Below are 57,083 nucleotides of genomic sequence, written 5' to 3'. Positions count from 1 at the left end.
TGGAACCGCAGCGGGCACGCGCTCCTCGCCGAGCACATCGCCTTCGAGACACCGACCGATCCGGAACGTCGCCCTTCGATTCCTCGCATGTTCTTCCTCGACCCGGTCACGCGTGACCTGTACGGCAACTGGCACACGCTCGCCCGCGCTCACGTCGCGTACCTCCGGCTGACGGCCGGCCGCTATCCCACCGATGCGCGCCTGGCGGGGCTGATCGGCGAACTCACCATGCGCAGCGACGACTTCTCCGCCCTGTGGGCGAATCGGGATGTCGCGGACTGCACCACGGGAACCATGCACATACAGCACACGACCGTGGGCGCGCTGAGTGTCGACTACCAGGTCTGGTTGCAGCCGGACAGCCCGGACCACCGCCTTGAGATCTACACCCCGAATGACGCGGGCTCCGCCGATGCCTTGCAGGTCCTGACCCACCAGAGCCACCGCTGCGCCGACTCCCTGCGAGACGACTGACCGACACACTCACCCGCCGACGCGCGCGCCCGGGCCTGCTGCCGCGGGGCCCTGACGTGCCGTGCCCGGCGAACGCGCTGACGCCGTACGGGCCCGTCCCGTACGGCGTCGGCGCGTTCACGCCTGCCCGCGATCCCTCACCGGCAGGGCACCGGATCTGCCGAACAACGGCCTTCGTGCGATGGACATGACATAGATCGCCGTCGGCTTAGCCATGGGGTGCTCAACTCGGTAGCGTCATGTCGCGAGTCGGGGTGGCGCGCGGGGTTTTCACCCCTGTGGGCCAGCACATCGCGTCCGATGTCGATGCACCCCTTCCCGTAAAGCGGGACGGCGCCGCCGGAAGGCCACCGGCCACCCATCCCTCTGTCTGCCGGCCGAGATCAGGTCCGTACACGACGCGGAGACCAAAAATGCGACTTGCGCAAGTGATGGAAAACGTAATGGTGCGCTATGCCGATCGGCCAGCTATCGGTGAACGGGCCAAGGAGTTCGTGCGGGACCCCGCGACCGGCCGTGTTTCGTACCGTCTTCTCCCACGGTACGAAAAGACCAGTTTCGGCGAGCTGTGGGCGCGCGTACGCGCGGTGGCGAATGAATGGCACGGTGACGCGCGCCATCAGCTGAAGCCGGGCGACCGCGTCGCCATGCTCGGTTTCGCCAGCGGCGATTACACCATCCTCGATCTGGCCTGCACCTACCTCGGGTTCGTCAGCGTTCCGCTGCAGACCAGTTCGCCTGCGTCACAGCAGAGGACGATCATCGACGAGACGGAGTCCCGCCTTGTCGCCGCGAGTGTCGAACGCCTGGACAGGGCGGTCGAGCTCGCTCTCGAAAGCCCGTCGGTCGAGCGCATCCTGGTATTCGATTTCCATGAGGAAGTCAGTGACCACGTCGACGCGCTGGACGAAGCGCGCAGCCGCGTCAAGAGTGCCGGCCGTTTCGTGAGTGTCGATTCCCTTCCCGAGGTACTCCGCCGCGGTGCCGGCCTTCCCGAAGCGCCGTTGTTCGTCCCGGGCGACGACGACCCGCTGGCCATGCTCATCTACACCTCGGGGAGCACGGGAACGCCCAAGGGCGCCATGTACACCGACCGCCTCACCAGTGCGATGTGGGGCGGGGCGTGGTCGAAGCTCTTCTCCGAGGGCGAGACGGTCACCTTCAGCTACATGCCGATGAGCCATGTCGCCGGCCACTCCTCGCTGAAGAACACCCTGGCGCGGGGCGGCATCACGTACTTCACGGCCAAGAGCGATCTGTCGACCTTCTTCGAGGACATCGCGCTGGCGCGCCCGACGGAACTTTCACTGATACCGCGCATCTGCGAGTTGATCTTCCAGAAGTACCAGAGCGAACTCGACCGCCTGACCACGGCAGGCGCCGACCGTGCCGCCCTCGAGGACCAGGTCAAGGAAGACATGCGGGTGAGACTGCTCGGCGGCCAGGTCGCCTGGGCCGGCTGTGCGTCCGCTCCCCTGTCCGCCGAGCTGACGGCCTTCATGGAGTCTCTCCTCGGCCTCAAACTGCACAACATCTACGGCTCCACCGAGGCCGCGGCCGTATCGGTCGACGGAGAGGTGCTGAGCCCACCGGTCATCGACTACAAGCTCGTCGATGTTCCCGAACTCGGCTACTACCTCACCGATTCGCCGCATCCCCGCGGGGAACTGCTGCTCAAGACCGACGCCCTCATTCCCGGCTATTTCAAGCACCCGGAGCTGACGGCCGAACTCCTCGACGAGGACGGCTACTACAAGACAGGCGACATCGTCGCCGAGGTCGCGCCGGGACGGCACGCCATCATCGACCGGCGCATGAGTGTGCTGAAACTGTCTCAGGGTGAGTTCGTGGCGACCGCGCGCCTGGAGGCCATCTTCGCCTACAGCCCGCTGGTCCGTCAGGTATTCGTGTACGGGAACAGTGAACGGTCCTATCTGCTCGCTGTCGTCGTCCCTTCCGCGGATGCCCTCACCCGCTTCGAGGGCCGGACGGAAGAACTGCAGCAGCAGCTCAGCGAGTCCTTCGTCCAGGTCGCGAAGGAGGAAGGGCTGAACTCCTACGAGATCCCACGCGAGTTCCTGATCGAGACCGAGCCGTTCAGCCAGGACAACGGCCTGCTCTCGGATCACCGGAAGCTTCTGCGCCCCCGCCTGCTGGAGCGGTACCGGGAGCGTCTGGAAGCGCTGTACGTGGACATCGCCGCGCGCGAGAACGAGGAGCTGCTGGACGTTCGTCGCGGTGCCGCGGACCGCTCCGTGCTGGAGACGCTCCAGCGTGCGGCCCAGGCACTGCTTGCGGGCTCGGGGGTCGAGGTGAGCCCCACAGCGCACTTCAGGGATCTGGGTGGCGACTCGCTCACCGCGGTGGCGTTCTCCGACCTGCTCGATGACATCTTCGCGGTCCGAGTCCCGGTGGACGTGATCATCAGTGCGGCCACCGACCTCCAGCAGATGGCCGACCACATCGAGGCCAAGCGCGAGACCGGACTGAACCAGCCCAGCTTCGCGTCGGTGCACGGACAGGGAAGCGTCGAGGTCCAGGCCGCGGACCTCACGCTGGAGAAGTTCATCGATCCACAGACGCTCGCCGAGGCCAAGCGGCTGCCTCTTCCCGCCGCATCGCCCCGGACCGTCCTGTTGACCGGGGCGAGTGGGTATCTCGGGCGCTTCCTGTGCATGGAGTGGCTGGAACAGCTGGAGAAGACCGACGGCCGGCTGGTCTGCCTCGTGCGCGGGAAGGACGTGGCGACTGCCAGGAAGCGCCTCGAGGAGTCGTTCGCCGGCGGCGACGGGCAGCTGACGCATCGGTTCCAGACCTTGGCCGCCGACCATCTGGAGGTCGTGGCGGGGGACATGGCGGAACCGCAGCTGGGGTTGAGCGACCGCACCTGGGAGAGGCTGTCCGAGGAGGTGGACGTGATTGTCCACGCCGGTGCTCTCGTCAACCACGTGCTGCCGTACAACCATCTGTTCGAAGCCAACGTGGTGGGAACCGCCGAGCTGGTCCGCCTGGCGCTCACCGGGCGGATGAAGCCGTTCACCTACATATCCAGCGTGGCCGTCGCCACGTCCCGGAACCCCGCTCTGGGCGAAGACCCCGACGTGAGGCAGGCGCTCCCGGTTCAGCCGGTCGACGCGGGCTACGCCAGCGGCTATGCGACGAGCAAGTGGGCGGGAGAAGTCCTGCTGCGTGAGGCTCACGACCTGTGTGGTCTCCCGGTCACCGTGTTCCGGTCGAACATGATTCTCGCCCACAGCAGCTACGGCGGACAGCTCAATGTCCCCGACATGTTCTCCCGACTTCTCTTCAGCGTGCTCGCGACCGGCATCGCGCCCGCGTCCTTCTACCGCAACGACGGTGAGGGGAAGCGGCCAAGGGCTCACTACGACGGGCTTCCCGTGGACTTCACCGCCGCGGCTGTCGTGTCGCTGGGCGGACAGATCACCGGCGAATACCGGACGTTCAGTCTGGTGAACCCGCACGACGACGGGATCTCGCTCGACACCTTCATCGACTGGCTGAGTGACGCAGGTCATCGCATCGAGCGGATCGACGACTACGCGGACTGGCTCGATCGGTTCGAGACGGCCATGCGGGCACTTCCCGAAGAGCAGCGGCAGCACTCGTCGTTGCCACTGATGCATGGATTCAAGGACCCGGAAACCGCTGTGCGTGGATCCGACATACCCTCCGAGCGATTCCGTGCGGCCGTCCGGGCCGCGAAGATCGGAGCCGACGAGGACATCCCGCACATCTCCCCCTCGCTCATCGAGAAATACGCCAGGGACCTGACGTCGCTCATGTCTGCGTGAATCGACTGCGCACGGTTCGACAACAGGCACGCACGCCGCTTCGGCAGGAATGGCCACGTTCCTGCCGGGGTGGCGCGCTTTCTCTGCACAGGATTGATCGAGACCTTCCCGCCCGCCCCGATGGTTTCCGCAGAGCAATGCGGAGACATCTCGGGTGGCACCTTCTTTCCTTCCGCGCGTCAGGTGTTCGCCAAGGCGGGCATCGCGCGACGCCGAGCATCATCCGCCGCCTCGACAGCCGCCCCCAAGCACACTTGACGTATTCGTGGGGCGGTCGTTGCGCGTCACATTCCGTCGGCCGATAGTAAAGCCCGACGGGTCGGTGCAAGCGCTGCGACGAAGCACCGACGTGCTCGACCACCGAGAAAAGCACGTCGACGGCGCACGGCACTCCCCGGAATTGTTCATGGCCCGCTGGACCGTCCGTGAACCGCTGAATACCGCGTTGGCCAGACGGTCCGGCCGGCGCACACCTTTCCGTGCCCCACTGCGAATTGACCACGTCCGCACCTGCCCGGAATCGCTCCGGCATGCTCGCTGAGGGAATCGATGATCGACATTCAGTCCTACCTCCGGTCCATACCCGCGCTGCAGCAGCCCGACTGGGAAGGCCACACCTCCCTGGAGGAGGTCCGTACGAATCTCGGGCGGATGCCGGCTCTCGTGGACTCCGAAGCCGTGCGCCGTCTGCGAGCGCTGCTGATGGAAGCAGCCGCAGGGCATCTGCAAGTGATCCAGACCGGCGATTGCGCCGAGAACCCCGCCGAGGCCACACCCGAGGACGTCACGCGCAAGGCCGCGCTGCTCGACGTGCTGGCCGGAACGATGAAGCTCGCCTCGGGCAAACCCATCATCAGGGTGGGAAGGATCGCCGGGCAGTACGGCAAGCCCCGCTCCTCCCCGACCGAGACCGTCAACGGCACACAACTGCCCGTCTACCGCGGGCACATGGTCAACAGACCGGAGCCGGATGCGGTGCTGCGCCGGCCCGACCCCCGTCACCTGCTGAGCGGCTACCGGGCCGCGAGCGACACCATGCACTACCTCGGCTGGCGCGGCACCGCCGTCCGGTCCGAGCTCGAGGTGCCGGTGTGGACCAGCCACGAGGCGCTGCTGCTGGACTACGAGTTGCCGCTGCTGCGTCGTGAACCGGACGGCTCGCTGCTGCTGACGTCCACGCACTGGCCGTGGGTGGGTGAGCGGACTCGGCAGCTGGACGGCGCTCACATCGGGCTCCTGGCCGCGGTCTCCAATCCGGTCGCGGTCAAGGTGGGCCCGACCATGACACCCGATGAGCTGCTCGCCCTGTGCGAGCGCCTGGACGCCCAGCGGCGTCCCGGACGGCTGACGCTGATCGCGCGCATGGGTGCCGACAACGCCGGCGAGCGGCTGCCCGCACTGGTCGAGGCGGTCGCCCAGGCCGGCCACCCGGTGCTGTGGCTGTCGGACCCGATGCACGGGAACACGGTCTCCGGTCCCGACGGGCTCAAGACCCGCCTGGTGCGGACGGTCGTTCGCGAGGTCGAGAACTTCCAGACCGCGGTGAGCCAGAACGGCGGCGTCGCGGCGGGCCTGCACCTGGAGACGACCCCGGACACCGTCACCGAGTGCGTCATGGACGAGGCCGGCCTCGACCGCCTGGGCGACAAGTACCTCAGCTTCTGCGATCCCCGCCTCAATCCTCAGCAGGCCATCGAAGTCGTCTCGGCCTGGCGGGGATGAACCCGGCGCCGTACGACGGCGCGCACGCATCAGTACCCGTGGATGTCCTTCCGTCCGACCGGGCGAGCCACACCACCCCCGCACGAACCGACCGTGGACGGCCTTGCCACGTTCGGCGTCCAACGAAGAGAGGACCGACCGGCCCATGCCCGGTATTCCCCCGATCGAGCCCTATCCGATGCCCCAGGAGGGCGAGCTGCCGGAGAACACCGTCAGCTGGCCCGTGAACCCCCGGCGGGCCGTCCTGCTGCTGCACGACATGCAGGAGTACTTCCTCAAGCCGTTCCCGCGCTCGGAGGCGCCCGGCGACGCCCTGGTCGGCAACACCGCGCTGCTGCGCGAGCGGTGCGTCGAGCTCGGCATCCCCATCGCGTACACGGCACAGCCCGGCGGCATGACGCCCGAACAGCGCGGACTCCTGGCGGACTTCTGGGGACCGGGGATGAAGCCCACTCCCGAGCACCGCAAGGTGGTCGAGCCCCTCGAACCGGGCCCCGGCGACTGGACGTTCACGAAGTGGCGCTACAGCGCCTTCTTCAAGTCGGACCTGCTGGAGCGGATGCGGTCCGACCAGCGCGACCAGCTGATCATCTGCGGCGTGTACGCGCACGTGGGCGTCCTGATGACGGCGGTCGAGGCCTTCACCCACGACATCCAGCCCTTCCTGGTGGCCGACGCCGTGGCCGACTTCTCGGCCGAGTACCACCGGCTCGCCCTCGACTACGCGGCACAGCGCGCGGCCCGCGTCGTGTCCGCCAAGACCGTGCTGAGCGAACTCGACGCGGGCGGCACGGCGCTCTGATCGCGCCCCACCGCCGAAAGGAATCCCCATGGCAAGGCAGGACAGCGCGCACGACCTCCTGGCACGCATCCTCGACGGCTCGGCCGGCGCGTTCGCACTGATGCACCGCCCCGAGACCGTGGACCCGGACACCCTGGAACTGCTGGCCGGCGACGTGACGGAGATCGCGTCGCTCGCCGACCTCGACCTGCCCCCGCACAACGGCACAGGCGCCCGCACGGAACTGCTCACCCTCATCCCCTACCGCCAGCTCGCCGAGCGGGGCTTCGCCGCTCCCGACGACGGAGCGCCGCTGCTGGCGATGACGGTCCGCGAGCAGGCGGCGGTGCCGCTGCGCGCGACGTTACCGCTGCTGCCGGACGAGCCGGTGAAGGTGACCGACGGCCACTTCGACGTGGACGACGAGGCCTACGCGGAGATCGTGCGGCGGGTCGTCGCGGACGAGATCGGCACCGGTGAGGGCGCCAACTTCGTGATGCGGCGCTCGTTCACGGCCCGGCTGCCCGGGTTCGGTCTGCCCGCGGCGCTGTCGTTCTTCCGCCGCCTGGTGCAGCGGGAGGCGGGGGCGTACTGGACGTTCCTCGTGCACACCGGCGAGCGGACGTTCGTGGGCGCCACTCCGGAGCGGCACATCAGCGTCCACGACGGCACGGCCGTGATGAACCCGATCAGCGGCACCTACCGCTACCCGGCGGGCGGCCCGGACCTCGACGGTGTCATGGAATTCCTCGCCGACCCCAAGGAGGCCGACGAGCTGTACATGGTCGTCGACGAGGAACTCAAGATGATGGCCCGGATCTGCCCGGAGGGCGGCCGGGTGGTGGGTCCCTATCTCAAGGAGATGGCGCGGCTGGCGCACACCGAGTACTTCATCGAGGGCCGGACCGACCGCGATGTGCGGGACATCCTGCGCGAGACGCTGTTCGCACCGACCGTGACCGGTTCTCCGCTGGAGAGCGCCGCGCGGGTCATCAGCCGGTACGAGCCCCAGGGCCGCGGCTACTACAGCGGTGTGGCCGCCCTGATCGGCCGCGACGCCGCGGGCGGCCGCACCCTGGACTCGTCGATCCTGATCCGGACCGCCGACATCGACGACGAGGGCATGATGCGGATCGGGGTGGGCGCGACCCTGGTGCGCCACTCCGACCCGGAGTCCGAGGTGCACGAGACCCGGGCCAAGGCGGCCGGCCTGCTCGCCGCGCTCGGCGACGCCGAGCCCATCCGGTTCGGGGCGCACCCCGCGGTCCGCGAGGCCCTTGACGAACGCAACGAGCGCATCGCCGACTTCTGGCTGAAGGACCGGGGGACGCGTGACGGCACGGGCGGGCCGCTGTCCGGCCGCCGGGTGCTGGTGATCGACGCCGAGGACACGTTCACGGAGATGATCGCCCATCAGATCCGCTCGCTCGGCGGAGAGGTGAGCGTACGGCGTTTCGACGAGCGCTACTCCTTCGACGAGCACGACCTGGTCGTGATGGGGCCGGGCCCCGGCGACCCGCGCGAGACAAGCGACCGGAAGATCGCGCACCTGCGGTCGGCGGTGACCCAACTCCTGCAGGAGCGCCGGCCGTTCATGGCGGTCTGCCTGAGTCACCAGGTGCTCAGCACCCTGCTCGGACTCGACCTGGTGCGCCGGCCGACGCCCAACCAGGGCGCCCAGCACGAGATCGACCTCTTCGGCAGGCGGGAGCGGGTGGGCTTCTACAACACCTTCGCCGCGCACTCCGAGAGGGACTCCTTCGAGCACCCCGTGCACGGACGCGTTGAGGTCAGCCGCGACCCGCTGACGGGTGAGGTGCACGGCTTGCGGGCGGCCGGCTTCGTGTCCATGCAGTTCCACGCCGAGTCCGTACTGACCGTCGACGGGCCCCGGATCATCGGCACGCTCCTCGCGGAGGTGGCCGGCGGCTGACCGGGCGGCCTTTCGTTCCTCGGCCGCACAGGGCGAGACGGCCGTCAGGACGCTCGGGGTGTGCGGCGCTCTCTCCCGGACCGCCGCACGCGGCGGCCGTACTCGCAAAGGACAGCCATGACCATCGCCGTACCGGCGACCCCCGCCCTGCACGCCCGGATACCGGGGTCGAAGTCGCTCACCAACAGGGCGCTGCTGCTCGCGGCAGCCGCCGACTCGACGAGCGCCCTCGGCGCTCCGCTGGTGAGCGACGACACCACGGCCTTCCGTGAGGCCCTCAGCGGGCTCGGCGTCCGCATCGACCCCTCCGACGACGACAGCGTCTGGAACGTGACCGGCCTGGGCCGAGGCCCGGTCGGCACGGGGACCGCCTGGTGCGCCGACGCCGGCACGGCGGCCCGCTTCCTGCCGCCCTTCGCCGCCACGGGCCACGGCGACTTCGGCTTCGAGGGCTCCGACCAGCTCACCGCCCGCCCGGTGGCTCCCCTCGCCGACGCCCTGCGGCGGCTGGGGGCCGAGGTCACCACCGGACCCGGCGGGCGCCTGCCGCTGCGGGTGCGCTCGCGGGGGCTCGACGGCGGCGCGCTGACCGTGGACTCCACGCTCAGCAGCCAGTTCCTGACCGGGCTGCTGATGGCGGGCCCGCTGATGCGCCGGCCGCTGGCGCTGACCGTGCCGGAGCTCGTCAGCCGGCCCTACATCGACATGACGATCGCCCTGATGCGGCGCTTCGGCGCCGAGGTCGACGAGGCCACCCCCGGCGAGTTCACCGTCCGGCCGACGGGCTACCGGGGGGCCGATATGCCGATCGAACCCGACGCCTCCACGGCCTCGTACGTCTTCGCCGCCGCGGCGATCACCGGAACGAGCGTGCGCGTGCCCGGTCTCGGCCGCGGCAGCCTCCAGGGCGACCTGCGCTTCACCGAGGTCCTCGCCCGCACCGGCGCCCGGGTGGAGACCACCGACGAGGCGACCACCGTCACCGGCACCGGCGCGTTCCGGGGCGGGTTCACGGTCGACATGGGCGAGATCTCGGACACCTTCATGACGCTCGCCGCGATCGCGCCGCTGGCCGACGCCCCGATCACCGTCAACGGCATCGGGCACGCGCGCCTGAAGGAGTCGGACCGGATCGCCGCCGTCGAGGGCAACCTGCGCGCGCTGGGCATCCGGACCGAGACCGGCCGCGACTGGATCACGGTCCACCCCGGCACCCCCGCACCGGCGCGGGTCGCCTGCCACCGCGACCACCGCATCGCGATGGCGTTCTCCGTCCTCGGTCTGCGCGCCGAGGGGATCACGCTCGACGACCCCGGCTGCGTCGCCAAGACCTTCCCGGGCTTCCACGAGGAGCTGCACCGGCTCTTCCCCCGCCACTCCGTACCGACGGCCGGCTCATCCCGGCCGTAGAAGGGATCCGAGGAAAGACATGACTCACGTAAGGATCGCCGGTGACCGCAACGGGGGGCACGCCACCGCGCTGTCGCCCAACGGCACGGAAGGGGCACTCGGTTGAGCAGGTTGCGCTGGCTGACAGCCGGAGAGTCGCATGGACCCGCACTCGTCGCGACACTGGAGGGTCTTCCCGCCGGTGTCCCGGTCACCACGGAGCTGGTGGCGGACCACCTCGCGCGGCGGCGCCTCGGCCACGGGCGGGGCGCGCGGATGACGTTCGAGCAGGACGAGGTCACGTTCCTGGGTGGCGTCCGGCACGGTCTCTCGCTGGGTTCGCCGGTCGCGGTGATGGTGGGGAACACGGAGTGGCCGAAGTGGGAGAAGGTGATGTCGGCCGATCCGGTCGATCCATCGGAGCTGAAGGAGACGGGGCGTAACGCGCCGTTGACCCGGCCGCGTCCCGGTCATGCCGATCTGGCGGGTATGCAGAAGTACGGGTTCGACGAGGCCCGGCCGATCCTGGAGCGAGCTTCGGCGCGGGAGACGGCCGCGCGTGTCGCGCTCGGTGCGGTGGCCCGGTCGTTCCTGAAGGAGGCGACCGGGATCGAGATCGTGTCCCACGTGGTGGCGCTGGCGGCGGCGAAGGCTCCGTACGGTGTCTACCCTCAGCCGTCCGATGTGGGAAGGCTCGATGCCGATCCGGTGCGGTGCCTGGACGCGGATGCGTCGAAGGCGATGGTCGCGGAGATCGACCAGGCCCACAAGGACGGCGACACCCTGGGTGGTGTGGTCGAGGTGCTGGCCTATGGGGTGCCGGTCGGGCTGGGCTCGCATGTGCAGTGGGACCGGCGTCTGGACGCGCGGCTGGCTGCTGCGTTGATGGGGATCCAGGCGATCAAGGGTGTCGAGGTGGGTGACGGTTTCGAGCTGGCGCGGGTGCCGGGTTCGCGGGCGCACGACGAGATCGTGAAGACCGAGGACGGCATCAGGCGCACCTCGGGCCGCTCCGGTGGCACCGAGGGCGGCCTGACCACCGGTGAGCTGTTGCGTGTGCGGGCGGCGATGAAGCCGATCGCGACGGTTCCGCGTGCGCTGGCGACGGTGGACGTGGTGACGGGTGAGGCCACGCAGGCGCACCACCAGCGCTCCGACGTGTGTGCGGTGCCGGCTGCGGGGATCGTGGCCGAGGCGATGGTGGCGCTGGTTCTCGCGGACGCGGTGGTGGAGAAGTTCGGTGGCGACAGCGTGCCGGAGACGCGGCGCAACGTGCGGTCGTACCTCGACAACCTCCAGATCCGGTGACCGCACCCCTGATCGTCCTGGTCGGACCGATGGGGGTCGGCAAGTCGACCGTGGGCGCGCTCCTCGCGCAGCGGCTGCGCTGCGCGTTTTGGGACACGGACGACGTCATCGTCGCCGCCGAGGGGCGGTCTGTCGCGGACATCTTCACCGAGGAGGGTGAGGAGCGCTTCCGGGCGTTGGAGAAGGACGCTGTCGCCACCGCGCTCGCCGAGCACGACGGTGTGCTGGCCCTCGGCGGCGGCGCGGTCCTGGACGCCGGGACCCGGCGCCTGCTGGCCGCCCACCCAGCGGTGGTCCACCTGTCGATGGGCGTCGAGGAGGCGGTCGGCCGTGCGGGGTTGGCCACCGCGCGTCCGCTGCTCGCGGGCGATCCACGGGAGCGCTGGCAGGAGTTGGCGGAGGCCCGCACCCCTCTGTACGCCGAAGTCGCCCGGGTGGTCGTGGCCACCGACGGTCGCACACCCGAAGAGGTCGCGGACGCGGTCCTCGACGCTGCGGAGCTGAAGAAGGACGTATGACGGACCAGGAAGTGACCCGGATCCAGGTCGGCGGTTCGGCGGGTACGGATCCGTACGAGGTGCTGATCGGGCGGCAGCTGCTGGGCGAGCTGCCCACTCTGATCGGTCCCGAGGCCAGGCGTGTCGCGGTGATCCACCCCGAGGCGCTGGTCGGGGCGGGTGAGGCGCTGCGGGCTGACCTTGCCGGACACGGCTTCGAGGCGGTGGCCGTCCAGGTGCCGAACGCGGAGGAGGCCAAGACCGCCGAGGTCGCCGCGTACTGCTGGAAGGCGCTCGGTCGGACCGGGTTCACCCGCACCGACGTGATCGTGGGTGTGGGCGGCGGGGCGACGACCGATCTGGCCGGTTTCGTTGCCGCGACCTGGCTGCGCGGGGTCCGCTGGATCGCCGTGCCGACCACGCTGCTCGCGATGGTGGACGCGGCCGTCGGCGGCAAGACCGGCATCAACACCGCCGAGGGCAAGAACCTCGTCGGCGCCTTTCATCCGCCGGCGGGTGTGCTGTGTGATCCGGCGACGCTGGACTCGCTGCCGGTCCACGACTACGTCAGCGGCATGGCGGAGATCATCAAGGCCGGTTTCATCGCCGACCCGGTGATCCTCGACCTCGTCGAGGCCGACCCGCAGGGAGCCCGCACGCCGGGCGGGCCGCACACGACCGAGCTGATCGTCCGCTCGATCAGGGTCAAGGCCGAGGTGGTCTCCGGTGACCTGAAGGAGTCGGGCCGCCGGGAGATCCTCAACTACGGGCACACGCTGGCTCACGCCATCGAGAGGAACGAGCGCTACACGTGGCGTCACGGCGCGGCCGTGTCGGTCGGCATGGTGTTCGCCGCGGAGCTCGGCCGGCTGACCCGGCGCCTGGACGACGCCACCGCCGACCGGCATCGCACGGTCCTGGAGTCCGTCGGCCTGCCGCTGACCTACCGCGGTGACCAGTGGCCCGAGCTCCTGGAGGCGATGAAGGTCGACAAGAAGTCCCGGGGCGACCTGCTCCGGTTCATCGTCCTCGACGGCCTGGGCAAGCCCACCGTCCTCGAAGGCCCCGACCCCGCCGTCCTCGTCGCCGCCTACGGCGAGGTGTCCGCTTCGGACGAGACCGTTCGGGCGTCCACCGGTGTGTGACCGCGCACCCGTCGGGCCCGCGTGGTGTTCCGGCCACACCCCGCCGGAGCCCTGTCGGCCGTCGCGTCCCCGGGCTCACCGGACGGCCGATTCAGCAGTGGTCCGGCACGCATGAGCGACGGGAGGTGGGTGCCGTGGACACCTCGTCCGCGGCACCTTCGCGGAGCGATCGTGGGAGGGCAACAGAGCGGGCCCACCCCCCACGGTTGGAGTGTCGTGAACACAGCTGTCATCAGGCGAAGAGACTCGGTAAGACCGCTGACGGTGCCTCGCCGGAACCGGCGCCCCGCCGGCCCGGCCTTGTCCGACGACGCCGTCGGCGAACTCTGCGCCACGTTGTTCTCCTCCTTTCCCAGGAAGGACCAGCGGCAGCGCGGAGAGCAGTATCTGCGCGGGCTGCTCACCACCCAGGGACGCAAGACCGCGCGCAACATCGCGGCCCATCTGGGTCCGCCCGCCACGGAGCAGACGCTGCATCACTTCATCGCCGACTCCACCTGGAACTGGCGGCCGCTGCGCGCCGCGCTGGCCGCCCATCTGGAGCGGAAGACGGCCGTCCAGGCCTGGGTGGTGCGCCGGATGTCGATACCGAAGACCGGTGAGCACTCGGTCGGTGTCGACCGCGTGCTCGCCCCGCACCTGCGCCAGACGTTCCGCGGTCAGCAGGCCTTCGGCGTGTGGCTCGCCTCCCAGGAACTGAGCGCGCCCGTCGACTGGCGTCTGGTCCTGCCGGATCAGTGGGTCCACGACCACAGGCTGCGCGACCGGGCGGGCGTTCCGGAGGAGGCGGGGGCGGAGAGCCCGCAGGAGTGCGCCGTCGCGGTCGCCCTGGAGGCCGCGCGCCGCTGGGGGCCGCGCAGACCGGTTCTGATCGATCTGCGGGACGGCGACTTATCGGCGGCGGTGGCCCCGCTCTCTGAGGCGGGTGTCCCCTTCCTCCTCCGGATCAGCGGCACCCAGCGGCTGTCCGTCGCGGACCGCGCCATGCCCGGCTTCCGGGGCGGTCCGCTGCCGGCCCAGCGGATCCTCCAGCTCGTCAAGGGGGTCCGCCGGCCGGTGCCGTGGCAGGACACGGCCGCCGGACTCGCCCCGCGCACGTCGCTCGCCGCGACCATCCCGGTGACGCTGTCGGATCCTTCCGGTGCGACGCGCGGACTGTCCCTGCTCGGTGAGTGGACCGACCCGTCCCGTCCGCCGTCCGCGCTGTGGCTGACGGGCATGACGCAGCAGGGCCCCGGTCCCCTGTTGCGCCTCACCAAGCTCACCCGCCGCGTGGACGCGGACTTCGCGCGCGTCGGCGAGGAGACCGGGCTGCGGGACTACGTGGGCCGTTCCTTCCGCGGCTGGCACCGGCACATGACGCTCGCCTCCGCCGCCCACGCGGCCGTCGTGCTGTCCGGCGCCGACTACCACGGCGGCTCCGGGGACGGTTACGCCGGCGACTCAGGGGACGGTTACGCCCGCGGTTACGACGGCGACTCCGAGAGTGGCCGTACGGCCGAACTCGCCTCCGCCTAGGCGTCCGTGGCCGCCCGGCGCTGCCGGCGCAGAACCTCGCGGGAGCGGTGCAGCCGCAGCGCCAGCTGCACCTCCAGCGTCTTGCCCGGCTGTTGCCACGCGTCGCCGAGCAGGTCGGTGACCCGGTCGAGTCGTCGGGACACCGTGTTGGGGTGGACGTTCAGCAGGTCGGCCGCGCCGGCCTGGCTGCCGCCCGAGGCGAAGTACGACTCCAGGGTGCCGGTCAGGTCGGTGAGCCGGTCGCGGTCGTAGTCGAGAACCGGGCCGATCGCGCACTGGATGTAGCCGTCCACGTCGTGGTCGTCGGAGAGCAGCAGGCCGAGGAAGCCGAGGTCCTTCGCCGAGGCCGTGCTGCCCGCGCCGTCGAGCGCGGTCAGCGCGTCCAGGCAGCGCAGTGCCTCCTTGTGCATCCGGCCGATGTCGGCGGCGCACCGGCCCGGCCCCGCCGCGCCCACCGACACCGGGTGGCCGAGCAGCGGTGACAACTGGTCGGCCACGGCGCGGGCCGCGGCCGAGGCGTCCGTCCCCGGCAGGAGCAGCACGATGTTGCCGCTGTGGACCGTCTTGAGCCCGGTCATCCGGTGCGCGTAGGAGGAGGCCCACACCACGGCTCGTCCCTGCTCGCCGCCCTCGGGATGGGCGACGAGCAGGACGTGGGGCGCCTCCAGGTCGATCCCGAGGCGGCGCGCACGCTGCACGAGGTAGTGCGTCTGGTGCCCGCTGCGGGTGGCGGCCGCGAGGAGTTCGTCGAACAGGTCGTCTCGTACGGGCCCTTCGGCGACGGCGGTACTGCGCCGCAGGAGGAGCTGGATCGCGAAGGTCTGCGCGGTCAGTCGGAGCAGCCCCTCGTCCTCCCCCACCAGCGCCGTGGTCGGGCGCAGCACCAGCACGCCCAGGTCCTCCGCGCCCGCGGTCACCGGGGCGACCCAGGTGCCCTGGGCGGTGACGACGGGCCGCAGATGGGCGTGCGCGTCCAGGGCCGCCTCGGCCACGGCCGACTCGTCCAGATCGCCGAGGTCACCGCTGGTGGCGAGCGGCCGCCCGGCCGGGTCGCGCAGTTGCAGCGCCGAGTCCAGCGCGTCGCCGGCCGCCTTCGCCACGGTGGTGAGGTCGGCACCGGCAAGCAGCAGGCCGAGGGTGTGGCTGTGCGCCTCGTTGAGCTGTCGCAGCCTGACCAGGCTCGTACGGGTGCGGAAACCGTCCAGTTCCAGGCGGGCGAGCTCGCCCTGGGCCTGTTCGAAACTGCCGGCCCGCTCGATGGCGACGGCGGCGAGCGCCGCCAGCGAGCAGACCAGCACTATCTCGTCCGGGCTGAAGTGGCGCACGGAGCGGGCGGCGCCGTAGAGCACACCGGCGGTCCGCTCGCCGTTGCACATCGGCACGGCCATCATGGCGTGCAGACCCTCGGCCCGTACGACCTCGTCGGTGCGCTCGTCGTGCGTGAGCGTGTCGTCGTCGAGGTAGTCGGCCGTCCACAGCGGCGCTCTGGCCGCCAGGGTCGGGTGGCCCAGGCCGTAGGAGGCCGGGATCGTGTGGCCGGTGGTGAGCGCGGTGGTCGAGCCGTCGCAGACGTGCACCCGCAGGGCGCCGTCCGGCTCCAGGAGGGCGATCGACGTCATGTCGAAGTTGAGGAGCCGCTTGACCTTCCGGGTGACCACCTGGAGCAGGGACTCGACGTCATGGCGGGACGTCAGGTCCCGTGCCGTGTCGACCAGGTCGGCCAGGCCGTCCTCGCGCTGACGATGCTGTCCCTGCCAGGCCTGTACGCCACGGGCCAGGTGCACGGCACGCTCCAGACGGGCCAGTTCCTGTTCCGTGGTGCCGTCGCGCCGGGCTCGTTGCAACACCTCGTCGAACCGGCCTGACGGAGCCTGTTCGGCGAGGAGTTCGAGGACGGCCATCAGGCCGGTGTCATGGGTACGCGAAACCGTCATGATGTGGGAGCCCTCCCAGCCCGTCGTGCGCGTTTTCGCCCGTTATCGGCCCGAAATCAGTTCGCCGGTGATCCTCCGGTCAACTGGAGACGGGGAAGGGTGACGGACGGGAAGCACGCGGCGCGCCGCGTGCCGAACGGTCCCGACGCGGACCGCCGCGGGCCGCCTGCGGGTACGGCCGCACCACACGCCCGTGATCCGCGCCGCGTTCCGAGCTCCGTCACCATCACCTCGTACCGGGCCGGCGAGTTGCGGAATCGGGAGAGGAAGACGGACAGACCGGTGTAGAGGTCGTGCCGGCGGCCGAGCCTGCGCTGCGCCTCGACCCACTGGTCGAGGGCCCGCAGCCGCGCCTGTTCGAGGCGGGCGATGTGGGCCCGCAGATGGGGGCCGGTCACCACTCCGGTGTACGCGTCGGCCGTCCACAACGCCAGGGCCTCGCCCAGCCGTTCGGCCGCCGTCTCGTAGTCCTCCAGCTCCATGGCCCGGTAGCCCGCGCCGGCCGCGCGCTGGAACACGCGGAGGTCGGAGGTACCGCCTCCGGTGTCGAGCCGGTAGCCGCCGGACAGCGTGACGAGGACGTCGCACGCCGTCCGGCGTCCGGACGCGGTGGGTGCGCCCGCCGCCTCTTCGCGGCGGAGGCCCAGCGCGGCGTCGATCAGCTCGCGCAGCCGCCGGACGTGGCTCTCTATCATCTCCCCCGCATGATGCGGTGGGCCTTCCGGCCAGAGTTCCTGTGTCAGGACGGCCGTCGGCACGATGTGGTCGGCATGGGCCGCGAGCAGTGCGAGCAGCTGACGGGCCGATGCCTCGGTGGGAACGATGGGCGTCCCGCTCTCGTGGACGGTGAGCAAGCCCAGCACCTTCAGATCCATAGCGCCCCCTCTATGATTCGCGTCCTGCGACCGTAAGATAATAATGATCACTTCTTTTTTAGGGAAGATAAATATCGACGCCGAGGAGCACTCGGCGAACAGAAGTGGTACGAACGAGCGGTCTTCCCTCGCGGCTCCGACACGGCGGCTGTACGGGTTGATCTTCCGTGTCCGGTCAGCTGGTCGCTTCCGCCGTGACGTTGCTCCAGCGGCGGTGGCAGTCCGCGGCTTCGTACGGGTGGTGGCGGCGCCATGCGGACCGGAGCAGGACATGTTCCAGGTCGCGGCGGGGTGCGGGGATGGGGAGCAGCGTCGCCCGTCCCTCTGCTCCTGGGACTTTCAGGGACTTCCAGCGCCGTCCGAGGGACCTCCGAGGGATTTCCCGCCGCCTGACGCGGCAAGCCCTCGAAAGATCGGAAAGGGCCTGAGACGCAGGTCTGAGGCCCTTTCCGCAGCACAGCTGCAGGTAGCGGCAGACGAGTCGGGCTGTACGCCGGGGATCGTCTCCCGGTAAGTCTTTGCAGCCGCTGGCCTGGGAAGCAGCGCCGCGCCACCCTGCCCGGTGCACAACGGGTGCACAGCGGCCGGAGCCGTGTGTACCCGCGCGCCGAGGCGGGCGGGGCGCTGATCAACCGTGGTCATCGCGGATACCTTAAGCCGTGTGGTGGGTGGGTCACATGGTCATCGCTGCGCGGCGGTGAGCACAACGCCCCCCGCCGGAGCCCGGAGCAGGAGGCCAGCACGGGCCAGCTCCCGCTCCGCCTGGGGCACCAGGGCGGCCTCCGGAAGACCGGACGGCGCCGGGAAGCCGTACAGCTCCTCGAACAAGGCGGGCGCGTTCTCCCAGTCCACTTCGAGAGCGAAGCCGTACGTGTCCAGCGTCTCGGCCAGGGTGCCGTGCCGCATCCGGCCTTGTACGCTGCGCGGCGGCACACCGGTAGCGATCAGCACCGCGTTCATGAAGTCGCGCAGGTCCCCGAAGGTGGCAGCCTCCGGGACCATGACGCCCTTGGTCCGCGCCTTGTCCTTCGCCAGGTTGAACGCCCGGCACAGGCCGTTCTCCTGGACCGGGCTCCAGTAGCGGGACAGGCCCGAGGACCAGGCCGCGCCCGTCGTCGCACAGCTCGGCTTGTTCGGGGACGGCTGACCCGCGCAGCAACTCCGCTCCGTTCCGCCGGCCGTTACCGAACGGAGCCGCCGCGGTTGCTTAGGTCAGGGTGCGCACCATCGTGGCGTAGACCGGGGCGTCGGGGAACGGCTGCTGATCCCCGACGTTGCGGTAACCCCAGCTCTCATACAGCGCCTTGACCTTTGGGTGGGTCGGCTCCACCAGGAGCGTCACCCGCTCCTCGGAGCGCCCGGCCAGCAGCTCCTCATGGATGCGCCGGGACAAGCCGGTGCCGCGCCAGGGCTTGCGCACCATCAGCTCGAACAAGGCCAGGGTGCGGTTCCCGTCCTCCACCGCCTCCTCCTCCGGCAGCGGCTGAAGCATGCCCGCCCACCAGGCCGAGCCCTTGGGAAGCGTGGAGGCGAAGGCGTACCCGGCGGCCTCGCCCCCGTCGTACGCCACAACGGCTTCCCACCCGGACCGGGAGGCGTATCCCTCCAGCCGTTGGTCAAACCGTTCCACGGAGAAGAACGGGTCAGAGAGCTGGTCGGCGTACACCTCGGCGTAAAGCGAGACCAGGGTGGGCCTGATGTCGGGGAACTGGTCATGGCTGTACCGGATGAGTTCCACGGTGTCGGCTGGCGCGGTCACTGGGTGTCTCCTTCGGATGGTTGGGTCAAGCGGGCTCGGGCGCGTTCGTTCCACTCGCGGGTGATCGCGGCGCCTGGCGCCTTCATGTTCAAGGCGGAGGTGAAGGTGCCCAGGAGGCGGGGGACGCGACCGGTGGGCACAGTGCCGGACGGCGGCATCACAGCGGCGGCGGTGATGGTCGCCTGCTCCAAATCGCCCTGCTTTAGCTGCGCTAGGGCGGCCTGGGCGGTGTAGTAGGCCCGGTTTCGGTGCTGGTCGTCGCGGAGGGCGGCCAGGCACTGGTGGGCGTAGTACTCGGCATCGGCGGCGCGGCCCAGCCGGTAGTGGGTGATGCCGGTCAGTCCGTGGAGTTCCCCGAGGGTGTAGAAGCCCATCGAGGCGGGCCGGAGCTGGGCGAGGTCGGCGCGGCCGAAGGTGGAGGCGGCTCGGTCCAGGGCTCGCAGGGCTCTCGTACGGTCGCCCGCGCTGGCGGTCGCCAGTGCCAGGCGGGCGCTGCTGAGCGACGCGTACAGGGGGTCTCTGCGGTGTGCGGCTGTGACCATGGCGGCCTCGGCTGCGGCGATGGCGTCCGCGTGACGGCCGCGCTGGTCGGCGAGCATGGCCGCATACCGCCATGTCTGGTGCTGGACTTGGCCGTCTCCGGAGAGCCCGGCGAGGGTGACGGCCTGCTCCATGTAGCGCTGGGCGTCATCGAGGCGGCCGGAGTCGACGGCGGCCCACATGGCGGTGGCGGTGAAGGTGGCGGCCAGGGCGTACAGGCGGCCTCTCACACGACCTGTGGCGCTCCCGTTCTGCTGGAGTCCCAGCGTGCGCCGTACCTCCTCGTTGGCCTGCTCCTCCAGGTCGGGGCCACCGCCGTTCTGGTCGTCCTGCTCGTACAGCCCGGCGAGCCTGTCTCGCAGGCGCTGCACGTCGGCGAGGCCCACGGTAGGGCGCGCGGTGGTTCGCGGCGTGGCGGCGGCGTTGGGTGCAGTGAGCGCCAGGGCGGTACCGGTGGTGGCGGTTATGAAGGCGCGGCGGCGCACAGGGTCCTCCGGTGGTGCTGGGGTGGGCGCCGGTTGACGTCCTCGGGGGACGAATCCCAGTCGGGTGGCAGGCAGCCCAGTGACGTTCTCCAGGGCCAGGCGCTGACGGTCCTGGGGCCATCGGTTCTCACCTGATAACCAGCGGAACACGGTGCGTTCGGAGACATTCCCTCGTCTCCCCGTGAGCTGGTCCATGGCGTCGTTGACCAGCTCGGCCAGTTCAACGGCCGTCACCTGGTGATGGTCCATCCAGTCCGCGAGGTCCTGGTTTTTGCTCCGCGCCATGGGATCACGGTAGGGGTGGCGCGCACACCCCAGAAAGTAAAGGGGTGGCCAATTCGTCAGGGTCAGTGCGAGCACGCGGGCGGTGTTCGTCATGCACGCGGCCCCCTGGTGGCCGGTTAGTTGGTGCACACGGAACGCGAGCACCTCCGAGGGACGCGACGATGACCATGACGGCTGCATCCGTAGGACCACAGCGCTACCAGGAGCGTTACCCGGCACGGCCGGAGGCCGCGACCCAGGCGCGCCGGGACATAGCGCTGGCCCTGGAAACCTGGGGCCTTCCGCACCTGTCCTTCGCTGCTGAGCAGATCGTCACTGAGTTGGTCGCCAACGCCGTGGAGCACACCGACGCCGCCACGGTCGGCGCTTCCATCACCCGCACCGGTGAGGGGTCCGCGCGGATCGTCGTCACGGACACCTCCCGCACGAGACCCACCCCGGTCGTTCCGCCCGCCGACGCCGAGCACGGGCGTGGCCTCCTCCTCGTCGAAGCGCTCGCCAACGACTGGGGCAGCGAGTTGGTGCACGGCGGGAAACGGATGGGGGCTGAGCTGCGCACGGACACGAAGCCATGAGCGGGCAGCCGGTGGGGAGCCTGCCGGACGTGGCCCGGCTCCGACCCCGGCAGCAGATGGCCATGGATTGCGCCCGGTGCGCCCGTCCCCTGGGGAGCGGCGGCCGTGTGTGGGGCGAGGTGCGCCACCTCGGGCTGCTGTTCCGGCTGTGGGTCTGCGCGCCGGAGTGCCTGCCGCCCGTCGAGGGCGAGAGATAAGCCGCCGCCCCGTCTCCGGAAGGCCGGACAGCCCGGAGCCGGGGCGGCCTCGACCACCTCCCTCCCTGCGTCCCCCGTCGGGGAGGGAGGCCCGACCTTTCCGGCCCGGAGTACCTGCCGTGCACGGACAGCAAGCCAACGAAGGAGGCGTTCGTGACCATCGACGTTCCCACCGCTCCACCTCTGCGTGAGGTGTTGACCCGGCCCGGCGTCGGGGAGGTCTTCGTGCACGCCGCTGCCCAGATCCACCGGGCCGCCGCCGACCTGTGGCCCGGCGTACCGGTCTGCCTGGAGCAGCACGTGCCCAGCGTCACCAGCTACGTGCACCGCGCCCGGGTGGGAGACCGCATCCTGTACGCGAAGGTGTCCGTCCTGGGCGTCTCCCTGGTGTCCCTGCTGCGCGGCGCGTGCGGCAACTGGCCCAACGTCGTGGAGGCACAACGGCAGTACGTGCAGCGCGCGGACGGCCTGCTGGAGCGGGAGGCCGCCCAGCTCCTGCTCCTGGCCGGCATGGAGCAGCCCCGGGTGTGCGCGCTCGCCGGGACGAGCCGGGGTGTGATGTTCACCGAGCGGGTGACCGGCCCGACCCTGGGAGAGCTGCTGCTGGCGCGCCCCGGGGACACGGCCGAGCTGCTGGCGGTGCCGCTCGCGGAGCTGCGCCCGCTGCACCGGCCGGACGTCGTGCGCCGCTTGGAGCCGGGCGGGGTGATCGGGGAACGCAGCATGACGGGCACGTTCCTGCGCAAGTTCAACGGCCTGTCCGGGTCGGTGTACGTGGACCGCCTGGGCGCCGAGCGGTGCGCCCCCGGGCAGCGCCAGGAGGTGGTGGAGCTGCTGCGCCGTGCCGTGGCGCGGCTGCACCGGCTGCGTATGGGCCTGGCCCCGGCCACGCACACCACGCTGGCGTACGGGGACCTCAAGCCGGAGCACGTGTTTCCGAACGGACCCGAGGGGCGGCCGGTGCTGCTGGACCCCGGGCTGTTACGGGCCGGTCCGAGCGTGGACGTGTCCAGGCTGCTCAGCCGGACCGTGCTGTTCATGGCCGCCCGCCAGCCCGGTGCGGCCACCGCACGCCAGGTCGTGGAGGGGCTGGGCGTGTTCGGGCAGGCGCGGGCGCTGCGGCTGTCCCGCCAGGCGTGGCGGGTGTGGCTGCGGGAGCTGCTGACACTGTGGCTGATGGACACCACCAACATCCTGACCACGTACCTGTCCGCGCCCTCCGCGCTGCCGCTGCCCGGCCACGGCCTGGCCCTGGTGGAGCGCGCCGTGGCGGTGTGCACGCTGGTGGACGCGGTGAGCGCCGACCTGGCGACCGGCGCGGACGTATGCGGCGTATGGTACCGCGCCCTGGACCATGCCCTGGACCATGCCCTGGCGGTGGCCTCATGACCCCGCCCGCGCCCCCGGTGTCGGCGGTCGGCGTCATCGGGGCGGGAACGGTCGGGCAGGCCGTGGCCGGGGCGCTGGTGGCCTCCGGGCTGTGCGCCCGGCTGCTGATCACCTCCCGGACGCCCAAGCAGACGGCCGCCCTGGTGGCCGACCTGGACGACATGCGCGCGGCGGTCGGCTCCCCAGTGCGCCCGGCCGCCGTGTCCGTGGCCGAGCTGGTGGACTGCCGGGCCGTGGTGGTGGCCGTGCGCGCCCGCTTCACCAACTCCCACACCACGGACGTGCGTATGGGCGGCGCGCACGCCAACGCGCCCGTGATCCAGGCCCTTGGCGCGGTGTTGCGCGGCTACACCGGCAGGGTGCTGATGGTCACCAACCCGGTGGACGTGATGGCCCGCCTGTTTGCCGACGCCTCGGGCTGCGCTCGGGTGTTCGGCGTCGGCTCCAACCTGGACAGCGCCCGCTACCGCCTCACCCTGGCACGCCTGCTGGACGTGCCGATGGGCGCCGTGGACGGCCACGTGATCGGGGAGCACGGGGACGCCGCCGTGGTGTGTGCCTCGGCCACCCGCGTCAACGGCCATCCCCTGCCCGTCCCCCTCCAGCAGGTACGCGACGAGCTGACCACCCGACCCGGACGGATCAACGCCGGGATAGGCCGCACCCGCTCCGGACCGGCCGGTGCGGTCGTCACCGCGCTGCGCCTGGCGCTCGGTGTGGAGGACGGGCTGGTGGAGCTGTCCGCGCCGTACCGGGACGGGTGGCTGGGAATTCCGTTGCGGTTCACGGCCGGGCGTCCCCTACCGTGCCTGCCTGCCCTGGACGAGGCAGAGGCCCGCCAGCTCGACGCCGCCCACACCAAACTCCGCGCCGCCTACCGGGCGTTGCGCGGCACCCCATCCAGTCCACTTCCGACAGTGAGGACCCCGTGACCACCTACGCCACCCGCCTGGACGCCGCCGACGCGGCCGTGTCCGTGCTCTCCTCCACCCAGGCCGTCACCGACTGGTCCCGCCGCTACTTCGGGCCGTGGTGGAACGCCACCGACGCAGCCCCGGAGAGCGTCTGTGCGGCCCCGCTGGTCGTGGCCGACGTGGACGCCCCGCAGTACGCGGACGCCGCCCTGGCCGTAACCCAGGCCCCGCACACGAGCACCACCTACGCCAAGGCCCACACCCTGGTGGCCCGGGACGACGCGGAGGGCGTCATCACGGCTGTCTCCCCGGAGGAGGGCCTGGCCTACCGGTCGGAGACCGCCACCGGGCGGCTGACCATCGTGGGGTGCGATACCGAGCCGGTGGCCACCGCCGCCGCCCGCCTGGCGCGGGAGGCCATGCGCGGCGTGCTGCTGCGCTCCGGCTGGTCCGTGCTGCACGCCTCCGCCGTCGCCCTGGACGGCCGGGTGATCCTGGCGTTCGGGTCCAAGGGCGCAGGCAAGACCACCAGCGCCGTGGCGATGGCCGCCCGCCACGGGTGGGAGCTGCTGGCCAACGACCGAGTGTTCGTCCGCGTCAACGCCGCCGGGGGCGTGGACGTGCTGCCGTGGCCCTCGGCCGCCGCGCTCGGCCTGGGACTGCTGGACGCGCTGGGCTGGTTCGACGTGGCCCGGGAGCGGCTGGAGGCCGGGGAGTCACTGCACCCCACCCAGCACCAGCGGGTGACGGACGCGCTGCTGGCCGGGCAGCGGGAACCGCTGTGGGACGGAGGGGGGGAGTTGAAGGCGCAGGTGTTCCCCGACCAGTTCCCCGCCTGGTTCGGCCTGGACCTGGCGACCGGCGGGCAGGCTGCCGCGCTGGTGTTCCCCCGTATCGAGCCAGGCGCGACCCCGGCCGTGGCCGAGGGCGGGCGGCAGCTCAGTGAAGCGGACTTCATGAGCGGGAAGACCGAGGACCGGTACCCGGACGTGTTCGAGCTGGCCCGCGTCGATGGCGGCGGCACCACCGACGCGCGCCAGGCGGTGGCCGAGCGCCTGGCCGAACTGCCCCACCACTCGGTGGTCCTGGGCCACGACCTGGCCGCGAACGCGGACTTCCTGGTGAAGGTCGCCGCCGCGTAGCCCCAGCTCGTACAGCTTGCCCCCACAGCCTCCGCTGCGGCGGGGGCCGTGGTGCGTCCGGCACCCCGCGGACCGTGCCATGCGATTCCCGGGCGCTGCTGCCCCCGCGCCGGGCAGGATGGCCCCATGCCGCCGAGAACCCGCCGCACGCGCACACCCCGGGGTTGGGACCTGTTGGGGGAGCCGTACTACAGCGAGCCCGGGGCCGAACCGCCCCGCCCGAGCCTGCCGGTGTTCACCCCGGCGACGCTCCCGGAGCGCTACCTGACTCGGAAGCAGGTGGAGGAGCTGGGACTGACTCCGGGGCCTGCGGTCGGGGTGCTGCGCTGGACGCCGCCGGGTGCGGTGGTGGAGAAGGAGTGCGCGGTGTTCGACCGGCTGTCGGCACGGCCGACTCCCCCACGTGAACCGGACCTGTTCGACGCCGTGAAGGAGGAGCAGCGCCGCCCACGAGCCCGCCGCGGCGGCTCCTGTGCGTAGCCGTCGGCCTAACGGAGCGGAACCATGGCCCATCCCCACCACCGGGAGGGGTGGGCCGTGACGTTCTCAGCGGCCGGTCAGTTCCTCGGCCGCGCACTGCCCGGCGGCGGTGATGAACTCCCGGGCTGCGCGCTTCCCTGCCTTCTGCCTGTCGTTCGCGGTCACGCCCTCCATGGCCTTGGCCTCGACCTTGGCGTTCTCCGTCACGGTCACCAGCTCGGCCTCCGTGGCGGCCAGCCACTGGCCCACGGCGCGCTCCCAGGCGGCCGGGCCGGTGGTGGTGATGGTGAAGGCGTCGTTCCCGGTCTTGTGGCGGTTCTTCACCGACGTGTACATGTACTCGCCGCCCAGGGCCTGGATGATCCCGATGACCGCTTCCCGGCGCTGCTTGCCGAACTGGTCCCGGTTGTCCACCTCCACGGAAAAGTCCACGGCCTCGTCCGGCTCCTCGGCCGGTGCGGCGGTCTCCGCCACGGCGGTGGGCGTGGCCTCGGCGGGCACCGTGGAGGTCTTGCAGAAGGCGGTGGCGTACCCGTGCTCGGCCACGTACGCCTCGGCCTGGTCCACGGTCTGGGGGCTTCATTCGTTTCCGGGCACGCCGGAACACCCCGCCGGAAAGATCACGGCGGGGCGCGGCTGATCACGTAAGCAGGCGGGCGCGGTGCACAACGGGTGCACATTCGCGCGGGAAGCCCCGGGAATCCCAGGGAAAACGTGGCTCCGAAAGAGACACGGCCCGGGGGTCTGACCAGGACGTAAGCCCTGATCAGACCCCCGGCGAGAGACGAGTCGGGCTGTACGCCGGGTTCTGTTCCGGCGGGTCCTCGCGGTCCCGCCGGCGACGGCCATCCATCTAGGGCCGGCGTTGCCGCCGGCCTCGTGCGGTCTACCCGCGGACTCGGGCGGGCAGCCCTCGAACGTCCGCGCAGAGCGCTTTTCACGGCGCTCCTCTTGACCTTGCTCCGGGTGGGGTTTACCTAGCTGCCCAGGTCACCCTGGGCACTGGTGGTCTCTTACACCACCGTTTCACCCTTACCCGGTGCCGAAGCACCGGGCGGTTTGCTTTCTGTGGCACTGTCCCGCGGGTCACCCCGGGTGGCCGTTAGCCATCACCCTGCCCTATGGAGCCCGGACGTTCCTCGGGGAGCCCCGTGAGGGACTCCACGCGGCCGCCCGCCCGGCTCGTCTGCCGTGCCGACCATGCTACCGGGCCCGAGCCGGGCCGCGGCGCGGTGGCCGTCGCCAGGACCGGGCCGGTGAGGATCAGGGCGAAGGCGGCCGGCACCGTCGCGGTCAGCGTGGCTTGACCCTGTCGCAACGTCAACGTTTCTACTGGTCCCATGCGGATCGGAGAACTCGCCGCCGCCGTCGGCGTCACCACGCGGGCGGTGCGGCACTACCACCATCTGGGACTGTTGCCGGAGCCGGAGCGGCGGGCCAACGGCTACCGGGACTACACCCTGCGGCACGCCGTCGTCCTCGCCCGGGTCAGGCGGCTGACCGAGCTGGGGCTGGGGCTCGCCGAGGTGCGGGACGTCCTCGCGGACGACGCCGGGAAGGACCTCGTCGAGGTGCTGACGGAGCTGGACGAGGATCTGGCGCGGCAGGAGGAGGCGATCCGGGAGCGGCGGGCGCGGCTGCGGACGTTGCTGGAGTCGGAGGGCGGGCTGGTGGCCGAGGGGCCGGTGTCGACCGAACTGGCCGCGCTGTTCCGCGAGGTGGGGGACGTCACCGACTCCCCCACGGCCGCCAAGGACCGGGAACTGCTGGCCCTCATCGAGACCGCGGCGCCACCGGAGGAACGGGAGCGGATGATGGGGCTGCTCAGCGAGGTGGTGGGGGCGCCGGGCGGGGTGGAGCGGGCACTGACCGTGTACGGGCTGCTCGACGCGCTCGCCGACGTCGGTCCGGACGACCCGCGGGTGGAGGAGGCCGCCCAGGCCCTCGCCGCGTGCGTGCCGGCCGAGCTGGTGACCGAGGGGGAGGGCATCGACGCGAGCGACAGCTTCCTGCGGGCTGTCTACGCCGACTTCGCGCCCGCCCAGGCGGAGGCGATCCGCCGGACGCTGCGGATCGTCGCGGAGGGCCGGTCGTGAGGGGCGTGCGGGTGGCCCGGGCGCTGGCACGGCACGAGCTGCGGCTGATGGCGAGCCTCGGACTGTGGCTGGTGCGGCGCACGCACGGCACCGGCGACGGGCGGGCGTTCGGGTACGCGGGCGGGCAGGCGGCCATGATGTCCGGGTTGGCGTTCGTGTGCGTGGTGGAGACGGTCGCGATGTCCGTGCTGCTCGCCGACTGGCCGGTCCTCCACGCGGTGGTGCTCTTCCTGGACGTGTACACCGTGGTCTTCGTCGTCGCGCTGCACGCCGCGTCCGTCGTGCGTCCCCATGTCCTCGGCCCGGGCGTGCTGCGGGTGCGCCAGGCCCTCCACGTCGATCTGCGGATACCGCTGGAGCGGATCGCCTCGGTCCGGCGGGAGCTGCGGATGACGCACGAGAAGGCCGAGGGCGAGCTCGACGTCGCCGTCGGCTCACAGACGACCGTCACGGTGGAACTCACCGAGCCGGTCGCCCACGTCACCTCCTTCGGACGGTGTCATGAGGTCCGTGTGGTCCGCTTCCACGCGGACGACGCGGACGGACTCGTACGCGCCCTGGCCAGGCCGGTCCCGCTGTAGCCCTTCCCTTCGGTGATACCGTCTAACCGGACCGGGCGACCCGGGCGGCGACGGCGGAAGGGGCACGGTGGTGGCGGGCAAGGAGGGGCGGACGCCTCGCGAGCGGTACCGGAGTCAGGTGCGGGCGGAGATCAAGGAGCGCGCCCGGGAGCAGATCGCCGCGTCGGGGGCGCCGGGGCTGTCGCTGAACGCCATCGCCAAGCAGATGGGCATGAGCGGACCCGCGCTCTACCGGTACTTCGCCGGCCGCGACGATCTGATCACCGAGCTGATCCGGGACGCCTACCGCAGTCTCGCCGACGCCGTCCGCGCCGCCGCCGCGCCCGGCGCGGACCTGGCCGGACTGGGACGCGCGCTGCGCGCGTGGGCACTCGACGACCCCCAGCGCTACTTCCTCGTCTACGGCACCCCCGTCCCCGGCTACCACGCCCCCGACGACGTCACCACGATCGCGCGCGAGATCATGGCGACCCTCCTCGACGCCGCCCGGCTCACCGAGGACCACGCGGACAGCCCCGGCCTCGAAGCCCATCTCGCGCAGCACCGCCAGTGGGCGGGCGACCACCCCGCCGACCCGGCCGCCCTGCGCCGCGCGCTGTCCTTCTGGACCCGCCTGCACGGCGTGCTGTCCCTGGAGCTGGCGGGCCACTTCACCGGCATGGGCTTCGACCCCGCCGTGCTCTACGGCGCCGAACTGGACCGGCTGACGCACGCCGTACCCTGACTCGGAGCTCTACCCGAAGGAGTACGTGTGCTTGTCCTGCTGCCGCCGTCCGAAGGCAAGGCCGCTTCCGGCCGCGGTGCCCCGCTGAAGCCCGAGTCGCTGTCGCTTCCGGGGCTGGCCGCCGCACGGGAGGCCGCCCTCGCCGAGCTGGTGGACCTGTGCACCGGCGACGAGGACAAGGCGCGCGAGGTGCTCGGGCTGAGCGAGGGGCTGCGGGGCGAGGTCGCGAAGAACGCGGAGCTGCGGACCGCCGGGGCGCGGCCCGCCGGGGAGATCTACACCGGCGTCCTGTACGACGCCCTGGACCTGGCGTCCCTCGACACGGCGGCGAAGCGGCGGGCCGCCACGTCCCTGCTGGTCTTCTCCGGGCTGTGGGGCGCGGTCCGGGTCACCGACCGGATCCCCTCCTACCGCTGCTCGATGGGCGTGAGACTGCCCGGGCTGGGAGCACTGAGCGGACACTGGCGGGCGCCGATGGCCGAGGTGCTGCCGAAGGCGGCGGGGAACGGGCTGGTCCTGGACCTGCGGTCGGCGGCGTACGCGGCGGCCTGGCGGCCGAAGGGCGAGGTGGCCGAGCGGACGGCGACCGTCCGCGTGCTGCACGCGCCGACCCGGAAGGTGGTCAGCCACTTCAACAAGGCGACCAAGGGGCGGATCGTACGGAGCCTGCTGACGACCGGGGCGGCGCCGAAGAACCCGGCGGAGCTGGTGGAGGCGCTGCGGGGCCTCGGGTACGAGGTGGAGGCGGCGGCGCCTGCCAGGGCGGGGACGGCGTGGGCGCTGGACGTGCTGGTGGACGAGGTGCACTGACCCTGCCCTGCCCGGCCCGAGCCCTCCATTGCGCGATGCGCAACGACCTTTGCGCACTCTGCGCCAGTGCGGGCAGGATGGCGCCATGAGCTCTCCCCTGCCCTCCTCCCCCTCGGTTCTCGATCTCGCCCCTGTCGTGCCCGTCGTCGTCATCGAGGACGCCGCCGACGCCGTACCGCTGACGCGTGCGCTGGTGGCCGGGGGGCTGCCCGCGATCGAGGTGACCCTGCGGACGCCCGCCGCGCTCGACGCGATCCGTGCGGTCGCCGGCGAGGTGCCGAAGGCCGTGGTCGGGGCCGGGACGGTGATCACGCCCGAGCAGGTGGGCGAGGCGGTGGACGCCGGGGCTCGGTTCCTGGTCAGCCCGGGGTGGACGGACGTTCTGCTGGACGCCATGCGGGGGTCCGGGGTGCCGTTCCTGCCGGGGGTGTCGACCACCTCGGAGGTGGTGGCGCTGCTGGAGCGCGGGGTGCGGGAGATGAAGTTCTTCCCGGCGCAGGCCGCGGGCGGGACCGCCTATCTGAAGTCACTGGCCGGCCCGCTCCCGCAGGCCCGTTTCTGCCCGACCGGAGGCATCGGACCCGACTCCGCTCCGGACTATCTCGCGCTGCCCAACGTGGGCTGTGTGGGCGGGAGCTGGATGCTCCCGGCGGACGCGGTGGCCGACCGGGACTGGGACCGGATCGAGCGGCTGGCCCGCGAGGCGGCGGGGCTCAGCGCAGGTGCGAGGTGTCGTTGAACAGGCGGACGCTGGCGTTGCCGTCGGCGTAGTACGCCACCGCGGACAGCGAGGCCGCCGAGAGTTCCATGCGGAACAGGGCCTCGGCCGGGGCGCCCAGGGCGAGCCGGACGAGGGTCTTGATCGGCGTCACGTGCGTGACGAGCAGGACCGTGCGGCCGGCGTACGCGGCGATCAGCTTGTCCCGGGCCACCGCGACCCGGGTCGCGGTGGCCGCGAAGCTCTCGCCGCCGCCGGTGGGTGCGGCGTCCGGGGAGGCGAGCCAGGCGTTCAGGTCGTCGGGGTGGCGGTCGCGGACCTCGCCGAAGGTGAGGCCCTCCCAGGCGCCGAAGTCGGTCTCGCGCAGCCCGTCCTCCACGCTCACGTCGAGCCCGAGGCGGGCGGCGACGATGCCGGCGGTCTCGCGGGTACGGGCGAGGGGGGAGGCGACGATCGCCTGGACGGTACCGCGCCGGGCGAGGGCGGCGGCGACCTTCGCGGCCTGTTCCCGGCCGATGTCGGAGAGGGAGGGGTCGCTGCCTCCACTGCCCGAGAAACGCTTCTGCGGCGTCAGCGGGGTCTCACCGTGCCGCAGCAGGACGAAGGTGGCCGGCGGGCCCAGATCGGCCGGCGCCCACCCGGCACCGGGCGTGGCCACGGCCCGCGCGGCCCGCACATCGGCGTCGGCCCTGGCCGTCTCGGCACCGGCAGCGACGGACTCGGCACCGGCACCGGCGGCGGCACCGGCGGACGCTGAATCGGTACCGGTACCGGCGGACTCGGCACCGGCACCGGCGGGCTCGGAAGCGGAAGCGGCACCGGCGGACTCGGAACCGGCACCGGCACTGACACCGGCGGGCTTGGAACCGGCACCGGCACCGGCGGGCTCCGAACTGGCACTGACACCGGCGGGCTTGGAACCGGCACCGGCACCGGCGGGCTCCGAACTGGCACTGGCACCGGCGGGCTCCGAACTGGCACTGGCACCGGCGGGCTTGGAACCGGCACCGGCACCGGCGGACGCTGAATCGGTACCGGCACCGGCGGACTCGGAACCGGCACTGGCGGGCCCGGAAGCGGAAGCGGCACCGGCGGACTCGGCACCGGCACCGGCACCGGCGGGCTCGGCACCGGCACCGGCGGACTCGGAAGCGGAAGCGGCACCCGCGCCAACAGGCTCCGACGTCGGCGCCAGTGCGGCGCGGACGCGGGCCGCGCCCGCCACCGCGTCTCCGGGCGGGCCCGTCGGTTCCGGCGTCACGGGGCGCGCGGCCGGGGTGTCCAGGGCGGCCCGGGAGGCCGAGGCCGACCACGCCTCCCCCCGCTTGCCCGCGTCCATCGCCTCGTTGGCCAGGCGGTCGGCGTGCTTGTTGCGCTCGCGCGGGATCCACTCGTACGTCACCCGCTCCGGCGGGAACACCCGTGCCGCCTCCGCCGCGAGCGGCTTCATACCCGGGTGCTTGATCTTCCAGCGGCCCGTCATCTGCTCGACGACCAGCTTGGAGTCCATCCGGACGTGGACCGTGGCCTCCGGGTCCAGCTCGTGCGCGGCGCGCAGGCCGGCCAGCAGGCCCCGGTACTCGGCGACGTTGTTCGTGGCGACGCCGAGGTACTCGGCCGCCTCCGCGAGGGTCTCCCCCGTCGCCGCGTCACTCACCACGGCCCCGTACCCCGCGGGCCCCGGGTTGCCCCGCGACCCGCCGTCCGCCTCGACGATGAACTCCCGCACGGGCGAACGCCCCTACAGTCCCGACTCGGACGTACGCACCAGGATGCGGCGGCAGTTCTCGCAGCGCACCACCGTGTCGGGGGCGGCGGACCGGATCTCGTTCAGCTCGGTGATGGCGAGCTCCTGGCGGCAGCCCTGGCAGCTACGGGCGTACAGCTTCGCGGCACCGATGCCGCCCTGCTGCGCGCGCAGCTTGTCGTACAGCCCCAGCAGCGCATCGGGGACGGAGCCCGCGATGACCTCGCGCTCCTTCGTCACCGACGCCACCTCGCCGTCGATCTCCTCGACGGCCGCGTCCCGGCGCGCGGTGGCGTCGTCGATCTTCCCCTGCACGGACCCGACCCGCTCGGTCAGCTCGGCGACCCGCTCCTGCGCGGACTCGCGGCGCTCCATGACCTCCAGGACGACGTCCTCGAGGTCGCCCTGCCGCTTGGCGAGGGAGGCGATCTCGCGCTGGAGGTTCTCCAGGTCCTTGGGCGAGGAGACGGCACCGGAGTCGAGGCGCTTCTGGTCGCGGGCGGCGCGCTGACGCACCTGGTCCACGTCCTGCTCGGCCTTGGTCTGCTCGCGGGCGCAGTCGCTCTCCTCGGTCTGCGCGGCGACGAGCAGGTCCCGCAGCTGGGTGAGGTCCCGGTTCAGCGACTCGATCTCGTCGTGCTCGGGCAGCGACCGGCGCCTGTGCGCGAGCTGCTGGAGGCGGACGTCGAGGTCCTGGACGTCGAGGAGTCGGATCTGGTCGGCGGGCGCGGCGTTCAGTTGGGGGCTCCAGATGTATCGGCGTCCGAAGGGGCGCGCGAAGCGCTCCCTGGAAGGGTGGTGGTGGGCGACGGGCGGGCGGACGCCGCGTGGGCGGTCCAGGGGTCGGTGACCGTTTTCGAGACGTGGACCCGAAGTCCCCATCCGTGGCGGTCGGAGATCTCGTCGAGCTGGGCTGCGGCCAGCTCGCACCAGGGCCACTCGGTGGCCCAGTGCGCCGCGTCGAGCAGCGCGAGGGGGCTGTGGGCGCGGGCCGCCATGAATTCCGCCGCCGGGTGGTGGCGCAGGTCCGCGGTGAGGAAGGCGTCCACGCCGGCGGCGCGGACGTGGTCGAAGAGGCTGTCGCCGGAGCCGCCGCTGACGGCGACCGTGCGCACGAGCGCGTCCGGGTCGCCGGCCACGCGGATGCCCTGCGCGGTGGCGGGGAGGCGTTCGGCGGCGCGGGCGGCGAGGTCGCGGACGGTCAGCGGGTGGTCGAGCTCGCAGACGCGGCCGAGGCCCCGGCGGCCCTCGGGATCGGCGGGGTCCGGGACGAGGGGCCGTACGACCCTGAGGTCCAGGGCGCCGGCGAGGGCGTCGGAGACACCCGGGTCGGCGGTGTCGGCGTTGGTGTGGGCGACGTGCAGCGCGACGTCGTTCTTGATGAGCGTGTGGACCACACGGCCCTTGAAGGTGGACGCCGCGACAGTGGTCGTCCCGCGCAGATAGAGCGGGTGGTGGGTGACAAGCAGGTCGGCGCCCAGCTGCACCGCCTCGTCGACGGTCTCCTGGACCGGGTCGACGGCGAACAGGACCCGGGTGACCTCCTGGTCGGGCTCGCCCACGACGGTGCCGACCGCGTCCCAGGACTCGGCCCGCTCGGCGGGCCACAGATTGTCCAGCGCGGCGATGACTTCAGACAGACGGGGCACGCCTGCAAGGCTACCTGGCCGTTCCGTGCCGGAGTACCGGCTCCCTGGAGCACACACCCTTCCTCTTCCTCAGGAGAATCGTTCCTGGAGCACCCTTACGTGTGAAGTGCGGGCCCACCACTCCGCCGCCCGCGCAGACGAAAACTACGTTCGTCACTGGAGGTGACCGAACGATGACGGTCTGTGCCATCGAACCTGCGGCGGAACACCAGGACGGAGCCGGACGGGCGGGCTGCACCATCACCGCGGACGGTTGCTACGCCGCTCGCCTCGCCCTCGCCGGCGACTCCTTCTTCCCGGAGCGCTGGACGCTGGACGGCCCCGAGCCCTACGCGGTGCCGCTGCCGGGCAACCAGCCCGAGGAACCCGGCACCGAGGTGCAGCCCCTGAGCGACGGGCGCGTCCTCATCCACCGGCTGGTGGACGGACGGCACGCCTTCTGCCTGCTGTACCCGACCGGCCCCGGCACCGGCGAGCTGCCGCTGGGCACGGTCGAGTGTCCGGACGAGGACACCCGGCTGCGACTGCTGCCGCCCGCCCCTGGCGGGGAGCGCGCGTACGCCCTCGCCGTGGGCCGGCGGTCGACGGCGGTGTGGCTGGTGGCCGGCGGCGCGTTCGGGCCCGAGCATCTCGCGGAGGTGCCGGGCCGCTGCTCGGGCGGGGTGTGGCTGGACCGCGCGGGCCGGATGCTGGCCCTGGACCGGGAGACCGGCGGGCGCACCAAGGCGGTCGTGGTGGACCTGGAGCGCGGCGGTGAGATGTCCCCGCTGCTGCAGATCGCCGCCGAGAGCGACGACCGGGTGCTGCTCGCCGACCCGGACAGCGGGCTGCTGCTGATCCGCTCGGACGCGCCCTCACCCGGGCGGGGCCGGCTGGGCTGGGGGGTGCTGGGCAGCACGCTGCCGGTGCGCTTCCCGGAGTGCCTGCGGCTGGCGGACTGCGCGGTCACGCCGTTCGCGATCCAGCCGGGGCAGATGCTGGCGCCGGAGGGCTGCGCGGTGGCGCTGCGCATCGACGGCGCGCTCGGCAGCTGGGTCGGGGTGTGGCGGCCGGCGGAACGGCAGGTGCACCACTTCCCGGCCCCGGAGGGATGGCTGACCGGTTCCGGACTGTGGACGGTGGACGGGGTGCTGCGGCTGCCGTACGCCACCCGGGCGGTGCCGTGCGGCGTGGCCGGGCTGCGGGCGCCGGGGCAGGAGCGGCAGCCGGAAGGGCTGGAGGTGCGTCCGCGTCCGCCGGTGGATCTCCCGGACGCCCCGGGCTCCGGAGAACCACCGGGGGTGCGAGGCGGACCCGCGCCCGCCGGCGGGCTCCCGCGCCCCGGTGCGCTTCCGCCCCTGGCGGACCCCGTGGCCGACGGCCGACCGCCCGCCGTCGTCCCGCGGTCCGAGACGCACGGCGGGCCCGAGACGCCTCCCGCCCCCCGCCCGGTGCCCTTGCAGCAGGCGCCTCTGGGACGGCTTGTAACGAAGTAGTGGCGGTCGGCGTGGCCGTCTGGATTCGGGCCGTGGGGTGCCGGTTAGACTCGCCCGGCTGTAGGAAAGATCGTGTTTACGGGGTGAATTCCTTCCGATGAACGACATCAGGACGAACGAGTCGCGGTCCGCCCAGGACGGGCAGACCGCCGCAGGTCACGGCAAGCACCGGGGGCCGGTCTCCACGCAGGACGCCGAGGCGTCCCCGCGCGGCCGGCACCGCAGGCCGGCACAGGAGAAAGAACACGCGGAGTCGGCTGCCTGACACACCGTCAGCCACTGCGCACCCGGCCCCGCCCGTCGCACGACGAGCGGGGCCGTTCGTCGTTCACGGCTCGGCCGTCCGCCACCGGCGGAGTCCCCCGCCGCTTCGGCCGTCCGCCCCTTCAGGAGTGTTCGACAGCGGTGTCGGCGAGGACGGGAGCCTCGCCCCGTTCCATAACGCTCACCACCACACGCACCTCGCCGTCCCCCCGCCACATCCGGATCCGCAGCGTCTCGCCCGGATGGACGACCCCGGCGAACCGGGTGGTGTAGGAGCGCACGCGGGTGACGTCACCGCCGAGCAGGGTGTCGACGACCGCCTTGAGCGTCATGCCGTAGGTGCACAGCCCGTGCAGGATGGGCCGTTCGAAACCGGCGCGCTCGGCGAACGCGGGGTCGGCGTGCAGGGGGTTCCAGTCGCCGGAGAGGCGGTAGAGCAGGGCCTGGTCCTCCCGGACGGCTCGTTCGAGGGTCCGGTCCGGTTTCCCGGTGGGCGCCTCGCGCCGTAGGGACGGGCCCCGTTCACCACCCCAGCCGCCTTCGCCGCGTACGTGGATCCGGGCGTCGCCGGTCCACAGCGGACCGTCGGCGTCGGCGGCCTCGGTGCGCATGACGAGCACGGCCGCCTCGCCCTTGTCGTACACGGCGGTGATACGTCCCGTGGTGGTGGCGGTGCCCTCGGCCGGCAGGGGGCGGTGCACGGTGAGCGACTGCCCGCCGTGCAGGACGCGCGCCAGGTCGACGTCGACGCCGGGCATGGACAGTCCGTCGATCACCCCGGGCGATCCGGCGCCCGCGACGGTGGCGAAGCTCGGCAGCACGTGCAGCCGGGACTCCAGGGTGTAGCGCAGTTCGTCGGGGTCGGTGGCGGGCAGGCCCGCGCCGATGCCGAGGTGGTAGAGCAGGACGTCCTTGGCGGTCCAGGAGATCTCGCCGGTCCGGGGCGGGGCGGCGAGCGCCCTGGCTGCGTCGATGGGCATGGGGCTCCTGATCGCCGGAGGGCCGCGGGAAGAACCAAGAAGAACCGACAGGAACCAACCTGTCCAGCCCAGCCCCCCGGCGGATGCCGGCCAGGGCGCTCCACGCCGGCCGGGGCGCTCAGTGCACCGCCGCCACCCGCCGCGGCAGCCACACCCACATCAGCACCGCCCCGGCGGCCAGCACGACCGCGCCCGTGCCGAACACCACCGCGTAGCCTGCCGTGAGCGTCTCGGGGGTCGGGGCGGAACCCGTCGTATGGGCCGCCGCGACGGTCGACATGACCGCGAGTCCCAGCGAACCGCCCATCGTGCGGGAGGTGTTGACCAGCCCGGAGACCAGACCGGCCTCCTGCGGTGCCGCGCCGGACGTGGCCAGTGCGGCGAGCGGGGTCCCGGCGAGGCCCGCGCCCAGCATCATCAGGATGCCCGGGAACATGATCGCGGTCAGATACGCGCCGTCCGCGGTCATCGTCGACTGCCAGCCGAAGCCGGTCGTCGCGATCAGCGTGCCGAGCACCGCCACGGTGCGCGGGCCGGCCGTACGCATCAGCCGGGGCGCGAGCTTGGAGCCGATGATCACGGCGAGCGAACTCGGCACCAGGGCCAGCCCCGCCTCCAGCGGGGTGTAGCCGAGCACGTTCTGCGCGTACAGGGTCATGAAGAACCACATGCAGAACATCGCGGAGCCGCTCAGGAACATCGCCGCGTTCGCCGACGCCACCGAGCGCAGCCGCAGCAGCCCGAGCGGCATCAGCGGGGCCTTGGCCCGCGCCTCGACGAGGAGGAACAGGGCGATGAGGGCGAGCCCGGCGCACAGCGGCACCAGGGTGGCGGTCGCCGTCCAGCCCTCGGCCTCGGTCCGGGATATGCCGTACGCCAGGGTGGCGAGGCCGGCGGTCACCAGCACCGCGCCCGGCAGGTCGAGCCGCCGCCCGTCCCCGGCCCGGCTCTCCGCCGGCCACCGGGCGGCCCCGGCCAGCACGACCGCTCCGATCGGTACGTTGATCAGCAGCACCCACCGCCACGACAGCACGTCCACCAGTACCCCGCCGACGAATCCGCCGGCCGCGCCGCCGCCCGCCCCGACGGCCGTCCAGGTCGCGATGGCCCGGGCACGGGCCGCGCCCTCCGGCACCGCGGAGGTGACGATGGTGAGCGTGGAGGGGGCCAGCACGGCCGCCCCGAGTCCCTGCACCGCCCGCGCCAGCAGCAGCTGCCAGCCCTCCTGGGCGAGCCCGCCGGCCAGCGAGGCCAGCGTGAACAGGCCGAGGCCGACGAGGAACATGCGTTTGCGCCCGTAGAGGTCACCCGCGCGTCCGCCGAGCAGCATGAAGCCGGCGAAGGCGATGGCGTAGGCGTTCACCACCCACTGCAGGCCCTGCTCGTCGAGTCCCAGACCGGTGCGCAGGGACGGCAGTGCGACATTCACCACGGAGATGTCGAGTACGACGAGGAACTGCCCGGCACAGGCGAGCGCCACCACCAGCCACGTGGGGGGCGAGGCACGGCCGGACACGCGGGCGGTGTCGGTGGCTTCGAGCATGCGCGCCATGCTCTCAGCCGGTCCCCGTTCCACGCATCGCGATTTCGAGGCGACCGGACCGTGGCGTGCCGTCGTGTCGTCACATGCTCAAGGAACGGTCAAGAATTCGTTAGTGTGCCGAAGCATCGGAATAGTTGCCTCGGTGTACGGGGTTCGATCTGCACGTATTCCCTCGAACCGGCCGGCACCTGGAGGCACCCTTCATGACGCAGACGACGACCGACCGTCCTTCCGGCAGAGCGGGCGGGGCCGTGGTCCCGGTGCTCGCCTTCGCGGGCATCGTTGTCGCGGTGATGCAGACCCTGCTGGTCCCGGTCATCAAGGATCTGCCACAACTGCTGGACACGGCGCCCGCCGACGCCACCTGGGTGCTGACCTCGACCCTGCTGTCCGGCGCGGTGGCCACCCCGATCATGGGCCGCCTCGGCGACCTGTACGGCAAGCGGCGCATGCTGGTCACCAGCCTCGCGGTGATGGTGGTCGGCGCGCTGGTCAGCGCGTTCACCAGCGACCTGCTGGTGATGATCGCCGGCCGTACGCTCCAGGGCTTCGCGATGGGCGCGATCCCGCTGGGCCTCGGCCTGATGCGCGACATGCTGCCCCGCGAGCGGCTCGGCTCCGCGATGGCCCTGATGAGCTCCTCCATAGGCGTCGGCGGCGGTCTCGCGCTGCCCGCCGCCGCGCTGGTCGCCCAGCACTCCGACTGGCACGCCCTCTACTTCGGCGCCGCCGGCCTCGGTGTCCTCGCGATCGCGCTCACCCTGCTCGTCGTGCCGGAGTCCCCGGCCCGCGCGAAGGGCGGCTTCGACCTGCCGGGCGCGCTGGGCCTGTCCGCCGGGCTCGTCCTGTTCCTGCTCCCCGTCTCCAAGGGCAGCGACTGGGGCTGGACCTCCGGCACCACGCTGACGCTGTTCGGCGCGGCGGCCGTGGTCCTGCTCCTGTGGGGCCTGATGGAACTGCGCCTGTCCTCGCCGCTGGTGGATCTGCGCACCACCGCCCGCCGCGAGGTGCTGCTCACCAACCTCGCGTCGATCATGGTCGGGGTCTCCTTCTTCGTCGTCTCCCTGGTCCTGCCCCAGCTGCTCCAGCTGCCCGCCGCCACCGGCTACGGGCTCGGCCAGTCGATGGTCGTCGCGGGCCTGTGCGTGGCCCCGCTGGGCCTGACCATGATGTTCACGGCCCCCGTCTACGCCCGCCTCTCCGCCCGGTACGGCCCGAAGACCACCCTGATCCTCGGCCTGCTGATCATCGCGGCCGGCTACGGCGGCGGCCTCGGCCTGATGGACGCCGCCTGGCAGACGGTCGTCACCTCGGTGGTCCTCGGCGCGGGCATCGGCCTCGCCTACTCCTCCCTGCCCGCGCTGATCATCGGCGCCGTCCCGGCCTCCGAGACGGGTGCGGCGAACGGCCTGAACACCCTGATGCGTTCCATCGGCACGTCGGTGTCGAGCGCCGTCATCGGCATGGTGCTGGCCAACACCGCGAACACCGCGGGCGGCGTCGCGGTCCCGACCCTGCACGGCTTCCGCGTCTCCTTCCTGATCGCGACGGCGGCGGTGGCCGTCGGCCTGATCCTGGCCCTGTTCCTGCCCGGCGGGCGGCCGTCGGAGCGGACGCTGCTGCGGGCGAGCAGTGAGGAGGACGCGAACCTGGAGCGCGCCGAGGCGGCCCTGCGCGGCTTCCGCGGGCGGGTCCTGGACTCGACCGGCACCCCGGTCGCCCGCGCCAAGGTCACGCTGATCGACCGCCGCGGCCGTCAGGCGGGCGCCACCGTCTCCGCCGACGACGGCAGCTACGTCCTCGCCGTCCCCGCACAGGGCCCGTACGTCCTGGCCGCCCGCGCCACCGGCCACGCCCCGCTCGCAGCCCCGGCGACCCACGCGGGCGACGAGCGCCCGGTCGACCTGGACCTGTCCCTGCCGAGCGAGACGGTCTCCGCCTGACCCGTCGGGTCTCCGCCCCGGCGTACCGCTTCTCGCCCGACCTGTCGGGTCTCCGCCCGGCGTATCGCCTCTCGTTCTCACCTGACCCGTCAGGTCTCCGCCCGGCGTACCACTTGTCGCCCGGCCTCCTGGTCTCCCGCCCGACCTTGTTACCCGGCGGTACCCCCTGTCGGTCGCACCGGCAGGGGGTAAGGCAGCATGGGGGCGGTGCACCCACGTACGACCTCGGGAGAGGAAAGCCCCATGTCGATGGCACCCGGGCCCGGGATCCTGGCCGCGTTCGAGGCGGCGAAGGGCTTCATGCCCGTGGACGAGGGCCTGGCCCTGTACGCGGCGGCGGCCGGGGCCGCCCGCCTGGGGCTGCCGCTCCTGGAGGTCGGCACCTACTGCGGCCGCTCCACGATCCTGCTGGCCGACGCGGCCCGCGCGGCCGGTGTCACCGCGCTCACCGTGGACCACCACCGCGGCAGCGAGGAGCAGCAGCCCGGCTGGGACTACCACGACCCGGAGACGGTCGACGCCGAGCTGGGCCTGATGGACACCCTCCCCACCTTCCGCCGCACCCTGCACCGGGCGGGCCTGGAGGACCACGTGGTGGCCCTGGTCGGCCGCTCCCCGCAGATCGCGGCTCTGTGGAACTCCCCGCTGTCCCTCGTCTTCGTCGACGGCGGCCACACCGACGAACACGCCACGGCCGACTACGAGGGCTGGGCCCCGCACGTCACGGACGGCGGCCTCCTGGTCATCCACGACGTCTTCCCCGACCCGGTGGACGAGTTGACCGGTCAGGCTCCCTACCGCGTCTACGTCCGGGCTCTCGCATCCGGCGCGTTCACCGAGGTATCGGCCACCGGCTCGCTGCGCGTACTGCGCCGGACGGGCGCGGGCATCTGAGCCACCGCCAGGCGGGAATCGCCAGACAGGCCCTAGGGTGGCTGACGTGTCGTACACAGGTCCCGGCTTCGAACCGCCCCAGCCCCGACGGCCCCGGCGTGGGCCCCTGACCGTGGCGCTCGCGGCGCTCGTACCGGGGGCGCTGCTCGGATGGGCGGTGTATGCGTCCGTGGGTGGCCCGGGGGACGACAAGGGGGCGGCGGGAAGCGCGTCCACCCCGGCGTCCACCTCGCCGTCCGCGTCGGCATCCGTCTCGGCCACGTCGCGCGCGCCGTCCTCCGCCGGCGCGTCACCGACCGCCGGCCCCGACGGCGGGAAGCCCGGCGCCTCCCCCACGGACACGTCCCCCTCCGCCTCCGCGCCCGCCGCGTCCGGGCCGCTCAAGGGCAAGGTCGTCGTCATCGACCCGGGACACAACCCGGGCAACTTCCAGCACACCACCGAGATCAACCGCCAGGTCGACATCGGAACGAACCGCAAGGAGTGCGACACCACCGGGACGTCCACCAACGACGGGTACGCCGAGGCGAAGTTCACCCTCGACGTCGCCCACCGGATGCGCACGCTCCTCCAGGAGCAGGGCGCCACCGTGCGGTTGACCCAGGACGCCGACCGGCCGTTCGGGCCGTGCGTGGACGAGCGGGCCCGGATCGGCAACAAGGCGGGGGCCGACGCCGTCGTGTCGATCCACGCGGACGGCTCGGGCACCGGCAACCGCGGCTTCCATGTGATCCTCCCCGGCGCCGTGCGGGCCGGTGCCGCCAACACCCGGCCCATCGTCGAGCCGTCCCGCGCACTCGGCGAGCGCATCGCGGGCAACTTCGTACGCGTCACGGGCAGCGCGCCGTCCAACTACGTCGGCGGCGGTACCGGTCTCGTCACACGTAAGGACCTGGGCGGTCTCAATCTGTCAACGGTTCCCAAGGTGTTCATCGAGTGCGGCAACATGCGCGATAGCAAGGACGCGGCACTGCTGACCAGCGGTGCCTGGCGGCAGAAGGCGGCGCAAGGGATTTCCGACGGAATCGTGAGTTTCCTGCGCGGGTAGGGATCGGCGCGCTGATCCAGGCGGACAGCCCGATCGTACGGACGATAGTGTCGTCCGCACGATGAGGGGCCACCCCCGCGCTTCACACCCGGGCCTTCGGGCGACACGGTGACAGCGACGCCTCTTCCGACGACGAGACGACCTACGAAGGACCTGAAGTGAATATCCGCTCCCTCACTCGAGGCGACGGCGTGGTGATCGGAGCAGCGGTGTTGCTGTTCATCGCGTCGTTCCTCGACCTCTACTCCGTCGACGGCGCACCCGACGGCTACGACCTGCCCAGCCTGTGGGGCAGCGGTCCGGTCGTGCTCGGAGTCGTGCTGGCGGGCATCATCGGCGCCGCGCTCGTCGTCGTCGCCCGTGGCCTGCCGCAGTCGCCGAAGGTCGCGGGGCTCGACCTCGGCCAGTTCGGTGTCGCGTTCACCGTGTTCGCCGCCTGGAGCGCGCTCGGCAACATCTTCGACGTGGCCGGCGGCGTCGACAACATCGGCGGCGGTTCCTCGGACGGCCCGGACGCCGGTACCGGTCTGATCCTGGCCCTCGTCGCCACGCTCGTCATGGCCGCCGCCGCTGTCGCCACCCCCCTGGTGCCCGCCCTCAAGGGTGCCCTCCTTCCGGCCGCCCGTCCCGCCGCTCCGCAGCCCTACGGCGCCCAGCCGCCCGGTGGTTACGGCTACCCGGGTGCGCAGCAGGCCTCCTTCGGCGGTCAGCCGCAGCCGGGGCAGCCCGGTCAGCAGCCCTTCCCGGGCCAGCCGCAGCAGCCGCAGCCCGTCCCGGCACCGGCCGGTGACTTCTCGCCGTTCTGGTTCGCGGTGCCGGTGCCCCGGCCGCTGTTCCCGGAGGACGGCTCGCCCACGCCGATCGCCGAACTGGCCCCGGGTACCTGGTACCTGGCGGTCGAGCAGCGCGGCCCGGCGCTCGTCGCCCAGACGCAGGACGGCCGTCGCGGTGTCCTCCAGGACACCTCCGGCATCCAGCGCGGCTGAACCCCCCGGCCCTTCCTCGTCGCGGCCCCTCGCCCTTCCGGGCGGGGGGCCGTTGTCGCACCGTCCGGGTTTCAGGCGGACTTTCGGGGCCATTCGGAAAGCATGTCCCCTCGATATCGCACTGGTTCCAACTCCGCGGGGACGGTCGTCGCGGTGATCGCGGACATCATGGCCGTCATCCTCGGACTGTGGATTCTGATGTACCTGTTGGACGCCAACCGGGCCAATGACCTGGTGCGGTTCGTCCATGACGCCGCCAACTGGCTGGCCGGTTGGTCGCGTGACCTGTTCACCTTCGACGAGGCGTGGGCCCGGGTGGTCGCCGGCTACGGACTCGCGGCGATCGTCTACCTGTTCATCGGCCACGCCATCGCGGGCCGCCTGCGCCGGCACTGAGCCGAGCCGACCCGGTCGGGCCGGGCCGGGTCGGGTCGGCTCGGGTCGGCTCGGGTCGGGTCGGCGGGTCGGCTCGGGTCAGGCGAGTGCGCAGCAGTCCGGGTCCAACCCCCTGGGCAGGTGCTCGCCGCCGAAGACCGCGCAGGTGGCGTCGTGGCCGCCGAGGGCGGCGACCGCCAGCAGCAGGGAGCCGGCCGTCCAGGTGGTCAGCTCGCGGGGCCAGATCGCGTCGTCGTCGAAGACGTAGCCCGTCCAGTACAGGCCGGTCTCCGGATCGCGCAGGTGCTGGATCGACTGGAGCACGTCCAGCGCGCGGTCGGACTCACCCACCGCCCAGAGGGTTAGGGCGAGTTCGGCCGACTCGCCGCCGGTCACCCACGGGTTGGGCACCACGCAGCGCACCCCGAGTCCGGGGACGACGAACCGGTCCCAGCCCTCCTCGATGCGGGCCTTGGCCTCGGCGCCGGTCAGCGCGCCGCCGAGCACCGGGTAGTACCAGTCCATCGAGTAGCGGTCCTTGTCCAGGAACCGTTCGGGATGGTGCCGTATCGCGTGCCGCAGCGCGCCCACCGCCAACTCCCAGTCGGGTTGGGGCTCTTCGCGCTGCTCGGCGACGGCCAGCGCGCAGCGCAGCGCGTGGTGGACGGACGAGGAGCCGGTGAGCAGCGCGTCCGCGGTGGCCGTGCCGTCGTCGTCGCGCCGCCAGCCGATCTGCCCGCCGGGCTGCTGCAACCGCAGCACGAACTCCACGGCCGCGTACACGCAGGGCCACATGCGGTCCAGGAAGGTGTCGTCACCGGTGGAGAGGTAGTGGTGCCACACCCCGACCGCGACGTAGGCGACGAAGTTGGTCTCCCGTCCCCGGTCGGTGATGTCGAGCGGGTCGCCGTCGGCGTAGGCCGCGTACCAGGAGCCGTCCTCCAACTGGTGCCGGGCCAGCCAGAGATAGGCCCGCTCGGCGGCCTCGTGCTCGCCCGCCGTGTCCAGCGCCATCGCGGCCTCGACGTGGTCCCACGGGTCGAGGTGGTGCCCCCTGAACCAAGGGATCGCCCCGTCCTCCCGCTGCACGGCGAGGACACCGGCGACGGTCGCGGCGGCCTGCCCGGCGGTGAGGACCCCGGGCAGGACGAGGTGTTCCGTCCGAGGGGTCCGGGGGGTCGTCACGTGGCGTCCGCCTCCGTCCCGGCGCGCGGCAGGTGGGGCTTGGTCGCGTACGCCACGAAGCTCTTGCCGATCAGCGGGTTCAGCGCCTGCTCCGCGACCCGGGTGGCCAGCGGCTTCTTCATGATGTCCCAGACCAGGAGCTTGTGGTACGCGCGCACCGGCAGCGCCTTGTCGTTGTCCACGCCGAACGCGCACTTCAGCCACCAGTACGGGGAGTGCAGCGCGTGCGCGTGGTGGGTGCCGTAGGGGCGCAGACCGGCCTCGCGGATCTTCGCCAGCAGTTCGTCCGCCTTGTAGATGCGGATGTGACCGCCCTCGACCTCGTGGTAGGCGTCGGACAGCGTCCAGCACACCTTCTCCGGTCCGTAGCGCGGCACGGTGATCGCGATCCGGCCGCCGGGTTTGAGCACGCGCACCATCTCGGCGAGTACGCCCTTGTCGTCGGGGATGTGCTCCATCACCTCGGAGATGATCACGACGTCGAAGGACTCGTCGGGGAAGGGCAGGGCGAGGGCGTCGCCCTCCATGGCGGTGGCGGTGGCACCGGCCGGCGCCTCCCCGGCCTCCTTCATCGCGGCGAACCACTTGGCGACCTCGCGGATCTCCTCGCCGTTCTGATCGAGTGCCACGACCCGCGCGCCGCGCCGGTAGCACTCGAAGGCGTGCCGGCCGGCCCCGCAGCCGAGGTCCAGCACGCGGTCGCCCGGGGCGAGCGGGAACCGGGAGAAGTCGACGGTCAGCACGTGGCCCTGCTTTCGCGGTCGGAGGTTTCGGCTGCGGGCACGGACACGGCGCCCGCGCCCGCGGGGGCGTCGGGGGCGGTGTCCCGGTCGGCGGGGGGCGCGGAACGGCCGGGAGGCGTGGCCGCGGTGGGGCCCGCGGGTGTGATCGCCGTCCGGTCGGCGGCCGGTGCCGCGGAGCGGTCGGGGCCTGCCGCGGAGCGGTCGGGGCCTGCCGCGGAGCGGCGGGGGATCGCGCCCGCGGAGCGGGGGTCCGCGGCGTCCTGGCCCGCACGACCCACCCGACCCGCGTGACCCGCGAGGGCCATCGCCTCGCGGTAGCGGGCCACCGTGCCCTGCGCGGCGCGCGCCCAGGTGAAGTGCCGCAGCACCCGCTCCCGTCCGGCCGCGCCGAGCCGTGCGCGCAACTCCGGGTCGCCCAGCAGCCTGCTCAGCCCGGCGGCCAGCGCCCCCGCGTCGCCGGGCGGTACGGCGAGACACGTCTCCCCGTCGCGGCCGGCGACCTCGGGGATGGCACCGCCGGTCGTGGCGACCAGCGGGGTACCGGTGGCCATGGCCTCGGCGGCCGGGAGGGAGAAGCCCTCGTACAGCGACGGCACGCACGCGACCTGGGCCGACCGCACGAGGTCGACCAGTTCGGCGTCCGAGATGCCCTTGACGAACTCGACGGCGCCCTCGAGGCCGTAGCGCTCCATGGCCTGCGCGACGGGCCCCTCCGTGGGCCGCTTGCCGACGACCACGAGATGCGCCCCGGGCCGCTCGGCCCGCACCTTCGCCAGCGCCTCGACGAGGAAGACCAGCCCCTTCAGCGGCACGTCCGCGCTGGACGTGGTCACGATCCGGCCCGGTACGACCGGCACCGACGGGTCGGGGGCGAACAGGTCGGTGTCGGCGCCGATGTGGACGACGTGGATACGGTCGGGCCGTACGCCGAGGTCGTCGACGATCTCCTGGCGGGAGCTGCCGGAGACGGTGAGCACGGACGGCAGGCGGCGCGCCACCCGCTTCTGCATGCGGGTGAAGGCGTACCAGCGGCGCACCGAGTAGCGCCGCTGCCAGCTTTCGGCGGCGTCCAGTTCCAGGCGCCGGTCGACGGTGATGGGGTGGTGGATGGTGGTCACCAGGGGGGCGCCGAGGTCGCCGAGGAGGCCGTAGCCGAGCGTCTGGTTGTCGTGGACGACGTCGAAGTCGCCGCGGCGGGCGCGCAGATGGCGGCGGGCGCGCAGGGAGAAGGTCAGCGGCTCGGGGAAACCGCCCGTCCACATGGTGCCGACCTCCAGCGCGTCGACCCAGTCGCGGTACTCGTCACGCTTCGGGGTGCGGAAGGGGTCGGGCTGGCGGTAGAGGTCGAGGCTGGGCAGTTCGGTGAGGCGCAGCCCGTCGTGCCCCTCGTCGAGGACCGGGTAGGGCTGGGCGCCGATGACCTCGACGCGGTGCCCGAGGCGGGCCAGTTCGCGCGAGAGGTGGCGTACGTAGACGCCCTGGCCGCCGCAGAACGGGTTTCCCTTATAGGTGAGGAGTGCGATGCGGAGCGGTCGCAAGCCGTCGGATGCGGGACCTTCCAAGGGCCCGGCCTGACTGGCCTCAGCAGTCACTCTGGGCCCCCTTCTCCCTGCACTGTCCCGCGAGATTACGACGGGACGCTAATCTAGAACAAGTTTCAGAGTTGATCGTTCGGAGGATCCGAATCTACCGGCAGGTAGCTGCACTGTGAGCAGTGGATCAGGTGATTCACGCCACGACGGACGGCGTGCCATGCTGTCCGATCATCCACCCTCACCGACTGTCACGGACGGGACCCATGCCCGCGGAAGCCAGCAGAGACAAGGCGACCAAGGCGGCCGGCGCCGGCACCACGCGCACCTCCCCTGCCTCGCCGCTCACCGAGCGGCAGGAGGCGCGTCGGCGCCGCATCCTGCACGCGTGCGCCCAGCTGGCCTGCCGGGGCGGCTTCGACGCGGTGCAGATGCGCGAGGTGGCGGAGTCCTCCCAGGTGGCGCTCGGCACGCTGTACCGCTACTTCCCGTCCAAGATCCATCTGCTGGTCGCCACGATGCAGGACCAGCTGGAGCACCTGCACGCAACGCTGCGGAAGAAGCCGCCGGCCGGTGAGACCGCGGCCGAGCGGGTGGCGGAGACCCTGATGCGGGCCTTCCGCGCACTCCAGCGCGAGCCGCAGCTGGCCGACGCGATGGTGCGCGCGCTGACCTTCGCGGACCGCAGTGTGAGCCCGGAGGTCGACCAGGTCTCCCGCCAGACCACGAAGATCATCCTGGACGCCATGGAGCTCACCCATCCCACACCGGACCAGCTCTCGGCGGTCCGCGTCATCGAGCACACCTGGCACTCGGCCCTGATCACCTGGCTCTCGGGCCGCGCCTCCATCGCTCAGGTCAAGGTCGACATCGAGACGGTGTGCCGCCTGATGGACCTGACCGCCCCGACGTCGTCCGAGCACAGCTGACGAAACTTTCGACAGCTTTCCGTGGGTGACGACAGGCTCCTGTATCCGCCTTCCTCTACCCACCAGCACCGAAGCTCACCGTGCGCAAACGGTTGACCACCCTCCCATTGCTCCGTATCGTCTCCGCAGAAATTCGGAGCCGAGTCCGAAACTTTCGTTCGACCGCACAGCCGGCAATCCCCGCCGATCCGCACCACGGACCCCCACCGGAGAAGGGATGACATGCGCATGATCAGAAAGCGAACGAGAACGGGAGACGGAGGCGGCAGCCCCCGCACGCGCGGCCGCCTGCGCGCCGGCCTGAGCGCCACGACGACCGCCCTGCTCACCGTCACCGCCCTGGCCGCACTCCCCCAGACCGCCGCCCACGCCGCCGACACCCTGGGCGCGGCGGCGGCCGAGAAGGGCCGCTACTTCGGTGCCGCGGTCGCCGCGAACCACCTGGGCGAGGCGCAGTACGTCTCCACGCTGAACACCGAGTTCACCTCGGTGACGCCGGAGAACGAGATGAAGTGGGACGCCGTGGAGCCCAGCCGCGGCTCCTTCAGCTTCAGCCGCGCCGACCAGATCGTGAACCACGCCCAGAGCCGGGGCATGGACGTCCGCGGGCACACCCTGGTCTGGCACTCCCAGCTGCCGAGCTGGGTCTCCGGACTCGGCGCCACCGACCTCCGGTCGGCGATGAACAACCACATCACCCAGGTCATGACCCACTACAAGGGCGAGATCCACTCCTGGGACGTGGTCAACGAGGCGTTCCAGGACGGCAACAGCGGCGCCCGGCGCAGCTCGCCCTTCCAGGACAAACTCGGCAACGGCTTCATCGAGGAGGCCTTCCGCACCGCCCGCGCGACGGACCCGAACGCCAAGCTCTGCTACAACGACTACAACACCGACGGCGTCAACGCGAAGAGCAATGCCGTCTACGCCATGGTCAAGGACTTCAAGTCCCGTGGCGTGCCGATCGACTGCGTCGGCTTCCAGTCCCACTTCAACAGCAACTCCCCCGTCCCCTCCGACTACCGGGCCAACCTCCAGCGCTTCGCCGACCTCGGGGTCGACGTACAGATCACCGAGCTGGACATCGAGGGCTCGGGGTCGGCCCAGGCCACCAACTACGCCAATGTCGTACGGGCCTGCCTGGCGGTGACGCGCTGCACCGGCATCACGGTGTGGGGCATCCCGGACAAGTACTCGTGGCGGGCGAGCGGCACGCCCCTGCTGTTCGACGACAACTACAACAAGAAGCCCGCCTACGACGCCGTGCTCAGCACCCTGGGCGGCACCCCGGGCGGCCCCGGCAACCCGGGCGACCCCGACGCGGCCTGCACCGCCACCTACACCACGGCGGAGCAGTGGGGCGGCGGCTACAACGGCAAGGTGACGATCACGGCGGGCAGTTCGCCGATCTCCGGCTGGAGCGTGAACGTCACCATGACGCCCCCGCAGAAGGTCGTCGCCGTCTGGAACGGCTCACCCACCTGGGACAGCAGCGGCAACGTCATGACGGTGAAGCCCAGCTGGAACGGCACCCTGGCGGCCGGAGCCTCGACCAGCTTCGGCTTCACCGTGAACGGCGGCACCGCGCCCCCGCCGCAGGTCGGCGCCTGCACGGCCTCCTGACCCACCGCCCCTTCCAGCCGGCCCGCACCCCACCGAGGGTGCGGGCCGGTCACCGTCTCCCCCAGGGCTCCCACGCCCGCCGGGAAGGCGAAGGCACCCCCGGCCCCTTTCCTGCGGGCGGGTAGAGTGGCGGGCGTCGTCATCACGCCCGTACGGGGGGAAGCCGGTGCAATTCCGGCGCTGACCCTTCCTCAGTTCCCGACTTCGCTCGGACCGGGGAGGCCCCTGTCGTGAACCGTCCGCCGAGACGGTGAGCCGGACTGCCCCGCACGGTTCGTGACCGGCTCGCGTGCCCGGCGCTCCGCCGGTGCACGGCACCGTCGAGACATACGGAGCCGAGCCGCCGGGATGTCCCGTGCTGCCCGGCCCTCCCGCAGGGAAGGCACCCGCCGATCATGAACGTCCTCCGCAGCGCCGCGGTCCTCGCCGCCGTCGCCGTGATCGGCGCCGCCGCACCGGCGGCCGCCGACTCGTCCCCTTCGCCGTCCCCGGCACTCCCCTCCGCCCTGTACGGCGACGGCGACCCGCGGTACGACGGCGTCTGGCGCCAGTCGCTCGCCCTGCTCGCGCAGCACACGGCGGGCGTCGAGCCGCCGAAGGCGGCCGTGGACTGGCTGACCGGTCAGCAGTGCGCCGACGGCTCCTTCGCCCCGTACCGCGCGGACCCCGCGAAGGCGTGCGACGCGAAGACGATGGTCGACACCAACCAGACGGCCGCCGCCGTCCAGGCCCTCGCCGCGCTCGGCGGCCACGACGACGTGACGGACAAGGCCGTCGACTGGCTGAAGTCCGCGCAGAACAAGGACGGCGGCTGGGGCTACACCGCGGGCGGCGCCAGCGACACGAACTCCACGTCCGTCGTCATCGGCGCGCTCTCCGCCTCCGGTGGGAATCCCGCCGAGGTGAAGAAGGACGGCAGGTCCCCCTACGACGCCCTGCTGAAGCTGGCGCTCCCCTGCGAGGGCGACGGCGCGGGCGCCTTCGCCTTCCAGCCGGACAAGAAGGGCGAACTGGTCGCCAACGCGGACGCGACGGCGGCGGGCGTGCTCGGCTCGCTGGGCAAGGGCCTGGTGACCGGGCCCGGCAAGGCCCGGAACGCGGACGCCGGTTGCGAGAAGGCCGACGGCCCCGCGCAGGCCGCCGCCAACGGTGCCGCCCATCTCACGGACGCCCTCGCCGAGGACGCCCACCTCACCTCCGCCCTTCCCGGCGCCGAGGACCAGCCCGACTACGGCAACACCGCCGACGCCGTCGTCGCGCTCGCCGCGCAGGGCGCCACCGAGCAGGCCGGGAAGTCCCTGGCCTGGCTGGAGGAGAACGCCGCCGACTGGGCGGCCCAGAGCGGTCCCGCCGCCTACGCCCAGTTGGTCTTCGCCGCCCACGCCGCCGGCGCCGACCCGCGCGACTTCGGCGGCACCGACCTGGTGAAGCAGCTCACGGCGACCGGCCCGTCCGCCTCCGGCGGAGCCCTCGAGGCGACGGCGAAGGCCAAGGACGACAAGGACGAGCCGGACTCCGGCTTCGGCGTCTGGTGGTTCGTCGGCGTCTGTCTGGTCGCCGGTATCGGCATCGGCATCCTGATCAGCGGCCGCAGGAAGAGGCGGCAGCCGTGATCCGCCGGGCCACCGTGCTGTTCCTGGCCGCGCTCGTGTCCCTGCCGGCGGGCGCGGGCCAGGCACAGGCCGCCGGCTACCGCTACTGGTCCTTCTGGGAGCGGGACGGCACGGCCTGGACGTACGCCACCCAGGGCCCGTCCCTGGTCCGCCCGGCCGACGGCGACGTACAGGGCTTCCGCTTCTCCGTCAGCGAGGACTCCGCCGACGCGGCGAAGCCCCGCGGCACCGCCGACTTCGCCACCCTGTGCGCCGAGACCCCGGCGCGGGAGGGCGAGAAGCGGGTGGCCCTGGTCATCGACTTCGGTACTCCCGCCGACGCCCCGCCCGGCGAAACCCCGCCCGCGGCCCGCACGGCCTGCGCGCGGGTCCCCGAGGACGCCACCACGGCCGACGCCCTGGCCGCCGTGGCCGAACCCCTGCGCTACGACACCAACGCCCTGCTGTGCGCCATCACGGGCTACCCGGAAAAGGGCTGCGGCGAGCAGATATCGGCACAGAAGGACCCGGCCCCCGAGCAGGGGGAAACCGACACGGGCCCGTCCCTGGGCCTCGCAGCCGGAATCGCGGCGGTGGCACTCCTGGCAGCGGCAGCCACCTGGCAGGTCCGCCGCCGTGGCTAGTTCGCCCGACGACGGGCAGCCGCGCCGCCCCAGCCGCGGGCAGTCGTACCGCTGGGGCGGCACGGGTGGGCGATGGGCGTCCCCCCGCTCGAGCGAGGCCGAGAGCGGGGGAGGCTCCTGGCAACCGCCGGAGGAGCACCGCACCCCCGCCCACCAGCACGACCGCACCCCCCTGCACCCCGGCGCCTGGTGGCTCTGGTCCCTGGCCCTGGGCACCGCCGCCACCCGCACCACCAACCCCCTCCTGCTCGCCCTCCTCATCACCGTCTCCGCCTACGTCGTGGCGACCCGCCGCCCCCACACCCCCTGGTCCCGCTCCTACGGCGCCTTCGTCAGACTCGCCCTCGCCGTCCTCCTCATCCGCCTGGCCTTCGCCCTCACCCTCGGCTCTCCCATTCCCGGCACCCACGTCCTCCTCGCCCTCCCCGAAGTCCCCCTCCCCCACTGGGCCCAGGGCATCCGCCTCGGCGGCGAGGTCACCGCCGAAGCCCTCACCTTCGCCCTCTACGACGGCCTGAGACTCGCCACGCTCCTCCTCTGCGTCGGCGCGGCGAACGCCCTCGCCAGCCCTTCCCGCCTCCTCAAGTCCCTCCCCGGCGCCCTGTACGAACTCGGCGTGGCCGTCGTCGTGGCGCTGACCTTCGCGCCCCACCTGATCGCCGACGTCCAACGCCTGCGCGCCGCCCGCCGTCTGCGCGGGCGCCCCGACAAGGGCGTACGCGGCCTGCTGCACGTCGGACTGCCGGTCCTGGAGGGCGCGTTGGAGCGTTCGGTCGCCCTCGCCGCCGCGATGGACGCGCGCGGATACGGCCGTACCGCCGAGGTCCCGCCCGCCGTCCGCCGCACCACCGCCGCCCTCACCCTCGGCGGCCTGCTCGGCGTCTGCGCCGGAACGTACGGACTGCTCACCGCCGAGGGGGGCGCCTACGGACTCCCCGTCCTCCTCGCCGGCGTCGCCGCCGCTCTCGCGGGCCTGTGGCTGGGCGGCCGTCGCACCCTGCGCACCCGTTACCGCCCCGACCGGTGGGACATGCGGGCCTGGCTGGTCGCCGCTTCCGGAGCCGCCGTCGCCGCTCTGCTGGCCCTCGCCGCCTCCCGCGACCCGGCGGCCCTGCATCCGGGTGTGGTCCCGCTCGTCGCACCGACCCTCCCCCTGTGGCCGGCGGCGGCCGTCCTGATCGGCCTGCTCCCCGCTTTCCTCACCCCCGGCCCCGAGGCCGCGAACACCCGCAAGGAGCCGACGTGATCCGCTTCGAGAACGTGTCGGTGACGTACGACGGCTCGGCACGACCGTCCGTGCGTGGCGTCGACTTCGAGGTCCCCGAGGGCGAACTGGTGCTCCTCGTCGGCCCGTCCGGTGTCGGCAAGTCCACGGTGCTGGGCGCGGTGAGCGGCCTGGTCCCGCACTTCACCGGCGGTACGCTGCACGGCCGGGTCACCGTCGCGGGCCGTGACACCCGCACCCACAAGCCGCGTGAACTCGCCGACGTCGTGGGAACGGTGGGCCAGGACCCGCTCTCCCACTTCGTGACGGACACGGTGGAGGACGAACTCGCCTACGGCATGGAGTCCTTGGGCCTCGCCCCGGCCGTGATGCGCCGCAGAGTCGAGGAGACGCTGGACCTCCTCGGCCTCGCCGGTCTCCGGGACCGCCCGCTCTCCACCCTCTCCGGCGGCCAGCAGCAGCGCGTCGCCATCGGCTCGGTCCTCACCCCGCACCCCCAGGTCCTGGTCCTCGACGAACCGACGTCCGCACTCGACCCGGCGGCGGCCGAGGAGGTCCTGGCGGTCCTCCAGCGCCTCGTGCACGATCTGGGCACCACGGTCCTCATGGCCGAACACCGTCTGGAACGCGTCATCCAGTTCGCCGACCAGGTGGTGCTGCTGCCGGGCCCCGGCGAGCGCCCGCTCCTCGGCACCCCGGCGGAGGTGATGGCGGTCTCCCCCGTCGTCCCCCCGGTGGTGGACCTGGGCCGCCTGGCGGGCTGGTCGCCCCTGCCCCTGACGGTCCGCGACGCCCGCCGCAGGGCGGCCCCCCTGCGCGACCGCCTCACGGACCGGCAGCCACGGCTGGACCACACCGCACGCCCACTCCAGCCGGCCCCGCCCACCCCCGGCAGACGCCTGTTCAAGCGCACGAAGCCGGACACCACCGCTGCCTCTCCCGTGGCCGAAGTCCGTTCCCTCGCCGTCCGCCGCGACCGCGTCCAGGCCCTGCGCCACGTCGACCTGACCGTCACCCCGGGTGAGACGATCGCCCTCATGGGCCGCAACGGCGCCGGGAAGTCGACGCTGCTCGGCGCGCTCGTGGGCCTGGTCGAACCGTCCTCCGGGTCGGTCCGCACCGGCGACGCGATCCCCCACCGCACCCGCCCCCGCGACCTGGTCCGCCGCGTCGGCCTCGTCCCGCAGGAACCCCGCGACCTCCTCTACGCCGACACGGTCGCGGCCGAGTGCGTGGCCGCCGACGACGACGCGGGCGCGACACCCGGCACCTGCCGAGCCCTGCTCTCAGACCTCCTCCCCGCAGTGGCCGACGACACCCACCCCCGCGATCTCTCCGAAGGCCAGCGCCTCACCCTCGCCCTGGCGGTCGTCCTCACCGCCCGCCCGCCCCTGCTGCTCCTCGACGAGCCGACCCGAGGCCTGGACTACGCGGCGAAGGCCCGCCTGGTGACGATCCTGCGCGGGCTGGCCGCCGAGGGCCACGCGATCATCATGGCCACGCACGACGTGGAACTGGCGGCGGAGCTCGCCCACCGGGTGGTCCTGCTCGCCGAGGGCGAGGTGATCGCGGACGGCCCGGCGACGGACGTGGTCGTGGCGTCCCCGTCCTTCGCCCCGCAGGTGGCGAAGATCCTGGCCCCGCAGCACTGGCTCACGGTCTCCCAGGTCCGCGAGGCGCTGCGATGACCACCACGGTGAACACGGAACGCCAGGCCCGGGCCATCCGCCTGGGCCCGCGCTCGCTGCTGGCCCTCGCCCTGGTGAGCGCGGTGGGCGTGGCCGGCTTCGGCTGGCCCTTCCTGGCCCCGCCCACCTCCACCCTGAACGCCCACGCCCAGGACGCGCCGTGGCTCTTCGCGGGCCTGCTCGTCCTCCTGGTCGCGGTCGTGGCGGCCACGATCTCGGAGTCCGGCCTGGGCCCCAAGGCGGTGGCGATGCTCGGCGTCCTCGCCGCCACGGGCGCGGCGCTGCGCCCGATCGGCGCGGGCACGGCCGGCCTTGAGCCCATGTTCTTCCTCATGGTCCTCAGCGGCCGGGTCCTCGGCCCGGGCTTCGGCTTCGTCCTCGGCTCGGTGACGATGTTCGCGTCCGCCCTGCTCACCGGCGGTGTCGGGCCGTGGCTCCCGTTCCAGATGCTGGCGATGGGCTGGTTCACGATGGGCGCGGGGCTGCTGCCGGGCGCCGATCGCCTGCGTGGCCGCGCGGAACTGTGGCTGCTCACCGTGTACGGCTTCCTGGCCGCCTTCGCCTACGGCACGGTGATGAACATGGCGGGCTGGCCCTTCATGTCCGCCCTCGCCTCGAACATCTCCTTCTCCCCCGACGCCGCGCTCCCCGACAACCTGGCCCGCTTCCTCGCCTACTGCCTGGCGACCTCCCTCGGCTGGGACCTGGGCCGCGCGCTGGTCACCGTCGCCCTGACCCTCACCCTCGGCACCCCGCTCCTCAAGGCCCTGCGCCGAGCCACCCGCAGGGCGGCTTTCGAGGCGCCGGTCACCTTCGCGGACGCCCCTCGGTGAGGCCCCGCACGCACGCCGTGACCACGTGGGTGAAGCACCCCACATGACCCGCGTCACCTACGAACCACGGCCGTAGCCGAGCCACGTGCCGCACGGCGTCACAGCACCCGCCACCGGCCGTCCCTGCACGTGCACGGCACCCGCCCTGCGACCGCGGTTAGTAAAAGGGACCTTTGCGGGCAGTCGCGGGATTTGTTTCCGTGGAGCGGTCGCCAGGCGCCGATGTGCCCCCACGGGTCACGGCGCCGCCGCATGCCCCGCCGCGTCCGGCACGCACACCGCGACCCGCCCTGACCAACCCCGCCACCCAGATCGAGTGGGGCCTGGACTACATGAAGGACCGTTACGGCAGCGCCTGCGACGCCTGGAGCTTCTGGCAGTCCAACGGCTGGTACTGACAGCCCACCCATACCGAAGGCGGCGGCCCCCTGATCCCCGGGGCCGCCGCCTTCGCCATGCGCTCCTGCCGGTTACTTCCGGGTCCTGCGAGAAGGGCCGCGTTACGGCAGTTCGGCGGTTGCGGTCGCCGTCCAGTCCAGGAAGGTGGCGAAGGCGGCCGGGCCGAGGGTGAGGATCGGGCCCGCCGGGTTCTTGGAGTCCCGGACGGCGATGGCGGAGGTGGGGATTTCGGCGAACTCTACGCAGTTGCCACCCTGGTCACTGCTGTAGCTGGACTTACGCCAATTGATCTCCATAGCGTTCCTCCATCACTCGCCGGATCATTTCCGCCGATTCCCTGAGAGGGAGGGCGGCGGCTTGAAGATGATCGTAACGGAGCGAGCAGTCCCTTACAGTGTCCGGATTCGCAGTCGGGTGCCCGCTGCCGTAGCCCTCGGTATAGACGATGGCCGGATCGTGCGCGAACCGATAGATGTCGAACGAGCCCGTCATTCCGGCGTGCGCTCCGGACTTGAACGGCAGCACCTGAATGTTGATCAACGGGTTGTGCTCGAAGGACAACAAGTGGTCCAGTTGCCCGCGCATGGTCCCAGGACCGTCAATCTCCAGATACAGGGCCGCCTCGAAGAGGATCACCCAGTAGAGCGGGGACTCGTCCCGCTCGAAAATACGCTGCCGGTCCAGGCGTACGGCGGTTCGGTCGTCCAGGTCGGTCACGTCCAGCGCACCCAGGACAGCACGCGCGTATGCCCTGGTCTGCAGCAGACCGGGCACCATGCCCATCTCGAAGCAGTACATGCCGGTGGCCCTCGCCTGAAGCTCAGCCACTTGCTGGAACCAACCCGGAAGTTGACTGCGCATCACCAGTGTGACGAGGCGGGACAGCAGTCCTCCCGTTCCCAGCGCCGCGTCCACCCGTTCGCTGAACTCGGCCGTCGGCAGCTTCCTCGCCGTCTCGATCTGGCCGACCAGTGAGCCCGTGTAGTTGACGATGTCCCCGAGTTGCCGCTGGGTCAGGCCGGCGGCCTCCCGGTGGCGGCGAAGCTCGAAGCCGTAGTAATCCAGCGGTGACGCGCCCGGGTCGAGGACGTTGATGTGGGTCACGCGCAGCCCCTTTCGCGCAACTCGGTCCACGGCGGGACCGGTTGTATTCGTGCCGTAGCCGAGCGTAGTCAGTGGAGGTCAGCCTTGTGCCGTGAACGAATACATTCCCCCGATTCTTCTCGCCCCGCGCGGCGCCCAGTACACGATGCGTCTCACCGTCGGTGAGCACTCGGCACGGCATGTCCGGCGCATCGTGCGGTCGTTTCTGCGCGAGTGGGAGATGGCCGGGCTGTCCGACGCCGTGGAACTGGGCGTGACCGAGTTGCTCGCCAACGTCGTACGCCATGTTCCGGGCCGGCGGTGTGCCCTGCTGTTGCTGCGGCAGCCGGCCGGAGTGAGGGTGGAAGTGACCGACGGGTGTAATCAACTCCCGCGTGTGCCGGTCGGGTTGGCGCCTGATGCGGAGCACGGGAGAGGACTCGCGCTGCTCGCTGCGGTGAGCGACAAGTGGGGGGTCGATCCTGAGCCGTGTGGCGGGAAGACCGTGTGGTTCGAGTGTGTCGCCGTGGACGCTCGTGAGTGAGGTGGCCGTTGGGCCGCTCGCTTCTTTGTCAGTGTCGTGCTTGCGCGGACCGCGTCAAGGGCGCTGCGTTGCGCTG

52 protein-coding genes, 1 other RNA gene and 1 pseudogene (1 of these 54 running past the window's edge) are annotated in these 57,083 nt (G+C 72.1%); 37 read left to right on the top strand and 17 right to left on the bottom strand.

Annotated elements, in window-relative coordinates; all coding sequences use genetic code 11:
* The 10 genes from IE178_RS23610 to IE178_RS23565 form a co-directional block, all read left to right on the top strand.
* Positions 1–474 carry the 3' portion of a helix-turn-helix domain-containing protein gene (locus IE178_RS23610; protein WP_193513696.1) on the top strand. 393 nt of this gene lie to the left of the window's left edge, so only the last 474 of its 867 coding nucleotides appear in the window; its start codon lies beyond the left edge, outside the window; it ends in the stop codon at positions 472–474.
* 239 nt (positions 475–713) lie between these two features.
* Positions 714–4,286: a carboxylic acid reductase gene (gene car, locus IE178_RS23605; protein WP_318280210.1), complete on the top strand. Its 3,573-nt coding sequence runs from the start codon at positions 714–716 to the stop codon at positions 4,284–4,286.
* Between the two features lie 549 nt (positions 4,287–4,835).
* Positions 4,836–6,008 (top strand): 3-deoxy-7-phosphoheptulonate synthase, encoded by a 1,173-nt coding sequence (locus IE178_RS23600; protein ID WP_184765362.1) that lies wholly within the window; start codon positions 4,836–4,838, stop codon positions 6,006–6,008.
* A gap of 145 nt (positions 6,009–6,153) precedes the next feature.
* Positions 6,154–6,810, top strand: coding sequence for an isochorismatase family protein (locus tag IE178_RS23595; protein WP_184765361.1), 657 nt, complete (start codon positions 6,154–6,156; stop codon positions 6,808–6,810).
* Between the two features lie 28 nt (positions 6,811–6,838).
* Complete coding sequence (locus tag IE178_RS23590; RefSeq protein WP_193513695.1) at positions 6,839–8,722, top strand: anthranilate synthase family protein; 1,884 nt, start codon at positions 6,839–6,841, stop codon at positions 8,720–8,722.
* 117 nt (positions 8,723–8,839) lie between these two features.
* Positions 8,840–10,132 carry a 3-phosphoshikimate 1-carboxyvinyltransferase gene (gene aroA / locus IE178_RS23585; RefSeq protein WP_193513694.1) on the top strand — a complete coding sequence of 431 codons (1,293 nt, stop codon included), beginning with the start codon at positions 8,840–8,842 and terminating at the stop codon, positions 10,130–10,132.
* 102 nt (positions 10,133–10,234) lie between these two features.
* Positions 10,235–11,419, top strand: a complete 1,185-nt coding sequence (gene aroC, locus IE178_RS23580; RefSeq protein WP_184765358.1) for a chorismate synthase — start codon at positions 10,235–10,237, stop codon at positions 11,417–11,419.
* On the top strand, positions 11,416–11,937 hold the full coding sequence (locus tag IE178_RS23575; RefSeq protein ID WP_184765357.1) for a shikimate kinase: 522 nt from the start codon (positions 11,416–11,418) through the stop codon (positions 11,935–11,937). The genes aroC and IE178_RS23575 overlap by 4 nt, the downstream gene beginning before the upstream one ends.
* Entirely contained in the window at positions 11,934–13,061 is a 1,128-nt protein-coding gene (gene aroB / locus IE178_RS23570) for a 3-dehydroquinate synthase (RefSeq protein WP_193513693.1), read from the top strand. The genes IE178_RS23575 and aroB overlap by 4 nt, the downstream gene beginning before the upstream one ends.
* 216 nt (positions 13,062–13,277) lie before the next feature.
* Positions 13,278–14,579 (top strand): IS701 family transposase, encoded by a 1,302-nt coding sequence (locus IE178_RS23565; RefSeq protein ID WP_438874412.1) that lies wholly within the window; start codon positions 13,278–13,280, stop codon positions 14,577–14,579.
* Here IE178_RS23565 and IE178_RS23560 read toward each other — a convergent pair.
* The 5 genes from IE178_RS23560 to IE178_RS23540 form a co-directional block, all read right to left on the bottom strand.
* Complete coding sequence (locus tag IE178_RS23560; protein ID WP_193513692.1) at positions 14,576–16,513, bottom strand: helix-turn-helix domain-containing protein; 1,938 nt, start codon at positions 16,511–16,513, stop codon at positions 14,576–14,578. The genes IE178_RS23565 and IE178_RS23560 overlap by 4 nt on opposite strands.
* A 56-nt stretch (positions 16,514–16,569) precedes the next feature.
* Positions 16,570–17,388 carry an AfsR/SARP family transcriptional regulator gene (locus IE178_RS23555; RefSeq protein WP_193513691.1) on the bottom strand — a complete coding sequence of 273 codons (819 nt, stop codon included), beginning with the start codon at positions 17,386–17,388 and terminating at the stop codon, positions 16,570–16,572.
* 681 nt (positions 17,389–18,069) lie between these two features.
* Entirely contained in the window at positions 18,070–18,390 is a 321-nt protein-coding gene (locus IE178_RS23550; protein ID WP_193513690.1) for a site-specific integrase, read from the bottom strand.
* 205 nt (positions 18,391–18,595) lie between these two features.
* A complete protein-coding gene (locus tag IE178_RS23545; RefSeq protein ID WP_193513689.1) occupies positions 18,596–19,147 on the bottom strand; it encodes a GNAT family N-acetyltransferase in 552 nt (183 codons plus the stop codon).
* A complete protein-coding gene (locus tag IE178_RS23540; RefSeq protein WP_193513688.1) occupies positions 19,144–20,457 on the bottom strand; it encodes an NsdA family TPR-like regulatory protein in 1,314 nt (437 codons plus the stop codon). The genes IE178_RS23545 and IE178_RS23540 overlap by 4 nt, the downstream gene beginning before the upstream one ends.
* A 161-nt stretch (positions 20,458–20,618) precedes the next feature.
* On the opposite strand from IE178_RS23540, the gene IE178_RS23535 reads away from it, so the two are divergent.
* The 6 genes from IE178_RS23535 (at position 20,619) to IE178_RS23510 (ending at position 25,154) form a co-directional block, all read left to right on the top strand.
* A complete protein-coding gene (locus tag IE178_RS23535; RefSeq protein WP_318280208.1) occupies positions 20,619–21,032 on the top strand; it encodes an ATP-binding protein in 414 nt (137 codons plus the stop codon).
* Positions 21,029–21,229 carry a hypothetical protein gene (locus IE178_RS23530; protein ID WP_193513687.1) on the top strand — a complete coding sequence of 67 codons (201 nt, stop codon included), beginning with the start codon at positions 21,029–21,031 and terminating at the stop codon, positions 21,227–21,229. The genes IE178_RS23535 and IE178_RS23530 overlap by 4 nt, the downstream gene beginning before the upstream one ends.
* 153 nt (positions 21,230–21,382) lie before the next feature.
* Complete coding sequence (locus IE178_RS23525) at positions 21,383–22,618, top strand: phosphotransferase (RefSeq protein ID WP_318280207.1); 1,236 nt, start codon at positions 21,383–21,385, stop codon at positions 22,616–22,618.
* A complete protein-coding gene (locus IE178_RS23520) occupies positions 22,615–23,550 on the top strand; it encodes a lactate/malate family dehydrogenase (RefSeq protein ID WP_193513686.1) in 936 nt (311 codons plus the stop codon). Before IE178_RS23525 ends, IE178_RS23520 begins: the two co-directional genes overlap by 4 nt.
* Positions 23,547–24,674 (top strand): phosphoenolpyruvate carboxykinase (ATP), encoded by a 1,128-nt coding sequence (locus IE178_RS23515; RefSeq protein WP_318280206.1) that lies wholly within the window; start codon positions 23,547–23,549, stop codon positions 24,672–24,674. The genes IE178_RS23520 and IE178_RS23515 overlap by 4 nt, the downstream gene beginning before the upstream one ends.
* A 126-nt stretch (positions 24,675–24,800) precedes the next feature.
* Complete coding sequence (locus IE178_RS23510; protein ID WP_193513685.1) at positions 24,801–25,154, top strand: hypothetical protein; 354 nt, start codon at positions 24,801–24,803, stop codon at positions 25,152–25,154.
* Between the two features lie 66 nt (positions 25,155–25,220).
* Here the strand turns inward: IE178_RS23510 and IE178_RS23505 are convergent, their stop codons facing one another.
* Both IE178_RS23505 and rnpB read right to left on the bottom strand, forming a co-directional pair.
* On the bottom strand, positions 25,221–25,721 hold the full coding sequence (locus tag IE178_RS23505) for a hypothetical protein (protein ID WP_193513684.1): 501 nt from the start codon (positions 25,719–25,721) through the stop codon (positions 25,221–25,223).
* Between the two features lie 214 nt (positions 25,722–25,935).
* An RNA gene (gene rnpB / locus IE178_RS23500) (RNase P RNA component class A) lies at positions 25,936–26,339 on the bottom strand.
* 155 nt (positions 26,340–26,494) lie between these two features.
* On the opposite strand from rnpB, the gene IE178_RS23495 reads away from it, so the two are divergent.
* The 5 genes from IE178_RS23495 to IE178_RS23475 all read left to right on the top strand — a co-directional run bounded on the left by IE178_RS23495 (position 26,495) and on the right by IE178_RS23475 (position 30,104).
* Complete coding sequence (locus IE178_RS23495; protein ID WP_193513683.1) at positions 26,495–27,250, top strand: MerR family transcriptional regulator; 756 nt, start codon at positions 26,495–26,497, stop codon at positions 27,248–27,250.
* Between the two features lie 47 nt (positions 27,251–27,297).
* Complete coding sequence (locus IE178_RS23490) at positions 27,298–27,831, top strand: hypothetical protein (protein WP_184765511.1); 534 nt, start codon at positions 27,298–27,300, stop codon at positions 27,829–27,831.
* Positions 27,832–27,901: 70 nt separating this feature from the next.
* A complete protein-coding gene (locus tag IE178_RS23485; protein WP_193513682.1) occupies positions 27,902–28,555 on the top strand; it encodes a TetR/AcrR family transcriptional regulator in 654 nt (217 codons plus the stop codon).
* Positions 28,556–28,582: 27 nt separating this feature from the next.
* The gene (gene yaaA / locus IE178_RS23480) at positions 28,583–29,365 is read left to right on the top strand and encodes a peroxide stress protein YaaA (protein WP_193513681.1); all 783 of its coding nucleotides are present in this window, start codon (positions 28,583–28,585) and stop codon (positions 29,363–29,365) included.
* 85 nt (positions 29,366–29,450) lie between these two features.
* Entirely contained in the window at positions 29,451–30,104 is a 654-nt protein-coding gene (locus IE178_RS23475; protein WP_193513680.1) for a bifunctional 4-hydroxy-2-oxoglutarate aldolase/2-dehydro-3-deoxy-phosphogluconate aldolase, read from the top strand.
* Here IE178_RS23475 and IE178_RS23470 read toward each other — a convergent pair.
* From IE178_RS23470 to IE178_RS23460, 3 genes are read right to left on the bottom strand one after another with little or no spacing between them, the layout of a single operon-like run.
* Positions 30,079–31,812, bottom strand: a complete 1,734-nt coding sequence (locus IE178_RS23470) for a histidine phosphatase family protein (RefSeq protein WP_193513679.1) — start codon at positions 31,810–31,812, stop codon at positions 30,079–30,081. The two genes, IE178_RS23475 and IE178_RS23470, sit on opposite strands and share 26 nt — an antisense overlap.
* Before the next feature lie 12 nt (positions 31,813–31,824).
* Entirely contained in the window at positions 31,825–32,568 is a 744-nt protein-coding gene (locus IE178_RS23465; protein ID WP_193513748.1) for a zinc ribbon domain-containing protein, read from the bottom strand.
* Positions 32,565–33,479: a Nif3-like dinuclear metal center hexameric protein gene (locus tag IE178_RS23460; RefSeq protein WP_193513678.1), complete on the bottom strand. Its 915-nt coding sequence runs from the start codon at positions 33,477–33,479 to the stop codon at positions 32,565–32,567. The genes IE178_RS23465 and IE178_RS23460 overlap by 4 nt, the downstream gene beginning before the upstream one ends.
* A 173-nt stretch (positions 33,480–33,652) precedes the next feature.
* On the opposite strand from IE178_RS23460, the gene IE178_RS23455 reads away from it, so the two are divergent.
* Both IE178_RS23455 and IE178_RS23450 read left to right on the top strand, forming a co-directional pair.
* Positions 33,653–34,954, top strand: a complete 1,302-nt coding sequence (locus IE178_RS23455; RefSeq protein WP_193513677.1) for a hypothetical protein — start codon at positions 33,653–33,655, stop codon at positions 34,952–34,954.
* A 97-nt stretch (positions 34,955–35,051) separates the two neighbouring features.
* Positions 35,052–35,219 carry a hypothetical protein gene (locus tag IE178_RS23450; protein WP_184765346.1) on the top strand — a complete coding sequence of 56 codons (168 nt, stop codon included), beginning with the start codon at positions 35,052–35,054 and terminating at the stop codon, positions 35,217–35,219.
* Between the two features lie 121 nt (positions 35,220–35,340).
* Here the strand turns inward: IE178_RS23450 and chsH3 are convergent, their stop codons facing one another.
* Both chsH3 and IE178_RS23440 read right to left on the bottom strand, forming a co-directional pair.
* Positions 35,341–36,198: an enoyl-CoA hydratase ChsH3 gene (gene chsH3, locus IE178_RS23445; RefSeq protein WP_193513676.1), complete on the bottom strand. Its 858-nt coding sequence runs from the start codon at positions 36,196–36,198 to the stop codon at positions 35,341–35,343.
* A gap of 118 nt (positions 36,199–36,316) precedes the next feature.
* Entirely contained in the window at positions 36,317–37,750 is a 1,434-nt protein-coding gene (locus IE178_RS23440; RefSeq protein WP_193513675.1) for an MFS transporter, read from the bottom strand.
* A 194-nt stretch (positions 37,751–37,944) separates the two neighbouring features.
* On the opposite strand from IE178_RS23440, the gene IE178_RS23435 reads away from it, so the two are divergent.
* The 5 genes from IE178_RS23435 to IE178_RS23415 all read left to right on the top strand — a co-directional run bounded on the left by IE178_RS23435 (position 37,945) and on the right by IE178_RS23415 (position 43,008).
* The gene (locus tag IE178_RS23435; protein ID WP_193513674.1) at positions 37,945–39,684 is read left to right on the top strand and encodes an MFS transporter; all 1,740 of its coding nucleotides are present in this window, start codon (positions 37,945–37,947) and stop codon (positions 39,682–39,684) included.
* 243 nt (positions 39,685–39,927) lie between these two features.
* Complete coding sequence (locus tag IE178_RS23430) at positions 39,928–40,578, top strand: class I SAM-dependent methyltransferase (RefSeq protein ID WP_184765342.1); 651 nt, start codon at positions 39,928–39,930, stop codon at positions 40,576–40,578.
* A 46-nt stretch (positions 40,579–40,624) separates the two neighbouring features.
* Positions 40,625–41,626 (top strand): N-acetylmuramoyl-L-alanine amidase, encoded by a 1,002-nt coding sequence (locus tag IE178_RS23425; protein WP_193513673.1) that lies wholly within the window; start codon positions 40,625–40,627, stop codon positions 41,624–41,626.
* A 158-nt stretch (positions 41,627–41,784) separates the two neighbouring features.
* Positions 41,785–42,612, top strand: coding sequence for a DUF5336 domain-containing protein (locus IE178_RS23420; RefSeq protein WP_184765340.1), 828 nt, complete (start codon positions 41,785–41,787; stop codon positions 42,610–42,612).
* 102 nt (positions 42,613–42,714) lie between these two features.
* On the top strand, positions 42,715–43,008 hold the full coding sequence (locus tag IE178_RS23415; RefSeq protein WP_184765339.1) for a hypothetical protein: 294 nt from the start codon (positions 42,715–42,717) through the stop codon (positions 43,006–43,008).
* Between the two features lie 78 nt (positions 43,009–43,086).
* Here IE178_RS23415 and IE178_RS23410 read toward each other — a convergent pair whose 3' ends face one another.
* From IE178_RS23410 to IE178_RS23400, 3 genes are read right to left on the bottom strand one after another with little or no spacing between them, the layout of a single operon-like run.
* Positions 43,087–44,172: a prenyltransferase/squalene oxidase repeat-containing protein gene (locus IE178_RS23410; protein WP_193513672.1), complete on the bottom strand. Its 1,086-nt coding sequence runs from the start codon at positions 44,170–44,172 to the stop codon at positions 43,087–43,089.
* Positions 44,169–44,915 carry a class I SAM-dependent methyltransferase gene (locus IE178_RS23405; protein WP_184765337.1) on the bottom strand — a complete coding sequence of 249 codons (747 nt, stop codon included), beginning with the start codon at positions 44,913–44,915 and terminating at the stop codon, positions 44,169–44,171. Before IE178_RS23405 ends, IE178_RS23410 begins: the two co-directional genes overlap by 4 nt.
* Positions 44,909–46,507, bottom strand: a complete 1,599-nt coding sequence (locus IE178_RS23400; RefSeq protein ID WP_193513671.1) for a glycosyltransferase — start codon at positions 46,505–46,507, stop codon at positions 44,909–44,911. The genes IE178_RS23405 and IE178_RS23400 overlap by 7 nt, the downstream gene beginning before the upstream one ends.
* A 206-nt stretch (positions 46,508–46,713) precedes the next feature.
* Between IE178_RS23400 and IE178_RS23395 the strand changes: the two genes are divergently transcribed.
* From IE178_RS23395 to IE178_RS23360, 8 genes and pseudogenes are all read left to right on the top strand, one after another.
* On the top strand, positions 46,714–47,376 hold the full coding sequence (locus tag IE178_RS23395; protein ID WP_193513670.1) for a TetR family transcriptional regulator: 663 nt from the start codon (positions 46,714–46,716) through the stop codon (positions 47,374–47,376).
* A 228-nt stretch (positions 47,377–47,604) separates the two neighbouring features.
* A complete protein-coding gene (locus IE178_RS23390; RefSeq protein WP_193513747.1) occupies positions 47,605–48,999 on the top strand; it encodes a glycoside hydrolase family 10 protein in 1,395 nt (464 codons plus the stop codon).
* A 395-nt stretch (positions 49,000–49,394) separates the two neighbouring features.
* Positions 49,395–50,612, top strand: coding sequence for an SCO2321 family membrane protein (locus IE178_RS23385; protein ID WP_193513669.1), 1,218 nt, complete (start codon positions 49,395–49,397; stop codon positions 50,610–50,612).
* Complete coding sequence (locus IE178_RS23380; protein WP_193513668.1) at positions 50,609–51,235, top strand: SCO2322 family protein; 627 nt, start codon at positions 50,609–50,611, stop codon at positions 51,233–51,235. The genes IE178_RS23385 and IE178_RS23380 overlap by 4 nt, the downstream gene beginning before the upstream one ends.
* A 172-nt stretch (positions 51,236–51,407) precedes the next feature.
* Entirely contained in the window at positions 51,408–52,481 is a 1,074-nt protein-coding gene (locus IE178_RS23375; RefSeq protein ID WP_193513746.1) for an energy-coupling factor transporter transmembrane component T, read from the top strand.
* Positions 52,478–54,148 carry an ABC transporter ATP-binding protein gene (locus IE178_RS23370; RefSeq protein WP_193513667.1) on the top strand — a complete coding sequence of 557 codons (1,671 nt, stop codon included), beginning with the start codon at positions 52,478–52,480 and terminating at the stop codon, positions 54,146–54,148. Before IE178_RS23375 ends, IE178_RS23370 begins: the two co-directional genes overlap by 4 nt.
* Complete coding sequence (locus tag IE178_RS23365; RefSeq protein ID WP_193513666.1) at positions 54,145–54,981, top strand: ECF transporter S component; 837 nt, start codon at positions 54,145–54,147, stop codon at positions 54,979–54,981. Before IE178_RS23370 ends, IE178_RS23365 begins: the two co-directional genes overlap by 4 nt.
* Before the next feature lie 293 nt (positions 54,982–55,274).
* Positions 55,275–55,379 (top strand): annotated as a pseudogene (locus tag IE178_RS23360) (aggregation-promoting factor C-terminal-like domain-containing protein); the annotation flags it as partial.
* Positions 55,380–55,481: 102 nt separating this feature from the next.
* Here IE178_RS23360 and IE178_RS23355 read toward each other — a convergent pair.
* On the bottom strand, positions 55,482–55,676 hold the full coding sequence (locus IE178_RS23355; RefSeq protein ID WP_193513665.1) for a DUF397 domain-containing protein: 195 nt from the start codon (positions 55,674–55,676) through the stop codon (positions 55,482–55,484).
* The gene (locus IE178_RS23350; RefSeq protein WP_193513664.1) at positions 55,657–56,484 is read right to left on the bottom strand and encodes a helix-turn-helix domain-containing protein; all 828 of its coding nucleotides are present in this window, start codon (positions 56,482–56,484) and stop codon (positions 55,657–55,659) included. Before IE178_RS23350 ends, IE178_RS23355 begins: the two co-directional genes overlap by 20 nt.
* 91 nt (positions 56,485–56,575) lie before the next feature.
* Between IE178_RS23350 and IE178_RS23345 the strand changes: the two genes are divergently transcribed.
* A complete protein-coding gene (locus IE178_RS23345) occupies positions 56,576–57,007 on the top strand; it encodes an ATP-binding protein (RefSeq protein WP_318280204.1) in 432 nt (143 codons plus the stop codon).
* Positions 57,008–57,083 lie beyond the last annotated feature (76 nt).

It is taken from the genome of Streptomyces griseoloalbus (assembly GCA_014650015.1).
Taxonomy (GTDB): domain Bacteria; phylum Actinomycetota; class Actinomycetes; order Streptomycetales; family Streptomycetaceae; genus Streptomyces; species Streptomyces griseoloalbus.
This window is presented reverse-complemented; position numbering and strand designations above follow the sequence as displayed.

Excerpts from the sequence above, each read along its gene's own strand:
- IE178_RS23520 (WP_193513686.1), top strand. The coding sequence starts at position 22,615 with ATGACCCCGCCCGCGCCCCCGGTGTCGGCGGTCGGCGTCATCGGGGCG.
- IE178_RS23475 (WP_193513680.1), top strand. The coding sequence starts at position 29,451 with ATGAGCTCTCCCCTGCCCTCCTCCCCCTCGGTTCTCGATCTCGCCCCT.
- IE178_RS23430 (WP_184765342.1), top strand. The coding sequence starts at position 39,928 with ATGTCGATGGCACCCGGGCCCGGGATCCTGGCCGCGTTCGAGGCGGCG.
- IE178_RS23435 (WP_193513674.1), top strand. The coding sequence starts at position 37,945 with ATGACGCAGACGACGACCGACCGTCCTTCCGGCAGAGCGGGCGGGGCC.
- car (WP_318280210.1), top strand. The coding sequence starts at position 714 with ATGTCGCGAGTCGGGGTGGCGCGCGGGGTTTTCACCCCTGTGGGCCAG.
- IE178_RS23385 (WP_193513669.1), top strand. The coding sequence starts at position 49,395 with ATGAACGTCCTCCGCAGCGCCGCGGTCCTCGCCGCCGTCGCCGTGATC.
- IE178_RS23455 (WP_193513677.1), top strand. The coding sequence starts at position 33,653 with ATGACGGTCTGTGCCATCGAACCTGCGGCGGAACACCAGGACGGAGCC.
- IE178_RS23555 (WP_193513691.1), bottom strand. The coding sequence starts at position 17,388 with ATGGATCTGAAGGTGCTGGGCTTGCTCACCGTCCACGAGAGCGGGACG.
- IE178_RS23510 (WP_193513685.1), top strand. The coding sequence starts at position 24,801 with ATGCCGCCGAGAACCCGCCGCACGCGCACACCCCGGGGTTGGGACCTG.
- IE178_RS23530 (WP_193513687.1), top strand. The coding sequence starts at position 21,029 with ATGAGCGGGCAGCCGGTGGGGAGCCTGCCGGACGTGGCCCGGCTCCGA.
- IE178_RS23600 (WP_184765362.1), top strand. The coding sequence starts at position 4,836 with ATGATCGACATTCAGTCCTACCTCCGGTCCATACCCGCGCTGCAGCAG.
- IE178_RS23550 (WP_193513690.1), bottom strand. The coding sequence starts at position 18,390 with ATGGTCCCGGAGGCTGCCACCTTCGGGGACCTGCGCGACTTCATGAAC.
- IE178_RS23415 (WP_184765339.1), top strand. The coding sequence starts at position 42,715 with ATGTCCCCTCGATATCGCACTGGTTCCAACTCCGCGGGGACGGTCGTC.
- IE178_RS23590 (WP_193513695.1), top strand. The coding sequence starts at position 6,839 with ATGGCAAGGCAGGACAGCGCGCACGACCTCCTGGCACGCATCCTCGAC.
- IE178_RS23390 (WP_193513747.1), top strand. The coding sequence starts at position 47,605 with ATGATCAGAAAGCGAACGAGAACGGGAGACGGAGGCGGCAGCCCCCGC.
- IE178_RS23595 (WP_184765361.1), top strand. The coding sequence starts at position 6,154 with ATGCCCGGTATTCCCCCGATCGAGCCCTATCCGATGCCCCAGGAGGGC.
- IE178_RS23535 (WP_318280208.1), top strand. The coding sequence starts at position 20,619 with ATGACCATGACGGCTGCATCCGTAGGACCACAGCGCTACCAGGAGCGT.
- IE178_RS23450 (WP_184765346.1), top strand. The coding sequence starts at position 35,052 with ATGAACGACATCAGGACGAACGAGTCGCGGTCCGCCCAGGACGGGCAG.
- IE178_RS23440 (WP_193513675.1), bottom strand. The coding sequence starts at position 37,750 with ATGGCGCGCATGCTCGAAGCCACCGACACCGCCCGCGTGTCCGGCCGT.
- aroB (WP_193513693.1), top strand. The coding sequence starts at position 11,934 with ATGACGGACCAGGAAGTGACCCGGATCCAGGTCGGCGGTTCGGCGGGT.
- IE178_RS23365 (WP_193513666.1), top strand. The coding sequence starts at position 54,145 with ATGACCACCACGGTGAACACGGAACGCCAGGCCCGGGCCATCCGCCTG.
- IE178_RS23395 (WP_193513670.1), top strand. The coding sequence starts at position 46,714 with ATGCCCGCGGAAGCCAGCAGAGACAAGGCGACCAAGGCGGCCGGCGCC.
- IE178_RS23495 (WP_193513683.1), top strand. The coding sequence starts at position 26,495 with ATGCGGATCGGAGAACTCGCCGCCGCCGTCGGCGTCACCACGCGGGCG.
- IE178_RS23540 (WP_193513688.1), bottom strand. The coding sequence starts at position 20,457 with ATGGCGCGGAGCAAAAACCAGGACCTCGCGGACTGGATGGACCATCAC.
- IE178_RS23560 (WP_193513692.1), bottom strand. The coding sequence starts at position 16,513 with ATGACGGTTTCGCGTACCCATGACACCGGCCTGATGGCCGTCCTCGAA.
- IE178_RS23355 (WP_193513665.1), bottom strand. The coding sequence starts at position 55,676 with ATGGAGATCAATTGGCGTAAGTCCAGCTACAGCAGTGACCAGGGTGGC.
- IE178_RS23490 (WP_184765511.1), top strand. The coding sequence starts at position 27,298 with ATGGCGAGCCTCGGACTGTGGCTGGTGCGGCGCACGCACGGCACCGGC.
- aroA (WP_193513694.1), top strand. The coding sequence starts at position 8,840 with ATGACCATCGCCGTACCGGCGACCCCCGCCCTGCACGCCCGGATACCG.
- chsH3 (WP_193513676.1), bottom strand. The coding sequence starts at position 36,198 with ATGCCCATCGACGCAGCCAGGGCGCTCGCCGCCCCGCCCCGGACCGGC.